At 38.1% G+C, this 57,671-nt stretch carries 55 protein-coding genes, 2 pseudogenes and 1 riboswitch (2 of these 58 only partly in view); of the genes and pseudogenes, 26 read left to right on the forward strand and 31 right to left on the reverse strand.

Going from position 1 to position 57,671, the window contains the following annotated elements; translation table 11 throughout:
- The 3 genes from ACLCDV_RS10615 to ACLCDV_RS10625 form a co-directional block, all read right to left on the reverse strand.
- Window positions 1–323, reverse strand: the 5' end (the start) of a protein-coding gene (locus ACLCDV_RS10615) for a DHA2 family efflux MFS transporter permease subunit (RefSeq protein WP_317667121.1). 1,219 nt of this gene lie to the left of the window's left edge; only the first 323 of its 1,542 coding nucleotides appear in the window; it begins with the start codon at window positions 321–323; the stop codon falls past the left edge of the window.
- Between the two features lie 246 nt (window positions 324–569).
- Entirely contained in the window at window positions 570–725 is a 156-nt protein-coding gene (locus ACLCDV_RS10620) for a helix-turn-helix domain-containing protein (RefSeq protein WP_317667120.1), read from the reverse strand.
- 813 nt (window positions 726–1,538) lie between these two features.
- Window positions 1,539–2,009, reverse strand: a complete 471-nt coding sequence (locus tag ACLCDV_RS10625; RefSeq protein ID WP_317667119.1) for a DinB family protein — start codon at window positions 2,007–2,009, stop codon at window positions 1,539–1,541.
- Between the two features lie 301 nt (window positions 2,010–2,310).
- Here ACLCDV_RS10625 and ACLCDV_RS10630 point away from each other — a divergent pair, with 301 nt between their 5' ends.
- The 4 genes from ACLCDV_RS10630 (at window position 2,311) to ACLCDV_RS10645 (ending at window position 6,424) form a co-directional block, all read left to right on the forward strand.
- Window positions 2,311–3,213, forward strand: coding sequence for an SDR family oxidoreductase (locus ACLCDV_RS10630; protein WP_411973634.1), 903 nt, complete (start codon window positions 2,311–2,313; stop codon window positions 3,211–3,213).
- A gap of 65 nt (window positions 3,214–3,278) precedes the next feature.
- On the forward strand, window positions 3,279–4,208 hold the full coding sequence (locus ACLCDV_RS10635) for a helix-turn-helix domain-containing protein (RefSeq protein ID WP_411973635.1): 930 nt from the start codon (window positions 3,279–3,281) through the stop codon (window positions 4,206–4,208).
- Between the two features lie 206 nt (window positions 4,209–4,414).
- Complete coding sequence (locus ACLCDV_RS10640) at window positions 4,415–5,197, forward strand: type II CAAX endopeptidase family protein (RefSeq protein WP_317667115.1); 783 nt, start codon at window positions 4,415–4,417, stop codon at window positions 5,195–5,197.
- Between the two features lie 174 nt (window positions 5,198–5,371).
- A complete protein-coding gene (locus ACLCDV_RS10645) occupies window positions 5,372–6,424 on the forward strand; it encodes a DUF5694 domain-containing protein (RefSeq protein WP_411973636.1) in 1,053 nt (350 codons plus the stop codon).
- 134 nt (window positions 6,425–6,558) lie between these two features.
- Here the strand turns inward: ACLCDV_RS10645 and ACLCDV_RS10650 are convergent, their stop codons facing one another.
- The 6 genes from ACLCDV_RS10650 to ACLCDV_RS10675 form a co-directional block, all read right to left on the reverse strand.
- Window positions 6,559–6,969, reverse strand: a complete 411-nt coding sequence (locus ACLCDV_RS10650; RefSeq protein WP_317667112.1) for a hypothetical protein — start codon at window positions 6,967–6,969, stop codon at window positions 6,559–6,561.
- 618 nt (window positions 6,970–7,587) lie between these two features.
- Complete coding sequence (locus ACLCDV_RS10655) at window positions 7,588–8,199, reverse strand: hypothetical protein (RefSeq protein WP_317667109.1); 612 nt, start codon at window positions 8,197–8,199, stop codon at window positions 7,588–7,590.
- 495 nt (window positions 8,200–8,694) lie between these two features.
- Window positions 8,695–9,159 carry a hypothetical protein gene (locus tag ACLCDV_RS10660; protein WP_317667108.1) on the reverse strand — a complete coding sequence of 155 codons (465 nt, stop codon included), beginning with the start codon at window positions 9,157–9,159 and terminating at the stop codon, window positions 8,695–8,697.
- 43 nt (window positions 9,160–9,202) lie between these two features.
- The gene (locus ACLCDV_RS10665; RefSeq protein ID WP_411567680.1) at window positions 9,203–9,397 is read right to left on the reverse strand and encodes a C10 family peptidase; all 195 of its coding nucleotides are present in this window, start codon (window positions 9,395–9,397) and stop codon (window positions 9,203–9,205) included.
- A 172-nt stretch (window positions 9,398–9,569) separates the two neighbouring features.
- Window positions 9,570–11,036 (reverse strand): two-component regulator propeller domain-containing protein, encoded by a 1,467-nt coding sequence (locus ACLCDV_RS10670; protein WP_317667107.1) that lies wholly within the window; start codon window positions 11,034–11,036, stop codon window positions 9,570–9,572.
- A 787-nt stretch (window positions 11,037–11,823) separates the two neighbouring features.
- A complete protein-coding gene (locus ACLCDV_RS10675) occupies window positions 11,824–11,964 on the reverse strand; it encodes a hypothetical protein (protein ID WP_317667106.1) in 141 nt (46 codons plus the stop codon).
- A 148-nt stretch (window positions 11,965–12,112) separates the two neighbouring features.
- On the opposite strand from ACLCDV_RS10675, the gene ACLCDV_RS10680 reads away from it, so the two are divergent.
- Window positions 12,113–13,033 (forward strand): NAD-dependent epimerase/dehydratase family protein, encoded by a 921-nt coding sequence (locus ACLCDV_RS10680; RefSeq protein ID WP_411973637.1) that lies wholly within the window; start codon window positions 12,113–12,115, stop codon window positions 13,031–13,033.
- A gap of 58 nt (window positions 13,034–13,091) precedes the next feature.
- Window positions 13,092–14,003, forward strand: a complete 912-nt coding sequence (locus tag ACLCDV_RS10685; RefSeq protein ID WP_411973638.1) for a helix-turn-helix domain-containing protein — start codon at window positions 13,092–13,094, stop codon at window positions 14,001–14,003.
- A 261-nt stretch (window positions 14,004–14,264) separates the two neighbouring features.
- On the opposite strand, the pseudogene ACLCDV_RS10690 reads toward ACLCDV_RS10685, so the two are convergent.
- Both ACLCDV_RS10690 and ACLCDV_RS10695 read right to left on the reverse strand, forming a co-directional pair.
- Window positions 14,265–15,005: pseudogene (locus ACLCDV_RS10690) on the reverse strand (class I SAM-dependent methyltransferase).
- Window positions 15,006–15,122: 117 nt separating this feature from the next.
- On the reverse strand, window positions 15,123–15,455 hold the full coding sequence (locus ACLCDV_RS10695) for a helix-turn-helix domain-containing protein (protein ID WP_317667102.1): 333 nt from the start codon (window positions 15,453–15,455) through the stop codon (window positions 15,123–15,125).
- A 107-nt stretch (window positions 15,456–15,562) separates the two neighbouring features.
- On the opposite strand from ACLCDV_RS10695, the gene ACLCDV_RS10700 reads away from it, so the two are divergent.
- The 5 genes from ACLCDV_RS10700 to pgl all read left to right on the forward strand — a co-directional run bounded on the left by ACLCDV_RS10700 (window position 15,563) and on the right by pgl (window position 20,724).
- Window positions 15,563–16,354 carry an MBL fold metallo-hydrolase gene (locus tag ACLCDV_RS10700; RefSeq protein ID WP_317667101.1) on the forward strand — a complete coding sequence of 264 codons (792 nt, stop codon included), beginning with the start codon at window positions 15,563–15,565 and terminating at the stop codon, window positions 16,352–16,354.
- A 431-nt stretch (window positions 16,355–16,785) separates the two neighbouring features.
- The gene (locus ACLCDV_RS10705) at window positions 16,786–16,977 is read left to right on the forward strand and encodes a hypothetical protein (RefSeq protein ID WP_317667100.1); all 192 of its coding nucleotides are present in this window, start codon (window positions 16,786–16,788) and stop codon (window positions 16,975–16,977) included.
- A 111-nt stretch (window positions 16,978–17,088) separates the two neighbouring features.
- Entirely contained in the window at window positions 17,089–18,507 is a 1,419-nt protein-coding gene (gndA, locus tag ACLCDV_RS10710; protein WP_317667099.1) for an NADP-dependent phosphogluconate dehydrogenase, read from the forward strand.
- 8 nt (window positions 18,508–18,515) lie between these two features.
- A complete protein-coding gene (gene zwf / locus ACLCDV_RS10715; RefSeq protein WP_317667098.1) occupies window positions 18,516–19,997 on the forward strand; it encodes a glucose-6-phosphate dehydrogenase in 1,482 nt (493 codons plus the stop codon).
- A gap of 16 nt (window positions 19,998–20,013) precedes the next feature.
- Window positions 20,014–20,724, forward strand: a complete 711-nt coding sequence (gene pgl, locus ACLCDV_RS10720) for a 6-phosphogluconolactonase (RefSeq protein WP_411973639.1) — start codon at window positions 20,014–20,016, stop codon at window positions 20,722–20,724.
- Between the two features lie 260 nt (window positions 20,725–20,984).
- Here pgl and ACLCDV_RS10725 read toward each other — a convergent pair.
- The 3 genes and pseudogenes from ACLCDV_RS10725 to ACLCDV_RS10735 all read right to left on the reverse strand — a co-directional run bounded on the left by ACLCDV_RS10725 (window position 20,985) and on the right by ACLCDV_RS10735 (window position 23,286).
- Window positions 20,985–21,635: pseudogene (locus ACLCDV_RS10725) on the reverse strand (DUF5694 domain-containing protein).
- Window positions 21,636–21,695: 60 nt separating this feature from the next.
- Window positions 21,696–21,788: riboswitch (TPP riboswitch) on the forward strand.
- A gap of 598 nt (window positions 21,789–22,386) precedes the next feature.
- Window positions 22,387–22,800 (reverse strand): (deoxy)nucleoside triphosphate pyrophosphohydrolase, encoded by a 414-nt coding sequence (locus ACLCDV_RS10730; RefSeq protein WP_411973640.1) that lies wholly within the window; start codon window positions 22,798–22,800, stop codon window positions 22,387–22,389.
- Window positions 22,801–22,830: 30 nt separating this feature from the next.
- Window positions 22,831–23,286 (reverse strand): hypothetical protein, encoded by a 456-nt coding sequence (locus ACLCDV_RS10735; protein ID WP_411973641.1) that lies wholly within the window; start codon window positions 23,284–23,286, stop codon window positions 22,831–22,833.
- A gap of 167 nt (window positions 23,287–23,453) precedes the next feature.
- Here ACLCDV_RS10735 and ACLCDV_RS10740 point away from each other — a divergent pair, with 167 nt between their 5' ends.
- The 7 genes from ACLCDV_RS10740 to ACLCDV_RS10770 all read left to right on the forward strand — a co-directional run bounded on the left by ACLCDV_RS10740 (window position 23,454) and on the right by ACLCDV_RS10770 (window position 33,326).
- Window positions 23,454–24,368 (forward strand): Rpn family recombination-promoting nuclease/putative transposase, encoded by a 915-nt coding sequence (locus tag ACLCDV_RS10740; protein WP_411973642.1) that lies wholly within the window; start codon window positions 23,454–23,456, stop codon window positions 24,366–24,368.
- Between the two features lie 968 nt (window positions 24,369–25,336).
- On the forward strand, window positions 25,337–28,228 hold the full coding sequence (locus ACLCDV_RS10745; RefSeq protein ID WP_411973643.1) for a response regulator: 2,892 nt from the start codon (window positions 25,337–25,339) through the stop codon (window positions 28,226–28,228).
- A gap of 232 nt (window positions 28,229–28,460) precedes the next feature.
- Entirely contained in the window at window positions 28,461–29,420 is a 960-nt protein-coding gene (locus tag ACLCDV_RS10750) for a helix-turn-helix domain-containing protein (RefSeq protein WP_411973644.1), read from the forward strand.
- A 90-nt stretch (window positions 29,421–29,510) separates the two neighbouring features.
- On the forward strand, window positions 29,511–30,704 hold the full coding sequence (locus ACLCDV_RS10755) for an MFS transporter (RefSeq protein ID WP_317667088.1): 1,194 nt from the start codon (window positions 29,511–29,513) through the stop codon (window positions 30,702–30,704).
- Between the two features lie 179 nt (window positions 30,705–30,883).
- Entirely contained in the window at window positions 30,884–31,252 is a 369-nt protein-coding gene (locus tag ACLCDV_RS10760; RefSeq protein WP_088161244.1) for a nuclear transport factor 2 family protein, read from the forward strand.
- Between the two features lie 132 nt (window positions 31,253–31,384).
- Complete coding sequence (locus ACLCDV_RS10765; RefSeq protein WP_411973645.1) at window positions 31,385–32,140, forward strand: helix-turn-helix domain-containing protein; 756 nt, start codon at window positions 31,385–31,387, stop codon at window positions 32,138–32,140.
- A 34-nt stretch (window positions 32,141–32,174) separates the two neighbouring features.
- On the forward strand, window positions 32,175–33,326 hold the full coding sequence (locus tag ACLCDV_RS10770) for an FAD-dependent oxidoreductase (RefSeq protein ID WP_411973646.1): 1,152 nt from the start codon (window positions 32,175–32,177) through the stop codon (window positions 33,324–33,326).
- A gap of 292 nt (window positions 33,327–33,618) precedes the next feature.
- On the opposite strand, the gene ACLCDV_RS10775 is transcribed toward ACLCDV_RS10770, so the two are convergent.
- From ACLCDV_RS10775 to ACLCDV_RS10810, 8 genes are all read right to left on the reverse strand, one after another.
- Window positions 33,619–34,767 carry an efflux RND transporter periplasmic adaptor subunit gene (locus ACLCDV_RS10775; protein WP_411973647.1) on the reverse strand — a complete coding sequence of 383 codons (1,149 nt, stop codon included), beginning with the start codon at window positions 34,765–34,767 and terminating at the stop codon, window positions 33,619–33,621.
- Between the two features lie 2 nt (window positions 34,768–34,769).
- The gene (locus tag ACLCDV_RS10780; protein ID WP_411973648.1) at window positions 34,770–39,113 is read right to left on the reverse strand and encodes a CusA/CzcA family heavy metal efflux RND transporter; all 4,344 of its coding nucleotides are present in this window, start codon (window positions 39,111–39,113) and stop codon (window positions 34,770–34,772) included.
- A 168-nt stretch (window positions 39,114–39,281) separates the two neighbouring features.
- Complete coding sequence (locus ACLCDV_RS10785; RefSeq protein WP_411973649.1) at window positions 39,282–39,677, reverse strand: hypothetical protein; 396 nt, start codon at window positions 39,675–39,677, stop codon at window positions 39,282–39,284.
- A 408-nt stretch (window positions 39,678–40,085) separates the two neighbouring features.
- A complete protein-coding gene (locus tag ACLCDV_RS10790; protein ID WP_411973650.1) occupies window positions 40,086–40,967 on the reverse strand; it encodes a DJ-1/PfpI family protein in 882 nt (293 codons plus the stop codon).
- Window positions 40,968–41,459: 492 nt separating this feature from the next.
- Complete coding sequence (locus ACLCDV_RS10795) at window positions 41,460–43,655, reverse strand: hypothetical protein (protein WP_411973651.1); 2,196 nt, start codon at window positions 43,653–43,655, stop codon at window positions 41,460–41,462.
- Window positions 43,656–43,861: 206 nt separating this feature from the next.
- Window positions 43,862–44,380: a ferritin-like domain-containing protein gene (locus ACLCDV_RS10800; protein ID WP_286736303.1), complete on the reverse strand. Its 519-nt coding sequence runs from the start codon at window positions 44,378–44,380 to the stop codon at window positions 43,862–43,864.
- A 62-nt stretch (window positions 44,381–44,442) separates the two neighbouring features.
- Window positions 44,443–45,219 (reverse strand): SDR family oxidoreductase, encoded by a 777-nt coding sequence (locus ACLCDV_RS10805; RefSeq protein WP_411973652.1) that lies wholly within the window; start codon window positions 45,217–45,219, stop codon window positions 44,443–44,445.
- A 69-nt stretch (window positions 45,220–45,288) separates the two neighbouring features.
- Window positions 45,289–45,603 (reverse strand): hypothetical protein, encoded by a 315-nt coding sequence (locus ACLCDV_RS10810; protein ID WP_411973653.1) that lies wholly within the window; start codon window positions 45,601–45,603, stop codon window positions 45,289–45,291.
- 382 nt (window positions 45,604–45,985) lie between these two features.
- Here ACLCDV_RS10810 and ACLCDV_RS10815 point away from each other — a divergent pair, with 382 nt between their 5' ends.
- The 7 genes from ACLCDV_RS10815 (at window position 45,986) to ACLCDV_RS10845 (ending at window position 50,873) form a co-directional block, all read left to right on the forward strand.
- Window positions 45,986–46,642: a response regulator gene (locus ACLCDV_RS10815; RefSeq protein WP_411973654.1), complete on the forward strand. Its 657-nt coding sequence runs from the start codon at window positions 45,986–45,988 to the stop codon at window positions 46,640–46,642.
- A gap of 91 nt (window positions 46,643–46,733) precedes the next feature.
- Window positions 46,734–47,219 (forward strand): CinA family protein, encoded by a 486-nt coding sequence (locus tag ACLCDV_RS10820; protein WP_411973655.1) that lies wholly within the window; start codon window positions 46,734–46,736, stop codon window positions 47,217–47,219.
- A 379-nt stretch (window positions 47,220–47,598) separates the two neighbouring features.
- Window positions 47,599–48,267 (forward strand): DUF6766 family protein, encoded by a 669-nt coding sequence (locus ACLCDV_RS10825; RefSeq protein WP_411973656.1) that lies wholly within the window; start codon window positions 47,599–47,601, stop codon window positions 48,265–48,267.
- A gap of 429 nt (window positions 48,268–48,696) precedes the next feature.
- Complete coding sequence (locus tag ACLCDV_RS10830) at window positions 48,697–49,167, forward strand: DUF4375 domain-containing protein (RefSeq protein ID WP_411973657.1); 471 nt, start codon at window positions 48,697–48,699, stop codon at window positions 49,165–49,167.
- Complete coding sequence (locus ACLCDV_RS10835; RefSeq protein WP_411973658.1) at window positions 49,151–49,267, forward strand: hypothetical protein; 117 nt, start codon at window positions 49,151–49,153, stop codon at window positions 49,265–49,267. Before ACLCDV_RS10830 ends, ACLCDV_RS10835 begins: the two co-directional genes overlap by 17 nt.
- Window positions 49,268–49,614: 347 nt before the next feature.
- Window positions 49,615–50,169: an NAD(+)--rifampin ADP-ribosyltransferase gene (gene arr / locus ACLCDV_RS10840; RefSeq protein ID WP_411973939.1), complete on the forward strand. Its 555-nt coding sequence runs from the start codon at window positions 49,615–49,617 to the stop codon at window positions 50,167–50,169.
- Between the two features lie 173 nt (window positions 50,170–50,342).
- Window positions 50,343–50,873, forward strand: a complete 531-nt coding sequence (locus ACLCDV_RS10845) for a hypothetical protein (protein WP_411973659.1) — start codon at window positions 50,343–50,345, stop codon at window positions 50,871–50,873.
- Window positions 50,874–51,122: 249 nt separating this feature from the next.
- Here ACLCDV_RS10845 and ACLCDV_RS10850 read toward each other — a convergent pair whose 3' ends face one another.
- Window positions 51,123–51,302: a hypothetical protein gene (locus tag ACLCDV_RS10850; protein WP_411973660.1), complete on the reverse strand. Its 180-nt coding sequence runs from the start codon at window positions 51,300–51,302 to the stop codon at window positions 51,123–51,125.
- 422 nt (window positions 51,303–51,724) lie between these two features.
- Here ACLCDV_RS10850 and ACLCDV_RS10855 point away from each other — a divergent pair, with 422 nt between their 5' ends.
- Window positions 51,725–53,266: a carbohydrate-binding domain-containing protein gene (locus tag ACLCDV_RS10855; protein ID WP_411973661.1), complete on the forward strand. Its 1,542-nt coding sequence runs from the start codon at window positions 51,725–51,727 to the stop codon at window positions 53,264–53,266.
- Window positions 53,267–53,500: 234 nt separating this feature from the next.
- Here the strand turns inward: ACLCDV_RS10855 and ACLCDV_RS10860 are convergent, their stop codons facing one another.
- The 8 genes from ACLCDV_RS10860 to ACLCDV_RS10895 all read right to left on the reverse strand — a co-directional run.
- Complete coding sequence (locus tag ACLCDV_RS10860; RefSeq protein WP_411973662.1) at window positions 53,501–53,986, reverse strand: hypothetical protein; 486 nt, start codon at window positions 53,984–53,986, stop codon at window positions 53,501–53,503.
- A 4-nt stretch (window positions 53,987–53,990) separates the two neighbouring features.
- Complete coding sequence (locus tag ACLCDV_RS10865) at window positions 53,991–54,218, reverse strand: hypothetical protein (RefSeq protein ID WP_411973663.1); 228 nt, start codon at window positions 54,216–54,218, stop codon at window positions 53,991–53,993.
- Window positions 54,219–54,235: 17 nt separating this feature from the next.
- On the reverse strand, window positions 54,236–54,982 hold the full coding sequence (locus tag ACLCDV_RS10870) for an alpha/beta fold hydrolase (RefSeq protein WP_411973664.1): 747 nt from the start codon (window positions 54,980–54,982) through the stop codon (window positions 54,236–54,238).
- 144 nt (window positions 54,983–55,126) lie between these two features.
- Window positions 55,127–55,600: a PaaI family thioesterase gene (locus ACLCDV_RS10875; RefSeq protein WP_411973665.1), complete on the reverse strand. Its 474-nt coding sequence runs from the start codon at window positions 55,598–55,600 to the stop codon at window positions 55,127–55,129.
- 68 nt (window positions 55,601–55,668) lie between these two features.
- On the reverse strand, window positions 55,669–56,199 hold the full coding sequence (locus ACLCDV_RS10880; protein ID WP_411973666.1) for a DinB family protein: 531 nt from the start codon (window positions 56,197–56,199) through the stop codon (window positions 55,669–55,671).
- A 10-nt stretch (window positions 56,200–56,209) separates the two neighbouring features.
- Complete coding sequence (locus ACLCDV_RS10885) at window positions 56,210–56,854, reverse strand: hypothetical protein (RefSeq protein ID WP_411973667.1); 645 nt, start codon at window positions 56,852–56,854, stop codon at window positions 56,210–56,212.
- A gap of 174 nt (window positions 56,855–57,028) precedes the next feature.
- Entirely contained in the window at window positions 57,029–57,484 is a 456-nt protein-coding gene (locus ACLCDV_RS10890; RefSeq protein ID WP_411973668.1) for a VOC family protein, read from the reverse strand.
- A gap of 54 nt (window positions 57,485–57,538) precedes the next feature.
- Window positions 57,539–57,671, reverse strand: the 3' portion of a protein-coding gene (locus ACLCDV_RS10895) for a GNAT family N-acetyltransferase (RefSeq protein ID WP_411973669.1). It continues 302 nt past the right edge of the window; 133 of the gene's 435 nt are visible here — the last part of the coding sequence; its start codon lies off the right edge, out of view; its stop codon occupies window positions 57,539–57,541.

Here is a 57,671-nt window from a genome sequence, read left to right on the forward strand (position 1 = left end):
CCTCCACCAATACCCTGTAAAAAACGGAAAGCCACCAATTCCCATATATTCGATGAGTTTCCGCACATAAATGAACAAAAGGTGAATAAGATAATGGAACCGATGTAATAGTTTCGACGCCCCAGATTATTGACAAGAAAACTTGTCATCGGTATGACGATCACATTGGCGATGGCATAAGCGGTTACAACCCATGAGATATCTTCCATGGAAGCTCCCAGATTACCGCTCATGTAGTTCAATGCGACGTTGACAATTGACGTATCAATCAATTCCATAATTGCAGCTGTAATCACTGTGACGATTAATATTAATCTTTTCATTTTTTATAAATTATTAGTCTCCTGCAAGCTGTTGGAACTCCAATCGGCCTGCATTATATATCCATGCTATTTTTATATTTTATGAGTTGTATCTCTATAAATATACCGTTAGGTATATTTATAACTACATTTTTTATATTATACAACATTCTATAGAACTAAGTCATATTATATTTTAAAATATACTGATCGGTACAAAAATGAATAAATAATATCAGATAAAAAAATACATTAGTTATATCAGATTCATCTCATTTTAAATTCCGTAGGCCTCATATTGGTCAGTAGATAAAAATTGTTGCTAAAAGCAGCTATATTTGAATAGCCAATCTCGTACGTGATCTCGGTCATATTCAAATCGGTATCGTTAATTAATTCCATAGCCTTAATAATCCGTAGCATTTTACTGGTTTGTTTTTTTTAAATAGAGTACATTTACCTAGACCTACGATGAATTCAACAGGTTAAAGAGCGGTGTAGGTACAGTGCTAGAATAACATGTTTTGTAATCGTGGATGGCATTACAATCAAATACAGCGGTAAAAGACATCCTAACGGAAGAATAAATATTGGGGCAACTCAACACTTTAAATACATTTGTATTTTTATGGTGGAGGAGGACGGTTTTCAAGTGGAGCTTTTCCTTCAATTGAAAAGGTAGAAATATGGATAAGTAAAAATATGGATAGGTAAATATGTATTAATTGATATGGATAAAGAGGAAATTTTCGACTATTTTTTACAGGTATTTAAAATTTTTAGGAATAATACTAAAATCGTTAACAAACTGGTAGAAAAAGGAATTCTCTACCCGTCATTTGAAAAGAAATATATATTGATTGGCAATGACTATGATTTTAAATTGATTGAGACTCTGTCAGAAGGAAACAATTCAATTTATTTTTTGTAGAGGCTGAGGATGGAAGCCCTTTTAGAATTGAATTGTTTTTTGATAAAAAATGGTATATAAGATCCTTTTTGTTTGAATGTCAGAGCTGTTTTGGTGACGATACGGACTGTTCAGTCTGCGGAGGAATAGGATGGGGGGGCTTATAATCCTTGAGATCCTGGTTTCTTAATATTATTCCGCTGTACTCGGCTGGATGAAAGTTGGCATTCTTAGGACCAATATTGGGGGGAATAGGCAATAATAGAGATCTTGGGTTAAATTTGGTATTCTAAATATTTATTAAAGAAAATAAACATTTTGTATCCCTACTGTATTAGAAGTTTTAAATAATTTAATATTATTCCGCTGTGTTCGGCTTCATGAAAGTTGGCTGCCTGAAGTGCTTGAATGTGATTATTGACGGAAATGCCAAGAGGTAAGCTAAAGGGCTGGTAATTAACAAATATATCCGATTCTAGATCTTTACTAAGTTGGTCGACTGTATAAAGTAATGTATGTTTTATTTCATCAACATCTGGAGTACTTTCCCAAGTATGCGGGGAGGTTCCAATTTTGAACATTCCCATAAATTCCTGTGATATATGCATCGGTAGCCCACTACGCATATACATATGCCGCTGTTGAGAAGTAATACAGTGACCAATTTGCCAAACGATATTATTGTTAAAGCTATCTGGGATTTTAAATAGTATGTTGTTATCAACAGTTTCTATTAATTGTAATAACCTGGTTCTACTGGCTTTTAGAATTTCAAATTCAAATAATTCATTCGTCATAGTATTGATTAAGATTTTAAATCAATTTAATAAATTCAAATATAATGATGTTTGTTTTCAATCTTCAAGCCTAGATGTCAGATTTCATCGCTTTCTGTCTTAGATTTCTTAATTCCTCATTAGACCTTCAGTGTGGACTATTCTGGCCTTTTTTGCTTTTTATTCTATCTTAGTCTTCTGCTATAAAGGTATCGACACTCCACTCTTACTCAGATCGTAAGTTTTGGCTACAACAAAGTTATTTTTGGATACGTTTAATGATACAAAGACTCTGAACTTTACTTTATAAATAAAGTTAGACATGAAGGTATTCGTTACAGGTGCTACAGGTTTCGTTGGGACAGCTGTAGTACAGGAATTATTGGGAGCTGGTTACGAGGTACTCGGGCTTGCCAGGTCGGAAGAATCGGCAAAGAAATTAATTGAAGTGGGAGCGGGGGCTCACCGTGGCGACCTGACTGATCTTGCAAGTCTGAAGATAGGGGTCAAAGCCGCTGATGCTGTTATACACTTGGGATTTGTTCATGATTTTGGGCGTTTTCAAGAAATGTGCGAATTAGATAAAGAAGTAATTAATGCCATAGGAGATGCTTTGGTTGGTACAGATAAACCTTTTCTCATCACTTCTGGCACAGCACTTTTTTCAAAAGATGGTATGACAACCGAGCAGGATCGCAGTGTTAATCATCCGCACCCAAGGGTTGCAACTGAAAATGCTGCGGACGATCAGGTAAGAAAAGGCTTGAACGTTGCTGTGATCAGATTATCACCATCAGTGCATGGTGAAGGCGATAAAATCGGCTTTGTTCCGCTATTTATCAAAATAGCAAAAGAAAAGGCTGTCTCAGCGGTTATTGGCGACGGAAATAATCATTGGCCAGCTGTTCACCGCCTGGATGCAGCAAGGCTTTACCGTTTGGCACTAGAAAAACCATTTGACAGTGGAACTAGATATCATGCCGTGGCTGAAGAGGGAATCGAGCTTAAAACGGTAGCCACTGAAATTGCCGAGCGTTTAAATATCCCTTTGGTTTCTTTAAATTCTCAGGAAGCCGAGCAGCATTTTTCCTGGTTTACACATTTTGCAAAGCTTGACAATCGGAGTTCAAGTGAATGGACAAGGAATGTGCTGGACTGGAACCCCGTACATCCAACCTTATTGGAAGATTTAAAAAGTTCGTATTATTTTTCGGAACGCCGATAATCTGTAATTTTGTTCCTTTCCATTAAAATATAAAAGCAGGTAAGACCATGTCCGATAATAAGCCCATGAGAATTAGGAGCATTTCCGATTTCCATAAACTGCGCGGTTTGCCGGCGCCCAAGCATCCGCTTATCAGTGTAATCAATTTTGAGGATATGACCGAGCAAACAAAAGTCGGTAAACAGAGCCTATTGTTTGATTTTTATATGATTTCGGTAAAACGTGACATGGAACACAAGTACAAGTACGGACAGAATGACTATGATTTTGATGAAGGGGTAATGTTCTGCATGGCCCCGCATCAGATTTTAAGCGTAATACGTGAAGAAGAAGGAAGAAATCCTTCCGGATGGATGCTGATGATCCATCCGGACTTTCTGTGGAACACAGCACTTTCTGCTTCGATCAAAAGATATGAATTTTTTGACTATTCGATCAATGAAGCACTGTTCCTATCAGAAGATGAGGAGGTAAAAATGCAGCAGATCATCGAGAATATCAAACAGGAATATCAGAGCAATCTGGACCAGTTCAGCCAGGATATTATCATTTCTCAATTGGTAACCCTGTTGAATTATTCCCAGCGTTTTTATCAGCGTCAGTTTATAACACGTAGAAAGGCGAGTCATCAGTTTTTGGAGAAGCTGGAAAATTTTCTTTCCGATTATTTTGAAGGAAATATCACGGCTTATGGTTTACCCACGGTGCAGTTGCTTTCCGAAAAGCTGAATATGTCGCCGCAATACATGCGGGGACTGCTCAAATCGCTGACAGGACAAACCACGCAGCAGATCATCCATGAAAAGTTGATCGAAAAAGCCAAGGAATGGCTTTCCACAACTGAACGCACCATAAGTGAGATCGCTTATGAATTGGGTTTTGAGCACCCCCAGTCATTCAATAAACTGTTTAAAGCCAAAACCAATATTTCGCCGCTGGAGTTCAGGAATTCATTCAATATTGGGAATCTATTAAAGCTGAATTTGAAGAAGTAATAGGTAAGATATAGATAAAAATTCTTTTGCGTATGCATTGATTATATTTCCGAATGCTTCCGAGTTGCGACAGGGAGGGATTGCCATCATTGGGGAGTGATACCGTGTAGACTTCGTTGTTTTTATTTTGATGGTTTATGAATAATTGTTTGAATTTCAGTTTTTTGTATGACTTTTTGTAATTTCAAATAACTTAAATTATTACAATGAAAAATGCTCCGACTTATTTTAAGGTAATGCTATTTTATCTTTGCAGCATGATGATGTTTGCAATTTCAAATGCGATTTGCAAAGCCGGTAATCTTCCGGAACTATTTTCATTAATGCTTGCAACTGTATTAACAGTAGGATTAGTGTATATTTTCAAGCGTTGGGATAAAATTTCTCTTCGTAAAATAGGTCTGGGATTTAAGAAAAACGATATTTCAAAATTTTTTATCGGGCTTTGCGTCGGATTGTTAATGGTAGGGACTATGACCTTGCTAATTGTAAATCTATCGCAGGTAGAATTTAAACGGTCAACTACATTTCAGCTATCTCAATTTGCTTTATATATACCATTATTCCTATTTGTTGGTCTTCGGGAAGAACTTGTCTTTAGAACATATATGTTATGGAGGTTGAAAGATAAAATTGGGCCAGTGTTAGGTTTACTTTGTGTTATTGTGATATTTATTATAGAACATATAATCGCTGGTTCAACGTTAAAAAACTCGTTGATTGGATCAGGATTTGGAGCATTGCTTTTTGGAATTGCTACATTAAAAACGGGTAATATAGCCTTGTCTACCGGATTGCATTTTGCATGGAATTCTCTTCATTGGATGCTCGGTTATAAAAATAACACCGGATTATTGATTGAAATAGTGCCTAAAGGTTTTGAGGGACAAGGTGAACTAGTAGCTTATACAGCTTACGCTGTCGTGATGCTTTTAGGAATTTTGATAGTTTCGCTATTATTCAAATCTCGAAAAGCTTTGACAGAATGATTTTAATCGGATAAGAGATTTAATCGTTGGAGTTTGGTTATTTCAATTTCTTTTTAGAGTGGTAAGAATCTTTGACCTCGATGCACAGTTTTTTTGATTAATTTTTCTAAAATTTCCGTAAATTTAGTAGTATAAAAACTACGCCATGAAAAAACCTATTTTGAGGCCATTAATATGAAGTATTTCTTTTATTTATTTTTCTTAATCTCGATCAACGCCAAAGCACAGGATATTGAGGTTTTATTAATAGGCGTTTCCCATGATTATAGTAAATATCCTACCCAGGATTTTTCCAGCATCCATCAAAAAATTAGAAAATTTAAGCCTGACGCCTTTTTTGGAGAGTTTCTGAGTAAAGAAGACGAGCGTTTGCTAATGGATTATTGGTGCAAACAGCCAAATAGCAACCGGCTAAGCAAACTTAGGAGCAATCGACCTATAGAAGAGGCATTACTGCAGCATACCATTGACAGCTTGAAGGAACGATCCCAGCAGCAACCCAATGATTATCGTGTAAAAGCTGATTTAGCGCATGCCTATTATCTCGATCAGGATGTGGCAAATGGACATTATCAATTTTGGCAAGTTTATAATTTCCTGAGGCATCAACCCAATGCTGAACTTGAAAATCATATCGAAAAATTGCTTAGCCCGGGGATAGATACCAGTGGACGAAGTATGAAAAGGCTGAAAACCTCTGAGTATGCCTATATCGCCTTCCCGCTAATGCAGGAGCTAGGCATCGAGGAACTGATGGCTATGGATTGCCAGGACTATGATCTGAATTGGCAAGCATCGTGGGGAGCATTTGATGCAAAATTTCTCTTGTTTAGGAAAGATATAACCGATTCCTTAAAAAATCAGTTGAAAACAGCTTTGATAGCTATTGACAAAGGTTTTGAAAAATATGCTCATATCGAAAAGTCTTCAAATACGGTAACGGAATGGTTGAACACGGATGAGGCCGCCGAGATTTCCGCCTGGGGAGATTTTTACTTGCCTGTTCTATATAACATGAATGGGTTTCCCAAAGAAGAAATGCTGTCAAAAATACATTGGTGGATTATGAGAAATGAGGGAATGTGCCATAATGTTGTCAAAAGGGCTAAGATTGTAGGCGCCAAAAGAGTTGTAGTCCTAGCTGGGGCCAACCATAGAAAGTACATGCAGGACATTTTCAAGACGATGCCAGCTGTGAAAGTGAGAAACATTAATGAAGTTGACTAAAAGTGGTGTTATCATTTTAAAGCATATAAGAATTTTCGCTGAGAGATTTTTTTCCTTTTAATGTTGTAATCTAAAAAACAGAGCGATTTATTTTGCAATAAATCGCTCTGTTTTCAATTTGTTAATCGTAAAAACTATTTTATTTCGAAACGCCAACCCTGCTGATAAAGTTTATTCCTTGTTATTTGATATTTTTTTATAAAATGATAAGAATTGGCTTTCAACTGTTCCTTATCGTATTCAATTGAATCAACTGAAAAGATAAAAATATCTCCATCTCCGTTAAAATTGCTGATTTGATTCCAATTACCAATAATCGGAAAACAAACAGAATCATGCTGTTTTATTGCCTTATATATTCTTAACGTTTGATTCGGTCTTCCATTATCAATAAAAAAAGCTCTTGCCTCTTCCGAAGAGGAATCGGTTGTCAGATAAGCATATATATTTTGATTAGTTCTATTTAAAACACAAAATTTTGAATCAACATCATCACATGAAATCAAAATGAAAAAAAAAGATATAATTATTGCTAAAATTTTCATAACACCAATATTATTGTAATATAAGTTTGCATTTCAGTCTTCAGATAGATCGGATTCCTTTTTGATTCAAAAGGATTTCGGTGCTGGCAAGATATACATCCTTATTATAAATTACTTCGGACAGACCTAAAGTGATTTTAACGTTTTTATTTCTACGAATTATTTTTTTTTCAATATGTAGAGGGGATGCTTATCTAGATTGTATGTTCCATTGTTAAGTACCATATATTTAAAAAAGTTCATTGTTTTTATGAGTGCGTCAAAAAGTACGAGAAGAGACCCCTTTTGCTTCAAATTAGAAGTTTTTAAAATAACAAATGCATGTGTGCTCTTTATTTTAGGTGTTATTTTCCCGCTGGCTTTAGTGATTCCATTTGGAGAAATTATTAATTCCTTTCAAATTTCGTGGATATGCCGAAAAGCCCGCGAAACTGTCGATACCGAAATTTTGAGCATCTTGGCGATATCCTTGATGCCTAAAGGATTCTTCATATTTAGATAGGGTTAACAAATTACGATACAAAATACTAAAAACTATCGAAAAATGTAGGATCTATCTTCATCTATATCTCCAGGTCACACTGGTTCGGTCTTGACGAGATGAAGTACAGGGGAGTGTTAATTGTCTATTTTTCTTTGACTTGAGTTGCTTGACTTATATATTGAATCTATTTTTCTATTGAATCCATCACGCCAATTTTTCCCATGAATTTTTGTTAAATAATCTTCAATCACATCGTTATATATTTCTAGACCTGGAGTCCCTCCACCTGCATCGATCACCTCGTACCCATAGGATTTCTCAAGAGAATCTATAGCGTAATATTCCTTCTCGGAGCTATAATGCATTTGTCCATATGTATAGAATCTGATCTTTCCATTTTTTATGTCCTCCTTTGCTGTAAAATAATTGAGACTTTCATTCAACCCGTAATAGAATAGTGTCATTCTCGTGATAAAAAAAAGTGAGAAACCTATAAATATCAGCCCTGTCGCAACCGACACACGCCTACCAAATTTATGCTTGGAAATTCGTAGCGCCCCTATAATGATCCCACTGATGATCATTGCTGGGATAATTAACCAACCGTTTGGATTTGTCTCTTTTATACTGGATAAAAACCTGGACCAGGATGCTTGATCGGAGATTACAAACTCCATCAGCACTTCAATTGTAAGTAAAATGATAGCCAGCATCGGCAGCCATATTGACCAGTTAATTCTTTTCATATCTTCACTACTTAAAACTCTGATACCGCATATCAATATTTTCATTTGAATCGACTAGACCTATCAAGTGTCCGGCAACAATGCTACCCCCTAATAAATAGATGTAAGGATATTTCCCTCTTGCTTGTCATGAAAGGCCATCTCACTTGAGGTGTCGCCATTACCTGAATTTGTTGACAACTTTGAATATTCGATTGTGATAGGTCATTTTGAATGTTTCCATTAGATTCGACCGTCTAATTCTGTTTATCTTTCCAGTAGTAAGTCAACCTGATTCGATGCGTATTGTCCGCGAAAACTAGATCCAGCTGAATATGTAGATCCATATTATCCCAAACTGTTCCTCAGGATAAATAAGTGCTTGAGTCTGTTCATCATTCTATCTTAATTTTTCTTCCAGAAGTCTTTTCTGTTTATTAATGACTTGATCCAAACTATCTTGTTGTAAAGGATGTGCATTCTGGTATTTAGTGGTCTTTGTATCTTTTGTGACTATTACTTCAGTTGTATCTTAATCGGTTTAAATCTCAATTCTACAGGTATGTTGTTTCCGTTTACAAATAAGTCGGAATATCCGAGGCTACCGCCTTTTTTTTGAACCTTAACCTTAATTGTTATATCATCATAACCTTTAACGTTTAATATGCTTTCAGTATACTCGTTATTTTCCGCCTTGAGGTTGGCAAACAATCGTAGTTTTTTATCCTGTCCATCACTGGTTATTTCCATGTTTTTTGGAAGATCCAAACTTGAATTATATTGAATGATTTTTTCGCCTGAACTTGAGACATAATAAAGATTAAGATCCGCAATTGTTAGCTTTGAATTTAGGACATTTGCACCATTTTCATCGACCAAAGTGAGCTGTACTTCACTATAGACACTTGAGTTTATTTCTTCTGTTTTCTTGCATGCGATGAAAGTAAGAAGGCTTGCGAATATTACTAATAACTTGTTCATATTGATATGAATTGTAGATAGAATAAACCATATCCCAACCGAGCTAGCCCCAATTTATGTGAAACCACAGAAAGCCCCATCCTCCAATTGTTGAGCCATCAGGTAACGCTTCGGGACAGGTTATAACCTTGTGTATTCCATCTGTCACCCAGCAATGGCCATCCGGGTATGTGCTTTCGACATTTGTAGTATAACCGGTTAATATAACGGGGCTATTCGCTTTTATTTCACTCTCCACAAATAAATTTTTCTCAAAATCTATTTTCTATGGCTGGTGTAATAAATATACATATTAAAAACTTAAAAGTATTAATCATCAAAATAAATAAAGTTGATTTAGGTTCCGTCCAACAGAGCTTTCATTTCTTGCCTTACGTACAAAATGAAAACTCTGTTATTATCAGCGGTATTTATTGTTTTCTTTCAATTTTTACTAATCCTTGTCGTGTCGCTAGATACAAGTTCCCATTCATATCAAAAGTCATTGTTGAAATATAGGAAGTTGGAATGTCAGAGTTCTCATTGTGATAATTTTCCCAGCCATCTTTTAAGTCATATCTTACTAAGCCGGCTCTATCAGTCGAAATCCAAAGAACCTTTTCTTTTTTGTCGTAAAGAACACAATTTGCATGGTTAAAAGGCATTCCTGAATTTTCGGTCGTAAATTGTTTGAAAGTTCCGTCGGTGTATCTAATTGCAATTCCTTCATCATTGTTTACTTTCCCTTTCACTTTTCTGTCAAACTCATAAAGCGTAAAAAAAAGATTACCATTTTCGTCTTCGTCCATTGAAGTAATACATTTTCCTTTTAAAATGGTGTTTGTGTTTTCAAAGTTTGTTAATTGGTTATTTTCGTCAATTATAGCTGTACCATTAAAAGTTCCAATCCAAATTCTGTTTTTTGAATCTCTCTTTGCGAAATTTACTCTGTTTGATGGCAGGTCTTTGAGTTTGCTTTTATTTAGATTCGTCCACTTTCGATCTTTGTAAATGGTCAAGCCTTCGTCAGAGCAGAAAAATACTTCTCCAGTTTTTTGATTATTAACAATTTCATAGGCTCCATCTATTCCAATATCGGTTGAGTCATACTTTGTCCATTTAACATTGTCAAAGCTGTAAATATTTTTAGTTCCATAAACCCACTTCACATTTTCATTATCTGTTGTTAATGCATAATAGGAAAAGAATTTCCCCTTGTCAGTAATATCCTGTTCTGCATTTTTGAATTCTTTTCCATCAAAAGTGACCAATCCTTCATCAACAGTCAGCCAAACAATGCCATTTTTGTCAATGGTGATATTGTCGTTCATATTGTTTGGAAGATTTGAGTTACTGGAGTTCCAAACTGTCATTTTGTATTTTTTTAAACTTCCGTTTTTGTACACGTAAGTTTTATTGTATATCTCGGGGCTGTTCGGTTTATCAAATGACTTATTAAAAGCCTTCATATCAATCCGCTCAATCTGTCCCGAAATTTTGTTGTCACTTATTGCAAAAATTAAATTGATGGACGACTTTTCTACAGTCTTTCCACCTGTTATTGCTGGTGTCCATTTCTTGAATTTGTTAAGTTCTTCAATAATTTTCAATGAAATGGGATTGTTTGATTGGTCAGTATGACTTAATACACAACCGTGACCTGTTGCGTCAACAAGAACCTGAAATTTTACAGCACCTTTTATTCCTTGTAAGTTCAATTCCTTGTTCAGTTTCTCTTGTAATTTTGTGAACTCATTTTGTTCATAACCTGCTTTTATATCTCCACAGTCAAGGCAAAACTTTTCAGCCTTACAATTTTCGAGTTTTACAGGGAATAAGTTTTGTGCCTTTGCTTGAATTGTCAAACCAGCAAAAAGGATAAAAAGTGTTTTTCTCATTTATTTTGTTTATCTATCGAGGAGTGTCCGTTTAATATTGCTTGTAAAGCTGTCCGCGTAGCTTCGGCTTAAGTTACGGGGCTTGGCGTCAGTGGCGGAAATTGAGTTAAAAGTTTCAATTTAGCGACTGGGTAAGCAAAGGCTAACTGATGGCATAAATTTAAGAAAAAAGTTAATATAATTGGCTTTTGCGAAATAGAAAGCCTGATAGGCTCCAACTGGAAAGAAGTTTTTAAGTTTTAATCCTATGACAAAGTTGGTTTTGCACTCCTGTTTTTATTTCTTCGATCCTTTTATAATAAAGTTTTCTTTGTTTTTGTTTACGAAATGGGTCAACAGACAAATAAATAAACAACAATATAATAATTGCAGAAAAAAAAGCCGCGACATACATTAACCAAGTAAAAAATTTTTTCATTTTTTTCGGGGCAGTCCCACTAAATGTGTAAATAAAAACTACGGATTCCAGTTATGTTCCTTATAACGGGACTCTTTTTTCAAGTAAAGTTAAGAATTGATTTAGGACCTAGCGTGTCAATTCTTTTACTGAATTTTATTGTATGAATGATAATCAAGCATCGGGCTTCTTAGCATTATCGTTGGGCTTATTATGAAAAGGTTCGGACAACCTTCATATTAGTATACCCGTTTAATTGCTCTAGGAATATTCGTTGTCATTCTTGTTCTTTTTGATGTTTTTATCAATAGATCATGAGTTTTACATGGTGCTGCAGGATTAATGTTGTTAAAAGTAATAATTAATACGTATCTATTCTGGTTTTATTTTCTAGCTGAAGAGATGTTCGAGTGATTTTATTTCATCTTGGATTTGATCTTTGGGCACTATACTATCGTATGTAAGGTCGTCAGTTGCCATTACATCGTCATCAAACCATCCGTCATCCGGATTGCTTATTTGTTTAGTCATAATGAAGAAGAAATAGAAAAGCTTGTATAACTGCATTAGCTTAAAAAGGTGATGTAATCAGAGATTATGTTACAACTTCCTTTATTTCGGTTACCCTGCTTTTAAACTGGTTACCGAACTTTGTAGAATAATTTAAACAGCAAGAGATATGCAAACGATATTAGGAGCAAACGGCCAGATTGGTGGGGAGCTCGCCAGAGAACTTAAAAGAAATTTTACTTCATCTATACGAATTGTCAGCAGGGATGCGAAAAAAGTAAATGACACGGACGAGGTTTTTTCTGCGGATCTATCCATTCGTGAAAAGGCAATTGAAGCAGTTGAAGGTAGTGACGTTGCCTATTTCACATTAGGCCTTCCGATCAGTTCCGATCTCTGGGAGAAGCAGTTTCCGCTGATCCTTAAAAACGTCATTGAAGCCTGTAAGATTAACCATACAAAACTTGTATTCTTTGATAATACATATATGTATCCTCAGAATGATCGCATGTTGACAGAAGAAACTGATTTTGCACCTGTGGGAAGAAAAGGAAGAGTCAGACGGAAAATGGCCGAAATGGTGTTGAAGGAAATTGAATCCGGTGAACTTGAAGCAGTGATTTGCCGCGCCCCAGAATTTTATGGTCCCGGCAAAACACAGAGTATTACCAATACCTTAATTTTTAACAATATCAAAGGGGGTAAAAAGTTGAAGGTTCCATTGCGCGCAAATAAAAAAAGAAGCCTAATCTGGACTCCCGATGCGAGCCGCGCCACTGCTTTGATAGGGAATACCCCTGACGCATTTGGTCAGACATGGCATCTGCCGGTAGACAAAAGCCACCCCACTTATAAAGAGTTTATCCGAATGGCATCAGGAATTTATGGCAGGGAACTGAAATATTCTGTTGTCCCAAAATTGATGTTCAAAATAGGTTCATTTTTCAACAAAAGTGTAAAGGAATTACTGGAGCTACTTCCAAGGTATGCGCATGACAATATTTTTGACGATTCAAAATTCAGAAAGAAATTTCCGGATTTTCAAGTCACATCATATACGCAAGGAATCAGTTTCATTAAAGATGAATAGCTTTTAGGGAACACAATAATTAAGTAAATTAGTCAGGTATAAATTTGAAGATCAGTATATGAAAACTCCTGAAAAAGTATCATCAATAAGTGCACTTCATCAATTCTTGGGGTTAAAGAGACCGGCTAACCCGCTGATCAGTGTATTTAATTTTGATGATGTCAAACTGAAACCGGAGACTGTACTTAGTGCAATAACGACCGATTTTTATGTTATTGCTTTAAAAAAAGACTGCGCCGGTGGAAAATGCAGATATGGCCAGCAATATTATGATTTTGATGAAGGGATAATGTATTTTATTGCTCCGCATCAGGTCCTTCAATTTGATGATATACTGCTTGATAAAGTGAGAGGCTTTGTCCTGGTGGTACATCCGGATTTCCTACATGGTTATGGTCTGGCTTCCGACATTAAAGATTACAGCTATTTTTCCTATACAGCCAATGAAGCTTTGCATCTTTCTGAAAAGGAAGAGAAAACCATTTTTGATATCATAGCGAATGTTGAACAGGAAATTGATATCAATATGGATTCTTTTACACAAGGTCTACTTGTTTCTAACCTTGATCTCCTGTTAAAATATTGCGATCGTTATTACAACCGCCAATTTCTGACCAGAAAGAAAGTAAATAGTGACCTTCTTTCCAAGTTGGAGCTATTATTGGACGATTATTTCAAAAATGATCAATTAAACATTAACGGTATACCCTCAGTTCACTTTATTGCTGATCGATTACACCTAAGTGCAAATTATTTGAGCGATATGTTAAGAGTGCAGACAGGGCAAACCACGCAGCAGCATATCCAGAACAGATTGATCGAAAAAGCGAAAGAATTACTCTCTACAACCTCAACGTCGGTCTCCAAAATTGCTTATCAACTGGGATTTGAGCATCCGCAATCATTCCATCGTCTTTTTAAAAGTCGAACATCACTCTCTCCACTGAAATTCAGATCATCACTAAATTAATCACGTCGCCTATGCGTTTATCCATACTATTTTGGATAGGCTCTCATTGAAATAAAAATAATTGTAAGGCCGAAGCGACAAACTCGACTTTTTTATAAAAGATCAAACGAAAGCGAACTAACCATTGTTATAAGAGTACTTTCATAAATTAGGTTAATAACAGGTAGTAAAAACCTTGAGATCCCCCTCCTCAAGGTTTTTTTATTTTTTATGAAATCGACTATTCCATTATTGGGATCATAACTATATATCACGGCTGGTTTATTCCGGCCTTTTTTGTGCCGACACAATCAGCATCATGGGCCTTCTGAGTTCGTCTGCCATTCCGGCAACACTTTTAATCATTTCCATATTCGGCTGTGGTTCGGTAACAAAATTGATCACAAAGTTATTGGCAAGCAGGGTTGTAAGGTATGTTGTAAGTGTCCTATGGTATTTTATTACATTGTTTTGTAAGAAAAGTGTTTCCCGCTTTCCTTCTTCAAAGTAATGGTCCACGGGCCAGTACAACTTGTTTCCGGCTGCATCGTAGATCCAGTCTTGGTTGGGTCTAGCTGTGAATATCGGATGCTCAACAGAAAACACAAAACTACTGCCCGGTTTTAGCCAACGGTTTATATGCGTGCAGAGCGGATCAAAGTCTTTGATGTAATGGAACGTAAGGGAGCTGATGACGCAGTCGAACTCCTGCTCCTAAAACGTGATATCCTCCAATGCACTTCTGATATATGTGATGCCAGGCAGGTTATTGATTTCTTTCGCCTTATTGAGCATCCTTTCAGAAAGGTCGACACCTACTACGGTTTTGGCACCGTTTTCAATGGCATAGCGGCAATGCCAGCCAAAGCCGCATCCAAGGTCCAGTACGTTTTTGCCATCAAAGCTAGGAAGGATATTTTTTAACGCATGCCATTCTCCGGCACCTTCGAGACCTTTAATAGATCTGTCCATATTTTTATATTGATCGAAGAATATTTGCTCGTCATATTTGTTTTGCTTCATAATCTGACAATGAATTTTAATAAGCTTAAGATACATCTTTTTATCAGGTGACAGTATCACAGACCCCTCTATTAAACCATTTACCATTTCTTATTTTTGCTTTTCTTTCATTGGGTCTCACTCAGTAGTATGCTGAAGCTGGTAATTTTCCATCCACGATTCAATATGAAGAAGCAATTGCTCTAGACTTTTACCCGTTTCAGATAACCCATAATATACTTCCGGAGGAAAGGTGTTCACTTGTTTTCGAACCACAATTCCATCGTTTTCCATTTCTTTTAGTTGTTCTAACAATACCTTTTTGGAAACCTTGGGCATTTTACGCCACAATTCGATGAAGCGTTCATCACCCGTATAAAAAAAATGATGGAGAATCAAGGGCTTCCACTTCCCAGAAAATATTCTGAAAAAAAGATTTACGGAACAGTTTTCAAATTCCTTATAATTCATTAGGTAACAATTTTGTAACCGGGAAACCTCTGGGTAAATATCTTTCGTTAGCCGAAGGTTGTACCGAAATTTACCAGCTAAGTTAGGAATTTAAATACGTTATCACTATGACAATACATCAAATACGTAATGCCACTATTATTATCGAATCGGAAGGCAACTTTATATTGGTTGATCCTTTATTGGGAAAGTCAAAGACATTTGTTCCGCTAACCCTTTTCCGTTTCAAACCCCGTCGCAACCCTTTAGTTGATTTACCCCTTGAAAGCGAAAAACTGTTGCAGAGAATCGATTATTGCTTAATTACACATCTGCATCCCGACCATATCGATGCGGTAGGAATCGAGTTTTTGCGTCGCCGTAAAATCCCCGTCCTGTGCGGTAAAAACCACGCCCATCAATTAAAAAAATGGGGATTAAATGTCCTGCAAGCGATTGATTATTGGGAGGCAATTTCGTTTCTGAAAGGCAAACTTACTGCGACACCTGCAGTTCATGGTTATGGCTGGGTAAGAAAACCAATGGGGCATGTGTATGGATTCGTATGGCAGTCATCCGATGATGAATCAGTATATATAAGTGCAGATACCATTTATACCGATGATGTAAAAAAGGTGTTGGCTACCTACACGCCCGACGTATCTGTGCTAGCTTGCGGTTCGGCACAATTCGATTTCGGCAGACCACTATTGATGACAATGGATGATATTGTAAAGTTTATCCGTGATGCACCAGGCAAAGTATTGGCAAATCACATGGAAGCCATCAATCATTGTCCTACCACGCGCCTTGAGTTAAAGCAAAGATTGGAGAAGGAGGGATTGCTGCACAAGACATTTATTCCGGCCGATGGAGAGCGTATTGAAGTTGTAAAACCATTGCATGAGTCCAAGATATAATTTTAAGCATAGTTTTTCCATGGAACACAATTGCCTGTTTTAGTGTTTAAAATAGGATAAAATATTTATTAGGGCTGGATCCTTCCGGCCTTTTTTCCGATATAAACGTTATCTTAGTGCTATGCTGAACAATCTCTTTGAACAAGTCACCGTTATGAAGCTTTCGATAGGGAGGGATTGACTCCACTTTGGAGTGATACGGTACCGACTTCGTTGTTTTAAATTAGCTATTCCATGGGAAGTTTAACGAGATACGTATCAAACAATCGTCCAGAATTCGCCTTACTTATCGAAGATGACGATAAGGTTTGTTATGCATACTTATTGAATGAGGAAAGAATAGTTGGAGATATATGGTTATACAATAACGTTCCTACTCCGAGAGAATCTGAATGGCATAAAAAAAGGAGAATTTACCGTTTTTAAATCCTGTGGATTTTGTCAAAGAAAACCTTGAAGCATTTGATTCGATTTCACCTGTCGAAGTAACCTGGGATTTTGGGGAAGAAACGGTGGCCAATATATTTCTAGCGTTCAGATTGATCGCAAAGCTAACCGTAGGGTCTTTTCCCGGTTGGTCTAGTCTGGTCACTAAAGATGGGCCTTTGGCGCAAAAGATGTAATATTTTCCAATTGATGATAACTAATGTCACAATTGAAAGAAAATTTTAGATAATTTTTTTACTGGCATGCATTTCAGTAATTTTGATGTATAACATAAACTTTAAGTAAGAATGGAAAAGTATAATTACGGGGTCATTGGTTTGGGTGTAATGGGAAGAAATCTGCTTTACAATATTGCAGATAATGGTTTTTCTGTCGTAGGATTCGATTTAGATGAAGAAAAGGTAATCGAACTTCGTAAAGGAGTGGCTTCAGGTACAAAGGTTTTTGGAACTGTTTCTCTAGAGGAATTTGTACTGAGTTTAGACAGTCCGCGAAAAGTTATTTTGATGGTTCCTGCAGGTAAACCGGTTGATGCTGTTCTTGAAAGCATAACACCGCTTCTGAGTCCAAAAGATATTGTCGTTGATGCGGGAAATTCTTATTTCAAAGATACCGAGAGACGTATAGCTGATTTAGCTTCTAAAAACCTTCATTTTATGGGAATGGGAGTTTCTGGAGGAGAGCAGGGCGCAAGAAGAGGGCCGAGTATTATGCCGGGTGGAGATTTGGAAGTTTTCAATTTGGTGAAGCCTATGCTGGAAGTTATTTCAGCAAAGATAAACGGGGAGCCCTGCACTGCTTATATGGGAAAAGGAGCTGCAGGAAATTACGTTAAAATGGTTCACAACGGTATTGAATATGCTATCATGCAATTAATCAGTGAAGCATACGATTTACTGAGAAAAGGAGCTAATCTTAACAATAACCAATTGCATGAAGTTTTCAAAAGTTGGAATGAAGGCGAGATGAATTCTTTCCTTATTGAAATAACAAGAGATATTTTCCAGCAAAAAGATGATGTAACAGACGGTTTTCTTGTCGACAAGATTTTAGATAAAGCAGGCGCAAAAGGAACCGGAAAATGGACCTCCCAGGAGGCTATGGAAGTTGGGGTGTCTATTCCAACCATCGATATTGCGGTCACATCAAGAATTTTATCCGCTTACAAAGATGAGCGCGTGAAAGCTTCGCAATTATATGCTAAAGAAGAAGTAAAAACTCCTGAAAACACAGCATTGTTCATCAAAGAGGTGGGGGATGCTTTGTATTTATCTACTTTAATCAGTTATGCGCAAGGATTGGCATTATTGGTAAAAGCTTCTGAAGAATATCAGTTTGAAATTCCCTTAAAAGATGTCGTTAAAATCTGGAGGGGTGGATGTATCATCCGTTCGGTTTTATTGGAAAAATTTTATCTGGCTTATTCAAAATACGAGAACTTATCTAATATTTTATTGGATCAGGAAATTTCAGAAATTGTAAAAGATAAAATTTCTTCATTAAGAAAAACAGCTGCTTTTGCTGTATCAAACGGAATTCCAAGCTTAGGAATTCAGTCGGCTCTAGGGTATTTCGAAGCTTATACCACACAATCTTTACCTGTAAACCTGCTTCAGGCTCAGCGTGATTATTTTGGTGCACACACTTACCAAAGAACTGACAGAGAAGGAGTCTTTCATACTTCGTGGCAAAACCCAAATAACTGAATCTAATAATGAGTGACAATACAATCCTGCATCCAACAACGATCGTTATTTTTGGTGCAACAGGGGATTTGGCAAAAAGAAAGCTTTTTCCTGCCTTCTACAATTTATATATCGATGGCAGAATGCCAAAAGGGTTTAATATTTTAGCTTTAGGAAGAGCCGAAAATACGGATGAAAGATTCAGCGCTTATATTAAAGAAAATCTGGAGAAATTTTCCAGAAAAACTGTAACCAAGGAAGATTGGGCTGGTTTTCAGGCGCACATCAGCTATTTTCAGCATCAGCTTGATGAAGAAAACTCTTATCGGAATTTATATCAGAAACTAGAAAATTTTGATAAGGTGTACGGAATGAGAGGAAACAGACTTTTCTATTTGTCGATTGCACCACACTTTGTATCGGTAATCTCAAATCATCTTAAAAATACGTCGATAGCATCTGATCCTGCAACAGATCGAATTATTATCGAAAAACCTTTTGGTCACAATAAGGAATCTGCCATTGAGCTAAATAATCTTCTTTCACAAACTTTTCAAGAAGAACAGATTTATCGTATCGATCATTATTTAGGTAAAGAAACAGTTCAGAATATTTTGGCGTTCAGGTTCGGAAATTCAATTTTTGAACCTCTTTGGAACCACAGACATATAGAATCGGTGCAGATTACGGTTGCCGAAGAAGTAGGAGTGGAAACAAGAGCCAGTTTTTATGAGCAGACAGGAGCTTTGCGAGATATGATTCAGAACCATCTTTTGCAAATTCTTTGTATGGTTGCTATGGAACCTCCGGCTTCACTAGAATCTGGTGAGATCAGGGATCGTAAAGTTGATGTTTTAAAATCCATCCGTAGGATTTCTCCCGAAAAAGTAGATCATTATGCAGTAAGAGGGCAGTACGGACGAGGCAAAGTAAATGGGCTAAAAGTAAATGGCTATCGCCAGGAAGAGGGAATTGCCCATGATTCCAATACGGAAACATTTGTCGCTATCAAGTTTTATCTGGATAATGAAAGATGGGAGGATGTTCCTTTTTATGTTCGCACCGGGAAGAAGATGAAAGAAAAGCATTCTTATATAACGATTCAGTTTAAGCCACTTCCAAATTCCATGTTTTCAGAAAGCACCTCGCTTCTGTCGGCTAACCGATTGGTTATTAATATCCAGCCACAAATGGACATCAGATTGCAGTTTATGTCTAAAAAACCAGGTTTGTCTTTGGCACTTAAACCTGTGGAAATGATTTTCGATAATTTTGCCTGTCAGACCGATACGCCCGAGGCGTATGAAACTCTTTTATTGGAAGCACTTGTGGGAGACCTTACACTGTTTATGCGCTCTGATCAGGTAGAAGAAGCTTGGGATGTGATAAAAACGATTCAGGAAACCTGGGAAAAAACCAAAGACCCTTCGTTTCCAAATTATGCTTCAGGAAACTGGGGCCCTGATGACAGTGATGCACTGGTAGAGCGGCAGGGACATCAGTGGGTTTAAAATTTAATGAAAGAGAATGAATATTACGATATTTAATAATCTGGATGCTTTATATAAAAAAGCGGCAGATACATTTGTTGAGCTTTCGAAAAAAGCGATCCAGAAGCATGATAAATTTGTGGTCGCGTTGAGTGGTGGCTCTTCACCGAAAGCTATTTTTAGTTTATTAGCTACTCCCGAATATGCAGATAAAATAATGTGGGACAAAATCCATTTTTTTTGGGTAGATGAAAGATGGGTTTCTCTTGAAGATGAGAAAAGTAATTTTAAGATGACTTTGGAAGTACTTTTGAATAAGGTTCCGGTCAATAAAAATCAGATTTTCCCTATGTATAAAGAGGGAATCGAGCCTGAAAATTACGCTAAAGCATACGAAGCCCAAATCAGAAATGTTTTAGGAGCTGACGGTATTTTTGATTTCATCCTTTTAGGAATGGGTGATGATGGCCACACAGCTTCTCTGTTTCCAGGAGAAAAGATCTTACAGGAAAAAGAAAAATGGGTTGATGCCTACTATTTAAAGCCACAGGCAATGTTCAGAATTACTTTGACTGAACCTATTATCAATAAAGCTGAAAATATTCTGATTGTTACATTTGGTAAATCCAAGAGAAACGCTTTGGATGAAGTTCTTAATGGTGTATATAATCCTGAACTATATCCACTACAGTTAATTGAAAAGAAAGCAGGAGTTCAGATTTTTACCGATAAAGAAGCGGGAATTTAATTCAATTGTCTTTTCATCTGAATGCCCTTTATTTTCAATTGTGCTTTTGGGGTAGGCAGTATGCCTGCGAAAAATTTAGTAACACGTTAGATTCCTATAAAATTCAATATTTTTTGTCTTAAGTTAGCCGTGCACCTTAGTAGCCATTTCTAAATTATAGAAATGGTTACTAAGGATAGTACAACTAGGATCACTAAATTATTTATGCAATAAGACTTTATTTAAATGTTATTCAAACGACCGATCCTGATTTATTGATCTCAGTTTAAAATTTTTGTCAGGTCTACTAACTCAAAACTTTTATCCATTTCGAAAAATGTTCTAAATATTGCGGCGTGTCCAGTACCAACCAGGATGAATATGGTTTTTGTCTCTGGCTTTAATTGATTCTGAATCTTTGATTACATGACTAAATTTCTTTTGTACCAATCGGTCACCAGCCTAGCCCCAAAATAATCTTTCCCAATCATGATTTTATTTGCGAATGAAAAATAAAAGCCGAGGTTATTATCTAATTTGGATTTTTGATTCAAGCATAAAAATAATTGGCTCAGATCTTTTTTTTCTAAACAATCATCCGATAGGGATTTGTTTATTTCGTCAAATTCCTTTTTTAACTCAGGATTCGAATTAAACTCTTTTAGCAAAATATCGAATCGCATTTCTATCATACTGTCAATAGGGAACAATTCCTGATGATTTAATTTTTTTGACAGTCGGAAGGCGAACTGAGACGTTTCGCCTTCGGTAAAGTATCGCTTCATCCTTGCATTTTTTATCGTATCTGTGAACTCATGATATTTGTTGTTTAGATAGGACTGGTAATTTGTATTGAGTTGTTTCTTCTTATTGAAGCTGCTTTCAATAAATATCTGGTCAGGTCTATAATTAGAGGCATAGATTTTTTCCACAATATTATCCAGATCTTGCTGGCTTATAAAACTAAATACGATTGGCTTTTGTCCTTATATTGGAAACTTTTTGGCGTGATTTGAAAAAGTCTGATAATATACCTAGAACCTGATCCGGCTAATGCTGGCGAAGGAAGAAGTGTTTCCTGGCTTACACCCCTCATAAGTCGATAGATGGGAAGTGATATTAAAAGCATATGATCTGTTCATTTATTGTTGTAAATTGAATTATGCCTTTTTAAATTTAAAAAATACACCGCAAAGAGTGGTGGAAACGCAATACGTAATGACGAATTCTAAGCTCATAGTTTTCGATATTAGATAAGATGTCACGCAAATTCCAACAACAGTTAATATAATCAAAATGAGCTTTGCCAATCTTAGATCAACTTTATAACGATTCAGTAAATAGAATGCTAAAATATAGACCAATAAAGTCGGTAGAGAATAGATAGCTGCGATGATCAAAAAATAAGGAAATAGAAAAAGATTATCTATAATATCCTTACTCTCAATTCCTGCATATATAGTGAGGAATACTGCCGGAAGAAATAAGGTACCCCCCCAGGTTTTTAATATATACGACCACTCCATCTAATAATTTCCTTTACTCGGTATGCTGCGCTATCGAAAATTTCCAATTCATTAGTATCTAACTTCCTTTTATAAACTGGCTTATCATTTATATAAAGGTGCAATTCGTTTTCAGGATGATCTATAGCTGCCATATTGATTCGATGATATGTTTGATTTACTCTTCTCCGTCAAAAGGATCATTAAATTCTTCCATCAATTCCTTTGCAATAGGAATATCAGCAGGAGCAAGCTTCCAGTTTAATAGATCAATAACCTTTACCCACTCGAGTTGATCATGATCGGTCGACTCTGAAGCTATATTCTCGGTCTCACAAATAAACGAGATCAATTCAATTGTGATTTTTTCGTAATGGTGAACTGTATTAAAAAAGTACTTTTTAATATTCACGTCCAAATTAAGTTCTTCCATTAATTCCCGTTTTAACGAATCCTCGTGAGCCTCTGCTTCCTCCACCTTACCTCCAGGAAATTCCCAATAACCGCCTAAAGATTTTTCTGGTTTCCGTCGACAGATCAGAACAAGATCATTTTTGAATATAATTCCGCAGACAACTGTGATAAGATCCATAATGATCAATATTTAATTCAAGGTTTCTTTTTATCCATCAATTGCATGCACGTTGCCTGAATAAATGAACTTCCAATTATCAATATTGGTGGATTTTTCAAGAATGGATTTGATCAGGCCATTAAAGTACGCGTTTACGAATTGATGGCTTTTCTCTCTTTTTGGGTTACCGTTACCTTTGAAATAAAATTTTTTCACGTCCATTTTATTCCAAGTGCCGTTGTAGTTCATAATTTGAGCATTAAAAGTTGGACTATTGATTCTTATTTTTCCATCTTTAAACAAAAAAGACAAGGTGTAATCGACATCATAGTAAGCTATAGCGGATGTTTTAAGTCCCCTGTGTTGGTAAGCTGCTAAAGTGATCGCCTGCCCAGGAACCAAAGTCAGGCCTTGTTTGGGATTGGAGCTATTATTGGTAGGTACAGAAAGCAAAGTTGTCCTGGAATACGGTTGCCCTTCCGTTGAGGTGATCCGCTGTGCCAAGATGCCGCTAAAACCCGATCCGAGGAGTGAATAGGACGGAAATGATCTTCATCGGGGAACTTATTTTAATTCATAGACATACTAATATTTTTTGTACTAAAAATATTAGTATTAAAATGTTTTTTTACTTATATTTGCATTGTTAACCAATTTAAAAACAATGTGTTATGAGTGAGTTGAAACAGTCGAAATATATCGATATTACAACAGATTATGGATTTAAAAAAGTTTTCGGATCAGATACCAATAAAGATCTTCTGATCGCTTTCTTAAACGAACTGTTTAGAGGCCGCAAGATTATTGCCGACCTGTATTATAACAAAAATGAGCATGTCGGGGATACAGAGGATATCGGTACCGTTATTTTTGATCTGACCTGTACGGCAGACAATGGCAAACGTTTTATTATTGAAGTGCAGCGCACTGCGCAGGATAATTTGAAAAAGCGCATGCTTTATTACAGCAGTAAATTGATTGCGGATCAGGCACCCAAAGGCAACCGAAGGGCTTGGAATTATGCAATTAGTGAAGTTTATATCATTGTACTGATGGATGGATTTGCAATGCCTGATGCGGGGGATGAGAAGTATTTTCTGCACGATATTTGTTTATGTTATCGAGATCATGATAAAATATTTTATGACGATCTAGGCTTTATATATGTGGAATTGGTTAACTTTGTTAAAGCTGAAGCAGAGTTAATTAATGATTTAGATCGTTGGCTTTATGTACTCAAAAATATGTCTTCACTAAATGGACTTTCCACTTATTTGCGTAAGCCTATTTTTGAGAAGTTATTTCAGTTAGCGGAATATAGCAAACTAAAACCGGAGGAACGAGAGATGTACAACGTTAGTTTAAGGAATAAATGGGATGCCGAGAGTATCCGAAGTAGTCAGGAGGAGCAATTGAAACGAGCGCGCGAAAAAGCAATGGCTGAGGGAAAAGCCGAAGGAAAGGCGGAAGTAATAACAAATCTTTTGTCTTCGAATAAGTTTTCGATATCGGAGATAGCCCAATTAGTGGACGTCACTGTAGAGTTTGTAAAGCAGATCGAGGCAGAGAAGGCTAAAGGAAAATAAAACAGATTACAATATAAGATTTTAAGGCCATTGAGATAATATCTAAGTAGCCTTTTCTTTTTTTATAGGTTAAGTTGGTCTTAGACAATACCATTTTGAATAAGCTCTCATTTAAATAAAAATAATTGTAAGGCCGAAGCGACGAAATCAACTTTTTTATGAAAAGATCAAACGAAGGCGAACTAACCATTGTTATAAGAGTACTTTCATAAATTAGGTTAATAACAGGTAGTAAAAAACCTTGAGATCCCCTCCTCAAGGTTTTTTTATTTTTTTCAAACGAGTAAGACATTCCAATTGTTTCTTATACGAAAAATGAGAAGATTGCTTTGGCTGGCTTGATTTACACTTCTTAGGCCAGCATTTTTATGAAACCGACTATCCCATTATTGGGATCATAACTATATATATCAGGGCTGGTTTATTCCAGCCTTTTTTGTGCCGACACAATCACGATCATAGGGCTTTTGAGTTCGTCTGCGATTCAGGCAACACGGTTAACCATCTCCATGTTAGGCTGTGGTTCAGTAACTAAATTGATCTCAAAGTTATGGGCCAGCAGGGATTTAAGGTATGTGATAAGTGTCCTATGTTATTTTATTACATTGTTTTGTAAAAAAATGTGTTTCCTGCTTTCCTTCTCCAAAGTAATGGTCTACGGGCCAGTAAAATTTGTTTCCGGCTGCATCGTAGATCCAGTCTTAGTCGGGTCTAGCAGTGTATATCGGATGCTCAACAGAAAACACAAAACTGCCGCCCGGTTTTAGCCAACAGTTGATATGCATGCAGGGCGGATCAAAGTCTTTGATGCAATGGAACTTAAGAGAACTGGTGACGCATGATTCCGCGTCGGCCTAGTTTTTTTAAAATATTTTAATTTGAATTAATTCTTTTTTTATTAAAAAACTATTCAAATAAAATTGTTGTTTTGTTATAAACTTTAAATTTCTATAGCATATTACAACTTTATGCATAATCAAAAGTACCCCAAAAACGATAATAGTGACTATGTCATCTCGGATAATGATTATAGATTGGTCGCTGATATGATTAAAAAGGAAATTTTTGGAGTACTCCTTAAAGCGAAATTGATCTGTAGTATCGATATGGCAGTATTGACTTTATTTGATAACAGTCAAAATTTTGTGCACACCTATTTTCATGATGTCGACGGAAATATAAGTATCGATAAAGTATTTTTGGACTATGTGTTTGATGAAGACGGCGCGCTAGAAATACCTGACCTTAGCATGGAGCCTCATTCGCAGCGCAATTCAGTTATTTTTCAAAATTTTGCAATACTGTATTATTATGAAGTGCCACTCATCAGTCAAGAAGGAAAGACAGTCGGTTTTTTAAGCGTTATGGATAGAAGTCCCAATAAGCTTACAGATAATCAACGGACTCTTCTTTCATTATTGTGCACAGAAGTTCTTGGCTTACTTCAAGAGAAAAACCAGCACTTCCAGTTAACTAGTAAATTGGAATATGTGAAATCTACACTGGACATGACGAGTCAGGTGGCCAGAGTGGGGAGCTGGGAGTATGATTTAGTTGATGATTATATCGATTGGTCTGAAATGACAAAGATTATTCATGGCGTTCCAAAGGATTATCGTCCAACTATTAAAACAGCAATTGAGTTTTACAAAGATCCTCAACATAGGATTAAAATTGTTCAGGCTATCAATAGTGCAATCTCTACGGGAACTTCGTGGGATCTTGAATTAGAAATTGATACCTATCAGGGTACCAGCTTGTGGGTTAGAGCACTAGGGAAAGCAACTTTTGAAAAAGGGAAGTGCGTTCGACTATTTGGCACTTTTCAGGATATTGATAAACGTAAACGCTCTGAGGCGGAATCGATTCGCTCTAAGAAAATGCTCGAAGATGTATTGAATGCAACTACTGCAGTCGCTATCATAGCAACTGACGCAGAAGGGTTGATAACCCTTTTCAACCGGGGCGCAGAAAATTTATTAGGATATAAAGGTAATGAAGTGATCGGTAAAATTAGACCGACATTATTTCATAGCAGTAGGGAAGTTAAGGATCGAGCGAAGGAACTTGAAATTGAATTTGGGTATCCGATTAGTGAATTTAGGGTGTTTGTCGAGATGGCAGAGCGCTACGGATCGGAGCAAAGAGAATGGACCTATATAAAAAAGGATTTTACGCGACTTTACGTATCTCTTGCTGTTACTGCAATGCGGGATATTTCTGGTCAGATTATAGGTTATCTTGGTATTGCCACAGACATTACGAAGATTGTTCTTCAGAGAGAAGAGCTAAGGAAAGCGAAGAAGCTTGCTGACCAGGGTAGCGTGGCGAAGTCAGAATTTCTCGCCAACATGAGTCATGAAATTCGTACACCTCTTAACGGAATTATAGGTTTTACGGATTTGATGAGTCGAACAAAACTAGACGATACACAAAAAGAATATGTTTCTATTGTCGATCAGTCTGCTAATCTTCTTTTGAGCATCATAAACGATATACTTGATTTTTCTAAAATTGAAGCTGGCAAATTGGAGCTTTCGGTTGAAAAAAATGATTTGTATGAGATGTTTGCTCAGGTGACAAGTTTGATTGACTTTCAGTGGAAAGCCAAAAAATTGGATTTTCAGGTTAATTTATCAGAATCACTACCACATTATATTTGGGTTGACTCACTTCGACTCAAACAGGTGCTCATGAATCTTCTAAGTAATGCAATAAAATTTACGGACAAGGGAAGTGTTGCACTAAATGTCGATGTACTATCTTCGGACGAAAACTCCACCACGCTGCGCGTCAGTGTAACGGACAGCGGAATAGGTATTAAACCAGAGAAACAGCAAAAAATATTTGAAGCATTCTCTCAGGAAGATGCTTCAATAAGCAAGAGATTTGGCGGAACAGGCCTTGGACTAAGCATTTCAAACCAGTTGCTAAAAATGATGGATAGTAATCTAAAACTGGAAAGTGAATATGGAAAAGGAAGTCAATTTTATTTCGAAATAACATTAAGATCGCTAAAAGGGGATGTGTACGAATGGAAACTTTTAGAATCTTTAAAGATTATGATCGTTGCCCGACAAGATGAAGATCGAGCCAATATTGCATTGATGTTGCATTTGAAGAAAGTTAATATCTCCTTGGCCGATAACGGATTTGAGGTTCTTCAAATGTTGGCCAAAGGTGAGTGTTATGATGCGATTATTATAGACAATGATCTACCTATAATGAACGGTATCGATACGATAAAAAAAATTAGGGAAAAGTTACTTTTCAAAGGAGTTGGACAGCCCCTAGTTTTAATGTTATCCGCTCTTGAGACCAACCCAGCCCTTATTGCTGAAAGCAGCCATATTATTCATTGTATTAATAAACCCGTTAAAGTAAATCAACTGTATTCTACATTAGTTGCAGCATTACAGCAGGATGAAGAAACCATCAAATATGCCGAAAGAGAAACGGCCTTTTTGGAAAGAAAATACAAGATTTTAATTATTGAGGACAACAAATTTAATATGTTGCTTACTAGAACCATTGTACAGAATGTTCTTTCCAATGCGGAAATCATAGAAGCGGTCGATGGGATAATGGGATTTGAATTGTTCAAGGAAAATAATCCTGATTTGATCTTCATGGATATACAGATGCCTGAAATGAATGGCTATGAATTAACTGAATTGATTAGGGAAAATGAGGGCGGGACGATGCATACGCCAATTATAGCATTGACAGCCAGTAATATTAAGGACGAAAAGGAAAGGTGCATTTCTTGTGGAATGGATGATTTTGCTGTGAAGCCGTTCGTCAAAAAAACATTACTGGAGCTTTTGAGAAAGTGGTTGATAAATGAAGGCAATAACTAGGTATGAAAGACTTGGATTTGATTTAGTTAATAATGGCTAGTCGAGAGATGGGTACTTTTTGAAATAAAGACCTTTTTCCATTGAACAATGTTGATTGAATAGATAGAGATACTTATCAAATGTCCTCCTTAAAAGACTGTTAATGAGTTTCAAACTTGTTGTTAAGTCAAGGTTGATAATTTCTTTATTTTATAGCGCGCTATTGCCTAAATTTGATAGATTTCTTTAATGCATGAAAAACAAAAAGATACAGACTTTAATTCCATGGATCGATACCATTAGTCAATTTTTCGATACTTTCAGGATTGGCACAGCTGCAAATGATTTAGTTAACGTCATGCGGATTGAAGAGCAGGCAAAAGGCAAATTGCTTTTCATGCCGCTTTTCCGAGGTAATTTTTTTCGTATTTTAATCTGTAAAACAAAGGGGCCTAGATTCCTGCTTCCTGACGAAACCATCCATACGTCAGCTAACAGTATTTATTTCGCATATCCCGGTAAAATGGAAAGCTGGCAGCGTGAGGAAACGATTTATGGCTATCTCATTTGTTTTACATCCGAATTTGCTGGAATCGACCCTCTAACACCCAAATTTGAAAAAGATTACCCTTTTTTTATGCGTGGAGCCAACTCACTTCTGAGGCTTTCGCGGCAAGATATGGAAAAGGTATCGCATACAGCCGAAACGCTGCTTCTTGAAATGAATTCGGGACAGGAGGATAATTTTGAAATGATGCAAACTTTATTAAAAGTATTGCTTATCCAAATCCGTCGTCTATATTATAAAGATAAGGAGCTAAAAACTCCTTTTCAGTTAAAACATGCATCCCTGATGGTTAAGTTTAGAAAAGTGCTCGATGCTTATGCCATTGACACCCCCGATATACGAAAAGAAGGAAGGCCAACGGTTCGAAAAATCGCAGATGAACTGAATCTCACAGCCAGCCATTTGAATTTTTTAGTAAAAAAATATACCGGGCACACGGCGTTGTTTCACATTAATGAAAAGCTAGTGCTGGAAGCAAAAAGTCTTTTAACACACACTGATCTGCAGGTGTCAGAAATAGCTGATCTATTACAATTTAATGAAGCAAATTATTTCAATCGGTTTTTTAAAAAGATGACCGGTCTAACTCCTACAGCATACCGTCAAGACGCTTTACTGCTTATGCAAAGCCCACTTACGGTTTAAATCGATAAAAAGTCCAATTATCACCTCAATCCGTATAAGTCTTCTGCGGCTAACATTCTTGAAATTTGTATCATTTAACAAATAATAGAAATGTACAAATTAATTACAAATGACAGAATGGCCACAGGCGTATCTATGTTTCCGGTTTATATTCTTTCTTTGGCAACTTTCATTGTTTTTTTTCAGGGATTCATGGTCGCGCCATTGCTTCCACTGCTATCCGAACAGTTTGGTACGACTACCCGGCATGTGAGTTTTATTGAACCATCGTACCTGCTTGGCTATGGATTGTTTACATTGGTATATGCGCCTCTAAGTGATCGCTTTGGCAGGTTCCGGATAATTACGTTATGCCTAATCATCTTTTCCGTATTGACATTACTTACCGCTTACGTCCAAGGAACCAATCAGATGATTTTTCTTCGTTTGCTAACTGGCATCGGTGCCGCCGGTATTGCCCCCACAACCATTAGCTGGATCAGCGATCGGTACCCGTACGAAAAACGGGGGCACGCGCTTGGGATATTCTTTGGTAACATGGCAGGTGGCACAGCTTTCGGATCCAGCGCAGGCGCTTTGATCACATCGCTAGTCGGTTGGCAATGGCTTTTTATTGGCGTCGCGAGCATCGCGCTGCTTATTTTGCTGCTGATTGTCATGTATCAAAAGGACATATTTAAAGCAAATGAGATGATCCGTGGAGTTAAGGAGAACATTTTCCTCGTCTTCTGCAATATCCTGTCGAGCGGAAGAGCTAGGCATACCTATTTCTATGTTTTGTTTAACGGGATGTTCCATGGTGGTATTTTTGCCTGGCTGGCTTATTTTTTCTATAGAAACTATGGCCTCGACGAATTACAGATTGGGCTAGCCTTGTTGGGGTATGGTATTCCGGGCCTATTACTAGGTCCATTACTCGGAAAGCTTGCGGACCACTATGGAAGACAGAGAATAATACCTTTAGGTTTATTTTTGGGAGCGCTTACCGTATTGCTGCTCAGCCAAAATCTAAATCTTGCAGCATCCTGTGTTTTAGTGGCTTTACTTTCACTCGGATTTGACCTCTCGCATCCTTTGTTTGCTGCTATTGTCACCACATTCAGTGCGCAAAAAGGAGCGGCGACAGGACTTTTTGCATTCTTTCTTTTCTCGGGTTATGGCCTGGGGAGCCTTTTACTGAGCCTGATTATCAATATCGGTCTGGAAAGCGCATTCCAGGTGTTCGGCGGGTGCCTTTTACTGGCTGCGATTTGCTCGATATTTGTTTTTAGGAAAGAGAAGTAGTTACTTAAATGCTGATCTCTGTAGTTCGTCATAGCATTGAATATATCTTATTTCGTCGTTTAAAACAACTTGTTCACCTGAGTGGTTTTATGAACGTAGCGGCGTATCATACTGATCCACTATAACATTTAAAACGTGTGGACCGACAAAAATTGATGATTCAAAACAACTAGCTGAAAATGAAAAATATAACGATTTTACACACAGCCAATGAATTTATTGCCAAAGGAGATTATGAAAGCTTCTTAGCTTATTGTACTGCAGAGACGAAATGGGTTTTTATAGGTGAGCGTATTCTCCATGGGAAAGAAGAAGTTCGCGCTTATTTGAAAGAGTTCTATCAGGAACCGCCGGTTTTTGATGTGGAAAAATCTATTGAGGAAGGTGATTTTGTTATGGTGACCGGAGAAATTCGGTTGAGAAATAAGGACGGAAAATATGATTATTTCGATTATTGCGACATTTGGCGATTCGAAGATGGAAAAATGGCAGAGCTTAAAGCATTTGTCATTGAAAAACAAGGATTGCCGCTACCCTCATCCGAATAGGCTTAGTGTTTGATCTATTTCATATTTGATTATATAATAATCCTTAATTTTGATTGGAAGTGTGGGACTTTTAACCGGATGTGCCGTAATAAATTTTGAGGGGGGGGCATGGCTTATAAACGGACTAAAACAATGGAAAATGAATTAAAATACCAGGCAATAAAACCTGACAAGTCGTTAGCGGATTTTGTTGAAAGCTTTTGGCAACTAGAAAACCAATCGGATTGTAATAGAGAGGTTGTTGTGTTGCCAGACGGAAGAGTTGATCTATTTTTCACGCAAACTGCAGCAGAGCCTTTCCACGCGACGCTTTTGGGTATCCAAACTCAGCCGGGGCACGCGATCATTGGGCCTTTGCGACAGACTTGCGCCATCAGTTTTAACCCGCTTGCAGTCCAATCTGTTTTTCAGACCAGCATCGCCAACTTGGTGGACAGGGCAACGCTCTTGCCTCCTAATTTTTGGAACTTTAGTGCCGACGACTTGAACAACTTTAATTTATTCTGCGCGAAAGCGACAAAAAAAATACAGTCGCTTTTGCCGCTTGAAGTTGACAACAGGAAACGGAAACTGTTCGACCTCATTTATAGATCAAACGGGGCGATTACAATTAAAGAACTTGCCGCGCAATCGTTTTGGAGTCGGCAACAAATCAACCGTTATTTCGATCAGCAGTTCGGACTTACGGCAAAAGCATATTGCAATATTATCCGCTTCCGTGCTTCCTTTCAGCATATCAAAAAAGGCAAATTGTTTCCACAGCAAAACTTTGCCGATCAATCCCATTTTATTAAAGAAGTTAAGAAACTTGCTGGTGTTTCACCAAAAGAACTGTTGAAGAACCAAAATGAGCGTTTTATACAATTTTCAACGCTCAGGCCAACGTAATTTTGTTCAGTCAAAAAAATAAATTTTACTGGATATGAAATTACAAGACAAGAAAGTTGCAGTTGTTGGCGGTGGTCTTGGCGGACTCACATTAGCCAAACTCTTACAATCAAAAGGAGTAAATGTAACCGTATATGAACGTGATAGCAATAAAGAAGTTCGCCAGCAGGGAGCCACACTGGATCTGCACGAAGAAAGTGGTTTGGAAGCTCTTCGAAGAGCAAATTTGATGAACGAATTTAAAGCTAGCTTTCGACCCGACGCGGGACGTTTAAGGGTGTTGGACGAGCAGGCCATTATCAAAATGGACGAGCACGAGCTTCAAGATAAGGATCAAGAAGATCGCCCTGAAATTGATCGTGCACCTTTGCGTGATATTTTAATAAGCGCATTGCATGAAGACACCATTGTTTGGGACAGTCAGTTTATTTCAATGGTAAAACAGGATCATGGCTGGCTTCTGCATTTCAAAAACGGAAAATCTTTTTATGCTGACCTTGTCATTGCAGCCGACGGTGCAAACTCAAAAATTCGCCCTTACCTAACCGATATTAAGCCGATTTATTCTGGCGTTACAATTGTTGAAGGGAATATTTACAGAGCCGAAAAAAACACACCGGAACTTTGGGAAATCACAAAAGGCGGAAAAGTATTTGCGCTTGGAAACGAACAATCCATTATTTTAAGTGCAAAAGGAGAGGGCAGTTTATCGTTTTATACCGGTTGTAAAGTTCCCGAAAATTGGGTGCAGGAAAGCGGCATTGACTTTAATAACAAGCAACAGGTTTTTGATTGGTTTAAAGTCGCGTTCTCCTCCTGGGGCGAAAAATGGCATGAACTTTTTGCAAGTAATGAAATTTGGTTTATGCCGCGACCACAATACCACTTTCCGTTAGACCAGACGTGGACAACATTATCAAACTTGACCATGCTTGGTGACGCAGCTCATCGTATGCCGCCATATGCCGGTGAGGGTGTAAATCAGGCGATGCAGGATGCTTTTGAATTGGCCGAGAATCTGACATGCGACCATTTTCCGAATATTCAGAGTGCAATTTCAAATTACGAAAAACAAATGCAGGCAAGGGCGGCAGCAGTAACAAAAGATACATTGCAAAACACTGAAATATTGCACGCTAAAGGTGGACTTGATAATTTGCTAGCGATGTTTAACGAGCGGCGGTAAATATCGCTGCATTGTTCAGAAAGGGAATCTGTTTGGATATTTTTTCTGAATTGTACCATTAAAAAAGGGCGTCCATTCAGACACCCTCATTTTGGAATTAAGATGTTAGCCTAACGATTATTTAAATCTAAGGTTTAGCGAAATAATATCCGACTTCATTCCCACTGACTTGGTGTAATGTCCGTGCCGCAGTTCCAGCATATCCAATTTATGGATGCCGAAAAATCTATTGGGGAGATTCAAACGGACGCCGGCATCAGCGTGTTTAATAATGTTTTCATATCGATTTTATTTAATCTTCCCCACTGTTTTTTAACTGCATTAATAAGGTATAAGCATTTTTACTAACTATTTTTTTACCTACAAAATCTCGAGGGTTCAACACCTTCGCCAGCCCTTTTTGGGGCTCCTCAACGGAAATTGCTTTAAGACGATAATTTCTGTTTCCTTCCGAGACGAATACATAACTTTTTCCTTCAAAGTCTACAATACATTCTTCGGGCAGAGCCTGCCCCAAGCTCGTTGTCGTTTGGATTTCAGCATTCATATATAGGCCAGGTACCAGATTCAGATCATATTTATCCAAATGGCAATGAACATCTGTCATACCTGTGGGATCGACATCTTTGCCGATCAAATGAATTTTTCCCGAATACTTTTTATTGGGGTTAGCATTGGAGTAAGCTAATAGCGTTTGTCCTGGATGCAGCTGTTCAAGGTCCTTTTCATAGACTTTCAGATTTAGATGGATGTCCGTTGGGTTGATCAATTCAAAGAGGACATCAGAAGGATTTACATATCTTCCGACATTGACATTGACTTTACTTACATAGCCATCGATCGTGCTATAGACGGGCGCACTTTTACGGATATTTCCTGGGGTAACAGTGCTAGGTTGAATATGAATAAGTTCTAACTGTCTGGCAATTGAATTCATTACTATCTGCTGGCTGTTCATTTCGGCCTGTGCTTGCTGCATTACTTTATCACTGCTTGCCTGGCTCTGGTTGAGTTCTTTTTGACGTCTGTAGTCGAGCTCGGCAAATTGTAGTTTCGACTTGGCAGCAAGATAGTCCTGCTGCAGTTGAATAAACTGTGGATTTTCGACGATGGCAATAATATCACCTTTTGATATTTTCATGCCTGGCAGCAGGCTGGTACTCTTTAGGTATCCCCCCAAAGGAATACTTACCGACACCAGATTCTGAGGCGGTACATCAATTTTTCCATTCAGTTTTAATATGCTGGCTATTAGCTGGTCCGAAAGCGTTACCGTCTCTATTTGGGCATTTTGCAGTTGCGCTTCCGTTAAGGAAACAAGAGTTTCGTCTTTCGGCTTTGCTGATGACGGTGAAGCCTCGCCTTTATTCCCCTTGCAAGAGACGCCAGTTATTGCCAACATAAGAACGATATATTGGACTATGATATTTTTCGTTTTCATTTCTATTGATTTATCATGATGTAATGAAGCTGAATGGCATTTTCGTTGAGCTGCCACAATGCATCTGTATAGCTACTTTTCAACGCGATAGCCTGGTTTATTAAAGTGACAAATTCGAGATAGTCAATGGCTCCATTGGAAAATTGCTTCTGCGCTGTTTCAAAAACTATTGCTGCATTTTTGAGTCCCTCGGATTCATATTGATCGACAATAGCAAGACTGGTCTGATAGCGTTGCGCGAATTCTTGGACCCGTCTTTCAAGCGCAGATTGTGCATTTTGAAGTTCATCGCTTGCAATGGTTTCTGCCAGACGTGCAGTTTCGATCCGAGCACGCTGTCCGCTGGAAAATACCGGTATGGAGAGCCCTAACTGCACCGAATGAAATCTTGGACTCGCGTCGTAGATTCTGTTATCAGGCCCTGCGCCTTTAAAACTATTCAGATTGTAGCCTAGCAGCAGTTGGGGGAGTAGTCTGGATTTTTCTATTGCAGTTGTGTGCGCTGCGACTATCTTTTCTTGTTGCAGCACTTTGAGTAAAGGGTGGTCGGCTACTGATGACTGAACGAAAATAGCCTTTTCCACAATGGTAGGGGTGTAGGTTTCTGATGTGTTTAGCAACCATTGAAATTGCAGTTGAAGGACATTTATTTCATCAGCTACCTGTCTCAATTGGATTGTGATTGCGGCCTTTTGATTTGCCGCAGTTGAGCTTTCCAACGCATTGCTTTCTCCTGTCTTTTTACGGAGGATGGTCTTGTCAAGGAAGCTGCTATAAAGGGATAATGCCTCGCTCAAAAGTTTTTCCTTTTGCTGCCAATATAGTATGTTATAGTAGGTAAGGCTGACGGCCTTTTTCAGCTCAAACTCTTTAAGCGTGACATTCAGCTGGCTTTTTTTCCACTCTTCGGTATAGCGCATACGTTCCCTTCTGTAGACAGTAGGAAAACCAAAACGTTGACTGATACTAACCTTAGTATCCTGGTAAGCGCTATTGATCTGCCCGTAATCTAGGTTGATATCCGTCTGCGGAATATCTGCAGTGGATGTCCCTATTAGAGCCTTGGCATAAGCCACACGCAGTTTTTCAATTTTTATGTTTCGGTTGTTTTGGAGAGCGAGTTCAATGGATTGATCCAAAGTGATCTTTGTCTGTGCTGTCGAATTTTTTGTTGCAAAAACAACAAGAGCAATCAAAAGAGGCACAATATATTTTCCTTTTAATCTATTAGGTTTAAATCCGCGCTCCATGGTTACGTAAAGGAGTGGAAGCACAAATAAGGTTAATAGCGTCGCGATAAGCAGGCCACCAATGACCACAGTTGCCAAAGGTCGCTGTACTTCAGCTCCAGCGCCGTTGCTCAGCGCCATGGGGATAAATCCCAGTGAGGCCACCGATGCGGTCATCAAAACGGGGCGCAGCCGATTTTCACCACCATCGACAACAATACGCACAATATTACGGATGCCACTTTTTTGAAGCCGGTTAAATTCAGATATCAATACGATACCATTGAGCACAGCGACACCAAATAGCGCTATAAATCCAACTCCGGCACTAATACTAAAAGGCATTCCCCGCAGCGCCAACAAGAACACTCCACCGATAATCGATAATGGTATAGCCGTATAGATCAATAAACTTTCCCTAACGGATTTAAATGCAAGGAATAGGAGTATGAAAATTAGCGCTAACGCAATAGGTACAGCAATCAGCAAACGTTGTTTGGCATTGTTGAGGTTTTCAAAAGAACCCCCATATTTAATGGAGTATCCTGTTGGAAGTTTGATTTCCTTGTCAATCTTAGCTTGTAAGTCATGTACGATACTTTGTACATCCCGACCGTTAATATTAAATCCGACGACAATCCGCCGTTGCGCATTTTCCCGTTGGATTTGGTTAGGGCCCTGTATAATCTCTACACGGGCCAATTGGGATAGTGGAATTTGGTTGCCCATTGGAGTAGGAATCAAAAGGTTACGGATGTCAGTAATATTATTTCGGTCTCTGGCAGCTAGCCGTACAACCATGTCGAAGCGTTTCTCACCCTCGAATACCAAGCCCGTTCGCTGCCCGGCAAAAGCCGCATTGATGGTTCTATTTACTTCATCAATCGAGAGATGATGCTGTGCAATGCTAGGGCGATTATAAGATATGACAACTTGCGGAAGCCCGGCAATCGGTTCGATATAGAGATTTTGGGTTCCCTGGACCTGTTCGATTATTTTACCTATCTTTTGAGCATGTAAGGTCAGGGAATCCAGGTTGTCTCCAAATATTTTGAGGACAACGTCCTGACGTGCTCCCGTCATCAGCTCGTTGAACCGCATTTGCACAGGGTACTGAAAACCGGCCGTAATGCCGGGAACATCGGCTAATGCTTCGCTCATTTTTGTAGCGAGTTCAGGAAAGGTATGTGCCGAAGTCCATTGCTTTTTATCTTTTAAAATAACCATCATATCCGAGGCCTCCATCGGCATAGGATCGGTCGGCACCTCGCCACTACCAATTTTGGTGACTACTTTTTCTACTTCTGGAAATCTGCTCTTTAAGATATGTGCAGCTTTCTGTGTGCTTTCAATGGTCGTAGTCAGGTTACTTCCTGGGAGGACACGGGTATCTACCGCAAAATCACCTTCCTCCAGTGAAGGAATAAATTCCCCACCTAGCTGGCTAAGTATCACTACAGCTCCTATAAAAAGTAAAATAACCAATGTAAAAATTGTCTTTGGAATCCGCAGTACTTTTAGTAGTGTGTGCAGGTAAAACTTTTCCAGTCTTTTCATCAGCTGATCCGAAAGCGACGGTTTGTTACTTTTTGAACGAAGTACAAATGAACTCATCATCGGTATATAGGTAAGCGATAGAAGGAATGCCCCCAATAGTGCAAAAGCAACAGTTTCTGCCATAGGTTTGAACATTTTGCCCTCGATTCCTTGTAACGTTAAGATTGGAAGGTAAACGATCAGAATAATGACTTGTCCAAAGACAGCACTATTCATCATACGACCGGCTGATGCAGTTACCAAATCGTCCATTTCAGAAGCAGGTACTTTGAGTAGGGCTTTGAATCGTTGCTGTTGCATAAGCTGATGCATGACGGATTCAACAATAATGACTGCACCATCAATGATTAATCCAAAATCGAGTGCACCAAGACTCATCAGATTACCACTCACCCCAAAAAGGTTCATCATACAGATCGCAAAAAGCATGGCCAGAGGAATGACTGAGGCCACGAGCAATCCGGCCCGTACATTCCCCAAAAAGAGAACTAGTACAAATACCACAATGAGTGCGCCTTCCAAAAGATTTGTCTGCACTGTGCTGATCGCATTATTGACCATTTTGGTACGGTCCAGAAAGGGCTCGATGATGACTCCTTTGGGCAGGGTTTTTCTGATTTCCTCTACCTTGGCTTTGACGTCCGCAATCACTTGGCTACTGTTGGCTCCTTTAAGCATCATGACGACGGCTCCAGCCACTTCTCCATTGTCATTGTAGGTCATGGCACCGTATCGCGTTGCAAAACCCGGACGTACATCGGCTACGTCCCGAATGAAAATCGGTAAGTCATTTTGCTTCCCTGTAATCGCAATATTCTGAATGTCTTCAATCGTGCCAACCAATCCTTCACTTCGGATGTAGAGGACTGTGGGGCCTTTTTCGATGTAAGCGCCACCGGTATTCTGATTGTTGGTGTTGAGGGCATCAAAGACATCGTTAATGGTAATCCCATAAGCATTTAGCCTGTCGGGGTTTACAGCGATCTCATATTGTTTGAGTTTGCCACCAAAACTGCTGACCTCAGCCACCCCTTTAACACCCAGCAGCTGCCGTCTGACAATCCAGTCCTGGATAGTACGGAGCTCAGTGACGTTATATGTACGCTCGTATCCTTCTTGCGGGCGAACGACATATTGATAAATTTCGCCAAGACCTGTAGAAATAGGACCTAATTGTGGAGAACCTATACCTGTCGGGATTTCCTGTTGTACCTGTTGCAGACGCTCAGCTACCTGTTGCCGGGCCCAATAGATATCGATATTGTCATCAAAAACAATGGTTACCAAGGATAGTCCGAATCGCGAAAAGCTACGGATTTCCTGTAATCCAGCGATATTACTGTTAGCCTGTTCGATCGGAAAGGTCACGAGCCTTTCAATATCTGTTGCTCCAAAGGATGGAGCTATTGTAATGACCTGCACTTGATTATTGGTAATATCGGGTACGGCATCAATAGGCAATTTGGTCACCTGATAAGCACCTACACCGATCAAAGCCAACATCAACAGCACGACAATGAGTTTGTTCTTTACAGAGAACTCAATAATTTTCGTAAGCATATCAATTTGATTCTGTTAAATCGTAAGTTTTGATAAAGACACAAGCGATCAGCAGCATGTTGACATTGAAAAATGCTTCCGTATTCCTAGACAGAATTTGTAGGCACTTCCCGTCAGGAAAGCTGCAATGCGGACGTCTTTATCCTAAATAATAAAGGGAGGAATGTATTAACAGAATTTTGGCGGCTGCCAGATGGAATTAAGGAAAGTATCGTCTATAAACTGATCGTTCCGTATGGGGGTAGTATTAATTTTCCTTGGGATGGAGTTGTTGTGAATTTCTACTTCTACAGTTGGCGGGCAGACAAAAACAGCATAGTATGAAGCCGTATGCATCATGAACGGGAGTTTCTGATCCTCGTCATAGTCGTCATCATGAGGATGGTTTTCCAGATGATCTCCATTATAGTGAATCTCTAAAAATTCGATGACGGATAACTGCGGATTTTTTGTTTTATGTTCAAAATAATGCTCTATCAACAATGGAAATCGCAGCAACTGCGCAAAATCAGTTGCTGAGGCGATATAGATCGTCAAAAAGCATATAGCAAACCATTTCTTCATCCTAAACAAAGTTATAAAAAAAGAATTGTGTTGTATCGTCAAATAATTTTTTTGGCGGATTTTTTTAGGTCTCCAATTCAAAAAACAGTTGAAAATCTCTGTTTTTCACAACCCTAGTCTTTTCGCTGATGTTCAATTTCTGAGGATGCATGTAAGGCCAAAAATATAGCTAAATTTAACTTAAATAAATGCCGAGGGCTGGTTTTACATTTGGCCCAAGCAGACTTCTACTCAAAAAGGCTCCATTCTCGGTTAATAATGCACCGCCCCTAAAAAGTTAGGCACTCTCTGGGGGCAGTGCGTAAAGGAGCCTTTTTATTTGAAAAAGAATTTAATTTAAATCCTCGTTGTTTTGTTATTTTAAAAACGTTGTCAAGCCTTTGCAATGATCCACATGGCTTCAGCTGCCTATTCGTGCTCTAGTGCTGACTTTTCGTAGGCGAGAAGTTCATCGGCGCATATTTTTCCGAATTTATCGGCCGCTAACGGACTATCTGCAGTAATTAATTTTCTGTCAACATGACAATCGCCGGCAATTTTTTTATTCAAAATTTCGATCCCAAGCTGTTTGAGTTTTTCGCCATAAAACCAGGGCATCTCGCCGGGCTGGTATCCACTTTCTGGCAAAGTCTTATCCATTTCATCAGGAAAGGAATTAATCTTATATCCCTTAAAAGGAAACTCAGCGTCTCCGCAATTTGCTACGCTTAAGAGCGCTGCGGGGCCATGGCAGATTGCCAATAGATATTTATCTTCCGCTACTACCCATTTGATAAGTTCTTTGACATCATTATTTTCAGGTAGTCCTAGCATTGCCCCATGTCCTCCTGGGATAAAAACGGCAACGTAATCAACATATCCTTTATTCTTGTCAGCTATAAAATCTCTCAGGTTGTGCGGGTTTGAAAATTGCGTATTATACTTGTCGAGGATTTTACCGATGTTTTCATCTTCATACGGCATAGCCCACATCTCAAATTTTACAGGAGCGCCTGTTGGTGTGTAGAAGTCAACCTCAAATCCGGCCTGTTCGAAATGAAGAACGGGAACCAGTGTTTCGACCGGATGATTGCCCGTTGAAAACTTCTTTCCATTTTTCATTGTCATATACCGTTCTTCTGTGCAGAGCACAAGAATCTTTTTCCGGGTGTCCTTGTTGATATCACTGTACTTTTTTTTACTGTAATTTGTCTTGGTCGTAACCATCGTTTTTCTTGAAAAAAAAGAAGGCTCGTAACCAATGCCGTCAAATACGGACTCTTTGCTCAAATCGTTTGAAAATAATGACATAATAGTATTTTTTATTGTTTGTCATTCGTGCTATTGATAAGCTTCGAATGTCAAACTTTCCACATTTTATAAATCTTTAAAAGATAACAATATCCAAACCCATGCTGTTTCGCTAAAATAATATTTGTAAAAAGGGATGAACAGCTCGTCCTAATATTCGTGATATTGGATATAATGGCCAACGTTCCTGAGTGCTGTTTGTCAGGATCCCAAAAAGTTCGTTTCGCAAACCTGTGCTATAGGACTATGCCGACTTCATACTGCCTCGCCATAAGTGGCCCGATGTTAAGAAAAAGACAGGCTAAAAAGTTCATGTCGTTCACCCGCAATTAAAAAATTATGTTGACGATTCATCAGCGGGCTGATTTTGTAAATCGGCCCCGCGCCGCGGGGCCTCAGGATATATTTTTAAAGATGGCAATTTTGATGAACTTTTTATCGGAATCAGAAATGTATGCTGGAGAAAGATTTATCACCGTTGGATTCTAATCCTTAGCTGCTGATTCTGACCCTTCCAGCCCCAACTAATTCGTAAAAACCATTACCCAGTGCACGTACAGATTGATACGATGATTTTACTTTTTGTTCTACATGTATTTTCTTTAAGTTATCCTTTGAAAAACCCAGAAGTCTCATGTGAGCCCTGAGTAGTGCACTGCCCTCCAGTCGAAAAGTAACGGAATTTTTGCCGATGCGGACGTTTGAAATCGGATAATTTATAAATACAGTGCCGCCCAGGTTGTCTATTTTGAAATATTGTCGCGGTATGATACCAAATGCCAGGCCGGCCCCGTATACTTCCTGACCGACTTCACCGCTTTTCTCCCAGCCGTCATATATGTCTTCAAGTGGAATCCATAAGTCCTTTTGTACCTCACCCGTTCTTGTTTCTTTGGCAATCATTTCTTGCGATAGAAGCGGAGGATAATAGTAAGCGAGTCTGCCCGTCGCATACTTGATAAATTCGGGGATTAATATTCTTAGCGATGGAAGAATTTCAATATCTGCTGCCGCTTCAAGATAATGATGTAGGGCAGCAAATACTTCCAGCTCTTCGTATGCCGCTGCATAGGGAGCATCTTTCAGGGGAAAAACAGAAAAGAAATAGGGGAAATTTTTGCCGTATCCATAATTACGGTCCCACAATTGGCAGTTGTTGAATATACCGGCAAGGCAGCAATAACTGAGCTCCAGGTAGTGCTTATCATTGGTCACCTTATACATCTCCACAAAGGCAGCTGCAGCAAATGCCGTGTTGTTCGCCTGATAGAATATATCAAAGGCCAGACCGTCTAATTTTTTAATCGCCCTGCTCGCTTCCAGCAGAAACCGCTTTTCTTTTGTCAGCTGCCAGGCTAGGAGCATAACGTGAGCGTACGAGCCCGGAACATCCTTTTCACCGCCGTTGCCTGGAGCCGTTTCAGCTTTTAATACCTCCAAGGTGGTCATTTTGTAAAAAACGGGCCATTTATAGTTAAAATTTCTTGCAACCTTTATCGCATAATCTATCGAATCCATAAACAGTTTTTTAGCCATCTTATCTCCCCGCAGTGCCAGTCGTGCAAGGTTTAACAAGGGGTGGTGTAGATACCAGGAATCCATTACCATCTCGCTCTTTTGATCCTCGGAATGATCCAGATCATCTTTTAACGAAGGGTGCCACCTGACCAAACTCTTTATAGATTTATCATAAAAATACCTGAGTCCATCAGAGAGTTCTTGCAGCATCGGGTGGCTCTGTCCGCTCCAGGTAAGATACTCATGCAATGGGAGTAGGACGGCAAGCTGCACCATGATCTCAGCAGGTGTTTTGTAGTCACCCACATAGGCATTCAGATAAGAGATGCCGTCCGTTTGAATCCAGCAGCCTTTATTGCTGGAAATATTATCCAGAATTTTCTCAGCTGTAGGTAGCCAATTATGCTGGCTGGGTTCGGGCTTAGGAAGGATAAGGTATATTGATGCGAGTAAATCAAGGTAACTTTCGACAATCTCGGTATCACTTTCTGGGATATTTTCATCAAACTGAACAAACGCATCGGAAATAATATATTCCTTGTTGGCCGGCAATGGCTTGTCGGCGTTGACGGGAAATTGGAACCCGAGCTCTGGCCATTCGCCGCCGACTGTTTCGCGGAGCGACACCTCAGTTTCCTGGCAGTAAGGGGACATGGCAGTCAGGTTCTGAAAATAAAATACAGAACCCGCTTTTGGCTTCGTCATACTGAAATAGAGCTGTCCCGATCGCGAGCCGACCTGTTTAGCATGTATTGTTCCTGCTGTATTTTCGCTATTTCCATCTTTAGTCAAGGGAACAATATCGCGTGGCCAGAAGGGGATTAGCAGCGGTAATTTTGTCCGTATTGTAGTGGTATAACGAAAGGTGGCTAGCGGACTTTCTGGAAAAAACAGTATGATTCGATAATAGGCCAATCTGGTTGAAGCAGTGATCAGGATCTCATCAGGAGCTTCGGAGATCGTCACTTTTTCGAACAGGCTATTCATTCCAAAGGCCAGCCTAAAGGCTATGCTTGCACCTGCTGGCCAAAAGACAATGAGCCAAATCGAATCGCCAACATTATGGATTTTGAGTTTGTATGCTTTTAGGTCTATTTCAAAAATAGGCACAGAATTCGAAATATCGGCTTGGACAGTTGCTGCCCAAGGAGTGACAGGATTTATCATCATGCAAATTTCTTATTCTTATTTTTATAACTGCTTGTCTTAATACAGGAAGGCGTGTAACGTCGCAATGGTTTTAACAATCGACGTTTATGTTACAACTACGTTGAAAAATGTATTTCTCCTGTTATTCAATTATGTTGAGGAAAGTTATAGGAGTTTAGGAGAAGGTTGAAATAATAAATGCCCGGATCGCCGGGCATTTATTACGTTTATGAAGCTGTCTCGTTTACCGACGAGACGGCTATTTCTGTGAGTAAGATGTCGGTTTGCTTTTCCTCATCGAGGGTTTGCTGGAGCAATTGCTCTGCTTCAGTGTGGTTCATCAGTTTTGCAAATGTGACCAGACAGCCGTAGCTCGCGATTTCATAATGCTCAACCTTTTGTGCCGCAGAAATAAGTGCCGCGTCTAGTGCTGGATCATCTTCAAAATTTTCGATGATTTCGTCAGCTTCCTCCAAAAGGCCTTCCATGGCTTTACATTTTTTACCGCGTGCAGCAATACCCAAAGCTCCAAATACCTCTTTCAGCCGCTCAATCTGTCCTTCAGTTTGGCTGTGGTGCTCCTCAAATGCTTGTTTCAATTGTTCGTCTTCTGCCGCCTTGCTCATTTTCTTTAAACCTTTTAAGAGCTGTTTCTCTGCGCCTAGAATATCTTTTAACTCGTCTACAAATAACTCGTGTAAATGCTCATTTGGCATTTGTTGCTGATTTTGATTCGATTTTGCCATAACTCTTTTTTGAAGATGGACATCAGTCAGGAGGATATCGTTTTCTTAAATTCTCACTAATGTCAGATAATTTGTAATAGTGGTTTAACTTGCATACTCACTACCGACGAGCGGAGCGGCTGTGATACGATGAAGGCGATAGACCGAGCAATATCCTCGGCATACAACATTTCCATCGCTTCGATTTTTTCGCGCTGTTCTTCGGGCGAATAGGGTTGCATATCGGTTCCGACAGCTCCCGGTTCAATAAGGGAAACCTGAATGCCCTTGGGGTTAAACTCCTTGCGTAAAGATTCTGTAAATGCTTGGATGCCGCCTTTTGAACAGACATAAACAGAACTTTGTGCCTCTCGGACATCTGCACTCATAGAGCCTACATTAACAATATGTCCTGATCCGTGGGGTTCCATCCTGGATATGGCCGCTTGTGAACAGCTCAGATAGGCAAGAATATTGAGACGTAATAAATAAGCCTGGTCCGAATATGTCCCTTCTTTAACCGATTGATAAGCAACGGCGGCATTGTTTATCAACAGATCCAACCGATCATACATACGGTCAAACTCCTGAAAGAGAGACCTGATTCCATCTTCTGTAGCCAAGTCTACAACGATACCGTTTAATGAGCCCGCGCATGTTATTTTATTGAAGTCTTCCAGTGTGTCTTCCAGCTGCCTTTGGTGATGACCACATATCAGAACGTGATTTCCCATCGATGCGAGCAATAATGCGGTGGCGCGACCAATGCCTGTTGTGCCACCGGTAATTAGTATATTTTTGTTGTTTATCCATTCTGGTAGGACAGCATTTTCATAATTTGTTGGATCCTTTATCATCATTTTTATAATTAGTGACTATTATAGCTTTGACGCGTTGGTTATTTCATAACATGAAAAGACAGTTTGATCTTAAATGGTTCTTCCATCGTTAGCTAACTCTTCGTCGTTCGCTTCCTCAAGTTCATCAATCTCTCTTTCGTCTTCTTCCTGTTCGTCAAGTTCAGGAAATTCATTTTCTTCTTCGTTTCCTAGTTCTTCGTTGATGCCTAAATCATCCTGATCGGGCATTTCTGGAGTTTCATCGGATTCATTTTCTGACAATTCCTCTTCAGGATTGTCTGGCACATCGTTCGGAAGATCCTCGGGGCCCTGCTGTGTGACAATTGCGAATGCAACGATAGGTATACCTTGATACCGATCCTGCGTAAGTTGGTTTTTTTTCATCTTTTAATAAATATATAAAGTGAACCTTCTTGGAATCGGTTTCGTTAACTGACAAACTACGCAATATAAGTCATTTACTACCTGAAATCACTGTAATAGTCTGATGAAGTACTTTAACTTCGGATATTAGGTTGTAGCAATAAAGATCTAAATGCATCGGAAGTTCATAATCCAGTTTTAATGATGGAAACTTTTTATAAAAATTATAAGGGAATGTTGACACGACAGAAATTGTATTATATATTTCATGGAAGGTAATAATACCTATACTTATAAGTAATTATTACAAATTTTAAAATATAGATTTAAAACTTTCTGGTTATGTAAAAATGGCAGGCTAATTGTTCTGAAATACATATAACACACGATTTTCTCTACTGCGATGTATAAAATATTACTTGTTGACGATCACACCTTGGTAAGGAACGGCTTTAGGCTCATTTTGGAGTCACATAAGCAGCTCTCCATTGTCGGGGAGGTGGGAAATGGAATTGAGGCGCTAGAGTTCTTAGATAAAAGCGAGGCACCTGATCTTATAATTACAGATCTCAAAATGGAAGAGATGAGTGGGATTACATTAATCCATAAAGTGAAGGCCAACTATCCTGAAATTGACGTTGCTGTTTTATCAATGGTCGAGGATAACAATACTGTTGCTGATGCATTTAGTGCGGGAGCAGTTGGCTTTTTATCGAAAAATTCGGATTATGACGAACTTGTTCAAGGTATATTCAACATATTACAGGGTAAAAGATATATTTCAATGGAAATAGGTCTATCCCTCCTCGATCATTTTCAGCTAAATAGACCCATTTATATCGATAAAGAAGCTGTCTATCATCGCTACGATATTTCTGAAAGGGAATTAATGGTTTTGGAACTTATCTCACGTGGTTTTACCAACGCTGAAATTGCAGATCAGATATTTCTGAGCAAACGTACAGTTGAGGGGCACCGGCAACAGCTGATTGATAAAACAAAAACAAAAAATACAGCTGATCTAGTGCGGTTCGCCTTTCAAAATAAACTGCTACAATAAATGCTTACGGTCAATAGCGGATTTAAGATTTGATATTCTGTGTAAATAAAAGGTCTGCTAAGGCTTAGAGGTTTAAATTAATAAGTATAAGATGGAACTCGATAAGGAAGTAATTCAACGTATTGGCAAGCTACTTGATCGTAAGACCGTCGCAACGGCCGAAAGTGTAACAGCCGGGCAGCTTCAGTTTATGCTGTCCCAGATCGAAAGTGCTGCAGCTAATTTTAAAGGTGGGATTACAGCTTACACGCTGGAAGAGAAAGTAAATTTATTAGGAATCGATGAAGATGAGGCCAGAGTATGTGATTGTGTGTCGTCTCAGATCGCCGAAGATATGGCACTGCAGGCGTCACACTTGTTCAATGCTGATTTTGGTATAGGTGTTACCGGTTATGCAACCCCAGTGGAAGAGTCACATTTTAAGCTGTATGCATATTTTGCAATATCCTATAAAATGCAGATAATCGTTTCCGAAAAAATAGCATTGAATAAAAATTTCTTAGGGGCGAAAGCACAGCAAAAATATGGCGAAAATATTTTGGTCACTTTTGAAGGGATACTTGCGAAGCTATTTTAGCGATTTGCGAAAAGACCTATTATCCGCATTAACCGAACGATAAACCGCGAGGAAAAATCATTTAATGTTTACAGCAAGCCTACTCATTTTTAGTGATTTTTCCTCGCAAATTTATCTTATGGTTTCAAAACTACTTTAACGCAATCTTCTTCTTTCTCATGGAAGATTTTATAGCCGTGCTCCGCTTCAGCGAGAGGGATGAGTTGTTTCGTCAAACCTTTAGGTGTTTGGTGATGTTCACGGTGAAAGAACAATTCATTAAATGAAGGTGGTTTCAGGTGATAATTTCGCGTTGTGAATGAAATTGCAAGGCAGGTTATCTTACTCGATTACTAAAAATTGAATAGCGGGTTACAACGATTATCAAATCTTTTAAGTGATGAAGAATAAGAAACAAACATATTTTTATAGGAACAGTCTTTCCATCGTATTTATTGTATTGTTTGTAACTGCGCTGGGCGCGCAGGCATTTTTTGGATGGAAAGAAAACAATGAGAATCTGAAAGATCTGGGGTCTCCAGAAATCATATTTTCTGCATATCTGAAAAGTGGTCATTTTTTCTCGTCAACATTTGAAAATTTCCAAAGCGAATTTCTGCAAATGGCGCTTTATGTCATGCTTACGATCTCTTTGCGGCAAGTGGGATCGGCTGAATCAAAAGATCCAGAAAAGCCTGAAGAAGTTGATCGTCTTCCTGATCCAACCCGAAAAGATGCACCAGGTCCAGTTAAGAAAGGGGGATGGCGTTTAATGCTTTACCAAAATTCCCTGTCGATTGTTTTTGTTATCCTATTTCTAGTAAGCTGGGCAGGCCATCTTTATGGTAGTTTTAAGGATGCCAACCTGCAGGAAAGCTTGCATGGCAAACCCGAAAAAAGTTTATTAGATTTTCTAGCTGAACCTCAGTTTTGGTTTGAAACTTTCCAGAACTGGCAAAGTGAATTTCTCTCGGTCGCTTCGATTGTAATATTAACAATATTTCTCCGACAAAAAGGATCTCCAGAATCTAAACCTGTGGACGCCGCTCATTTAGAAACAGGTAAGTAGATCAATCTATATCCGGGAAATACCTACCTTATAAAAAAAGGCCGGTGACATGAATCCCCGACCTTTATAACTACTAAAACAAACTAACTTAACCTGCTGAAGAACATAATTCTGATAGAATAGTTCATTATTTTTCAAAAAAAGGACTAATCTTTCGATTAGCCCCTTAACTAAATTATAGACAGATCCATTTAGGACCGGAAAATACGTTTAAAATGGCCAGGTCTAAAAACCTGACCATACAATTAAATCAATCAATCTGAACTGATACGTAACGATCGACAACAGATGGACAATTCTTTAAAGAGCTTGGTTTGATAAAAGTGAAAAAAGACCGAGCCTCAGTAGCAGCCATCCTTTTGCGAGATACATAAAACACGAAAGTATGGCAAATCAATGATTATATTTGAGTAATAAAAAGATTTAAAGATGATAAAATCAATGCGGACACCGATTATTACCATTGGAATTATAATAATGATTTTAAATTTGTTTGGCTGTTCTGAACGTACGAAGCAAAATAATAACAAGCCATCAATTCAGACTCCATTAACCGAGCAAATTATTGATACGACATCGGATGACATGTTATTGGAAGTCGTTTATGATAACCTCTTTCGTAAGTTATCTGCGACATATGATAAAGAATATGAAATCGTCTTGTCTTGGAACAAATCTAGACAAGCAATTTATATGATCAGCCAATTAGAAGCAGAAGTAAATAATGGTGGTTATAACCAGTTTTATTTTAATTCAAGCGGTCAATTTGCTGCTGCGCTGCTTACCAAAATTTCGTTTCGCGAGCTCGTCGAGTCGGGCTATGCCGACTTTGTACTGCAGCGCTTTGAGCGATCCCAAACTGCAGGCCGATCGCAGGCGCAATATGATCAATGCGCGTAGCGAACGTATCCTGGAAGATAAAAAGTCCTATTGGTACCTCTTGCGCAAGCAAGGTTGCCTTATCCCTGTGAGTGGTACCTTTGAGCATAGAGCTATATAGGCGGAAGTAGAAATGAGAAGCTAACAATAGCATGAAGTAAAAACAGGGGGACAGAAATCTGTCTTACCAAAAGTTTCTGTCAGCCTTTTCTTGTACTTCTCAGTTACCTTATAAATTTTAATGTCACATAAATAAGATTAAAACAAATACTTAGCAAAATGGAATTTTCACCGTTCAACAATATCGTTAAATTATGCTTGCAAGGAATGGAGATGGAGGATAATGGCAACCCTGAAGAAGCAATCAAGTTTTTTCTTAAAGGCTTTTCTGAAGCTTCAGATGATTTTGAAAAATTTCTTGCTGCACACTACGTTTCCCGCCATCAAAAAACTGTTTCTGAAACATTAATGTGGCTTGAAACAACATTGCAGTTTGCATTAAATATAAATGATGCTACTGTGGAAAGTGCGCTTCCTTCTCTTTATACAAAAATTGCAAAATGTTATGAAGAACTGGGTAACATTTCAAAGGCAAACGAAAACTATGAGCTAGCGATTTCGTTCAAAAATAACCCCTCAGATAAAGGTCCATTTTATCACGGAACTAAAGCAGATTTACAAATTGGCGATTTACTCATCCCGGGAGGTAATTCAAACTATAAATCTGATTTTAAAATGAATCATATTTATTTCACTGCACTTCTTAATGGAGCCGGTCTTGCTGCTGCATTAGCGAAAGGTGAAAGTAAAGAACGAGTGTATATTATTGAACCTACAGGACACTTTGAAAACGATCCAAATCTTACGGACAAAAAATTCCCGGGCAACCCCACTCGTTCATATCGTTCAGATGCCCCTTTGAAAATTATTGGTGAAGTAGCAGATTGGATTAGGCCAAAGCCAGAAGACCTTAAAAAATTCCGTGAAAAATTGGAGAATAGCAAAGGAGATATTATCAATTGATGTTGACAAACAAAAATACGAGCTCTTGCCTATTGCGTATCATACTTGCACTAATCACTGCATCAAAATATTTTACTATAATCAATACAATGAATAAATTAAAAGAATATGGCACGATCAAAGCCTAGGAGAGGATCCCGGCACCTGTAGTTATCTGACTAACTATTCAGACTGTGATTATAGAAGAAGATAAAAATACAGAATTGAAGATCATGAAGAAGAAATATATACTTATAATTGCAATAGTTTTATCCTGTATCTCGGTTGTATTTTCACAGGGAATTGTGGAAAGGCCTACTCAGCTTGAAAATGACTTTAATGTTCTATTGTCACATAAAAGAAACTATGAAAAATTTGATAGTTTATCTAAAAAAAGTGCTGAATGGAATCCAAAACGAGACTCACTTTACAAGTTGTATACGCAAAAAGCAGAATCTATTCGCCAAGATCCGAAATATCTAGCACATATCAATAATGCTATTGCCTCAGGAAAAAGTGGTTACATCGGACCCAAAAGAATATTGTATGATTATGTCGATAGCGCTTTACCATTTGATCCGGACATACACTTTATCGACCGATTGGAATTATATAAGCTGATAAAAATCTATGTCATTGAGAAAGGTACTTTATTGCCAAAACATACTAATATGTATAAAGAAGACGGAGATAAAAGCTTCAAAAGCCTGTACTTTCAAAAGTAAATAGAAATAGGATAGCAAGGTGTTCTTCAGGTTATCAATAGTCTAAAACGGACTAAGATAAATTCTTAATCCGTTTTAGACTATTCAATATTTAGTTTTCAAAATGATTATAACAGGTTTGTTCGCGTATTTAAACTACTCACTGAGACTGTAACATGAACTGTGTCAGAGGAATAATTCAATAAGATTATTCATATTCAATTATTCAAACGACACGATCATGAAAGAAATAATCGTATCATCTAAATCTTAAACGATATTCCCGTAACTATTGCCGCGATCGAATAATATATCGCCCACTCCATTGATCTTATTGTTAGTGCCATTGTCATAGCAATTCCAGCCAATGTAATCAGTATTAAAGTCATTTTGATCCAATTGGTATTGAGTGTGTTGCTCTTTAACCAGCTGAATGCCAATGTGTAACATATAAACGTCGGAATAGAATAAACTGCGCTATAGTAAAGAAAAAGCAGCGAAAAGAGGATTGTTTGGCTAATACCAGGAGAATTTAGCGGGTTAAATCCTGGAGATATAGTCACAAGTATACTACCCAATAGTAGGGTACCCATCCAGTGCTTAAAAACATAAGACCATCGTAGACTGTGCAACATAATCAATTTAGGTAACTCGAAAACTTAAAAAACTTTCGAGTTTGTGTTAATTATCTAAATTACTAAAATTCTTTTATAAAAGTTTCTAAATATTTTGTTGCAGCTATCTCACAGAGCGGTTGTGCTTTTAATATGTTAATTTAATATTGAATTAACATAATTTTAATCTAATTTACACTGCTTAATATTCATTAACACAAGTTGTTGTTAGCTTTGAAACAATTAAAAAGCAAACTTATGTTAAGGAAAGTAGTATTTTACGGAATGGTCCTGATGGTGGGAGTGTCCATAGCTTCATGTTCAAAAGATGAAAAAACAGAATCGGATGCAGGGGCGGTTATTGAAACCGGTACAGCGATCAACATTAGTTCGACATCAAAAAGCGGTCCGGTTGAAGGGAGCCAGGAGACTGGAGCAGACGACGACGATCTTGTTGCAAGCTCCACTTTCAACAGTACCGTAAAGATAAACTTCGATGGCAATTCGGCTACTATCGAAAATGCAGTTTCAGGGGTTACTGTTACCCAATCTGGAGCTGATGTTGTTGTAAATTCTTCAGCAAGTGGTATTGCCTATGAGCTTACCGGCTCAACAACAAGTGGGTCATTCAAGATCTATTCAGATAAGAAATTCAAGGTCACCTTAAATGGGGTCTCTATTACAAATAACGACGGGCCTGCAATCAATATTCAGTCCGGAAAAAGAGCATTTATAGTACTTGCCGATGGGACAGAAAACAAGCTTACAGATGCGGCTACGTATGCCACATCTACCGAAGATCAAAAAGGTACAATTTTCAGTGAGGGTCAATTGATATTTTCTGGGACGGGGGCACTTACTGTTTCTGGCAAAACTAAGCATGCAATAGCCAGCGACGATTATATACGGATTGTGGAAGGTACTATTCAAGTTTCCGATGCTATTTCGGATGGCTTACACAGTAACGACGGTATTTATATTGATGGCGGGAAAGTAAATATCGTGGCAAGTTCCGATGGTATTGAAGCTGAAAAAGGAAGGATTATTGTCAATGGAGGAGAAATCACCTTAAAAGTTGCTGACGATGGGATTGTTGCTTCTTACGAAGATGGAGACACGACTATAATACCCGATGTAATTATAAATGGCGGAAAAATAAATATCGAAACCACTGGATCAGGAGGGGAGGGGATTGAAAGCAAGGCGAGCCTTAGCATCAATAATGGTGAAATTTACATCAAAGCTATTGATGATGCGATCAACGCCGGCAAAGCAATTTATATCAATGGAGGGACAATCGTTGCCTATAGTACCACAAACGATGGTATAGATTCTAATGGAACGATGACTATTACAGGAGGACATATATTTGCTATCGGTGCAAAGAGTCCAGAAGAAGGGTTCGATTGCGATAACAATACCTTTAAGATTACCGGCGGACTTATGGTCGGAGTGGGCGGAGCCACAAGTTCTCCAACGGCAAGTGTTTCTACACAGCCTTCGGCTATTTTGAGTGGCGGTACCGCCAACCAGATCTATAGTGTTCTTGACAAGGATAATAATGAGGTATTAACATTTAAATCGCCTGTTTCTTTTTCAACATTATTGGTCTCTAATGGAAGCTTTTCAGTAGGAGCGTCTTACAAGCTCGTAAGTGTATCTTCCGTTGCCGATGCCAATGCGTTTAACGGACTATACTTGGGTGGAAAATTTAGCAATCCAGTGGTTACTTCATCGTTTACATTATCAGCTATGGTGAGTAATTTGGGCGGAAGTATTGGCCCAGGTGGTGGCAGATAACGGTCAACTTTTGAACAATATTTTTAACGAAATGAACAACAGTTATTTCAACTATTCTTGCGAACTTTGATTTAGATTGAAGCCCGAAGCTGGTCAGCATCTAGATCAAGCGGACATCTAGCCCAAACTGCCTCCCTTAACGATTAATAAGGGAGGCAGTTTAATTCAACTCGGTTCGAAGCCTTAGCGGGGCTCCTCGATCCCAAGTTAACGTTGTATTCAGCTTATATCCTCCTACCTTAATTTATATCTTACTCCAAAATTCAAATAATTGGGATCAAATACATCTTCATCAATATAATATTTTGCTTTATAACCAGCATAAATCTGCAGTTTTTTTGCAATAGCGAGTTCGATACCAATTTGTACATTTAATGGTATGTAAGTTTCCTTTATCCTCGTTTCAGATTGTTTCCATTTCTCGCTGTAAAATTCTGCTCCGACCCCTGCATTTGTGTAAGCTTTGAAGATCTTGTTAAAATTGATCAGATCGTAACTATAATCAGCACCAATAAATGTAATGTTTGCCGTACTGTATCCAATATTTCCTAAAATATAATTTCTATCCTTAAGACCATATTTAGCTTGAAAACCATAAAAGAAATCATAAGCAGGAGATTCGAGTAACAAGTCACTATTTGCACCTACAGATAGGGAATTTTTCTGAGAATATCCTAGAAATGAGGTACAAGAGAAGACGATTAAAAAAACATATTTCATAAATTTAATGGTAAGAAGTTCCAATGGTATAAGGTAAAGTCCAATTTAATCCTTTTTCTGAATAAATTGCCCAATTATTTCCTAATTTGTTCAAGTCGGAGAAAATAAAATTTCTGTCAAAAGTTTTGGTGGTTATATACGATCCTATATCAAAGTATCCATCGGAAAGAATATAGATTTCCAGATTATCAGATGGAATCTTGAGGTGACTGGCATTAATTTGTGTATTCATGAGAGTAATGCAATTAATTAGCGTTTTGTTTTGTTTAAAAAAGGGAATATTCGTGGTGCTAATCCAGCCAAAACATGTCCCATTTCTGGAATGTTTATTATGGTAAAGTCCTCGATAATATTTTGCAATCTAGCGGCAATTTCCTGAGTAGAGCGGATTACATCCTGTTCTCCGCCGATGAATAACACAGGCATTGTCAAACGGCTGAGCTCATCATCTGAAAAAATATATTCTTTTTCTATCCTCGCATTAAAATTGGTTTGTATTAAATCCATAAATGCTACAATTCTTTGCTCTACACGCTGGCTTCCCAAGACCAATCTATTAATTTTGATACGTCCAGTTGCTCCCAAAAGGGAATAGAGTAGGGCTTTTATGATAAATTTTGATTTGGTAGGAACTACTCCTGCAGGTGTCAGCAAAATCAGCCGGTCGACTAATTCAGGAAAGCTTATTGCAAAGCGTAATGCCAACCAGCCGCCTTGCGATAATCCGATTATTTTAGCCTTGCTGATATTGAGCCTGTCGAAAATCTCTTTTAGCCATGCTGCGAAATCTATTGTTTCATAAGAAGGTCTGGTTTCTGCACTCTTTCCTGCTTCTCCGATAATGTCTATTGCTATGACTTTATATTGTTTTGAATATTCGGCTATGTCGGATAACCATGACGTTGCATTAGAAGACGCGCCATGCAGTAAGATGACGATTTCTTGGTGTTGACTTCCTGCCTCCAAAAAATGGGTGTCACCAAAAGTTGTTTTCAAGACATTGGTTTTCAAATTCGATGACGAGTTCGTTATTGCATCGTCGTAAGCCCGGATAATTTTGTTTTTTCCTTCAGGGCTTTTAAAGACCGTTTTATTCATAAATATTTCTGTATATAATGTTGTTGTATAATAAGAACTGCATTACCGCCCTTTCGCTTTATCACCTCTTAAAGTCATGACCGTACTTGTTATCATAGCGGCTCTTTTGCCATCACTCCGAAAAATATCGCATTGATAATGGCTTAAGTTTTTTCCACTATGTAATGGTGATGCTTTGGCAGTGAGTATATCCTCGAAAACGGGTCGGTAAAAATTGATTTTTAATTCTACGGATGTAAAAGTTTCGCCTTCCTGAACCACGGTAGAATGCGCGGTTCCAATGGCTGCGTCTGCCAGTTCACAAAGCAGACCTCCGTGAATAGTTCCCTGTTGGTTACCATGCTTTTCTTTTGTAGCATTGATCTGTAAAGTAGCTGTACCTAAACCAGCCTCTATAATGTTTATGTCCAATGTTTTTGATATCGGTGTCGGATAATGCATGTGTGTATGCATATCGCCGGTAATTTCACTTTTTATCAATTTATTCAGGTAATCTAGTATTGATAGTTTTGCCATCTACGGAATTATTGTATTTATATAAAATAAACCAGCCAGTCTTTTTTTTAATAAAAAATTATATTGTTTTACACGGTTCCTATTATTGACTTTATGGTGTCTAAATGGTGCAAATCATGCTCTGCAACAAAATGCATCAGGTCAATGATATTCATGGGTTGTTGTAACCTCGGATGCATACTTGTCTTCAATAAGTCTTCTTCACTCAATTTCTGAAGCATTACAATTGTTTTTTCTCTTTCGCTGACCAGATCGTTAATAAGCTCTTCAACCACCATTTTGTTGAAAGAAGATTGATCAGTTGCTGTATTGCTTAAATCGGCAGTGGACATATCCGGTTTTCCTTCCTTTATATCTCTAAAACGGATTCGCCATAGATCTTCTAAAAGGATTAAATGTCCTATATTCTCATTGACAGACCATTTATCTCCCATTTTGCGGGTTGAAACTTCTACAGGACAACGTTTCAGCACTCGATTTAAAACGGCCGGAAAATCTTCAAGGAGTTTTAGAAATTCGTCAAAATATTCCGAGCCTGTGTTTGAGTCAAATTGTCGATCGAACCATCTGACAAATGATTGTGGCTTTACTTCTTGCATTACTATAAATTTATAGGTTATTACTGCTTATCCATTCTTTGGCAGGTATTATCCACTCGTCTAATGCCCTGAATAGAAAACCGTGTTCCAGACCTGTGTTGAGAGTAATTTCTTTAAAAGATTTTAAATCAGAATTTTTAAACCTAAGTTGCCTTGATAATAACTCAGCGTCAACATCGGTTTTTTCATTAATCGATAAAATCTTCCCGTAGAGCCTGAACTCATGATCTTTATTCATCGAATCATTTTTAAAGCTTGCACCAATGAAAACAAATTTCAAATCTGGATTTTTGGCATAATAGGAGATATATTGAGCGATATAAGCTCCCTGAGACGTTCCAACAATTGAAATATGGTCATAAGAAACTCCATCGCTGTGTAAGCTGTCAATTTTAAGAATCATTTTCTTTGCATATATCTCGGGATTAGTGCCGGGCTTTCTTTTTTCAGATAGTATGACAGAATTTTTAGATTGAAGTTTTTCTAAAATAGCTGTATATGCCGCTGGTCCGTATTTAGGATGGGATTCATTTAGCGAATGTCCTTCCAAAAATTTATTATGCAAAAAAAATACATACTTTTTTTGAGTACTATTTTGAGCATTAGTAGCAAACGGAAGAAATGACAGATAAAGAATTATTAATCTAAGAAACATATATAAATTTGAATAACCAGCGTATTTTAAGTTAGGAACAATATAAAATTTTATTGTTCCTTATCCATAAAATGCCTTTTTGAGGCTCTTAATGCATACACCATAGGAATTTTATCTCCCAGATGAGTCTCTGTTTATTTTCAAATAATTGTCTTCTGCATTCATATTATTTATTTACTGTGGTGAATTGATTTTTTGCCAATCCTCGTAGCTGAGTACACCAAGTTCTGGCTGGCTTTTACCGTTCAGCATATGGATAAACTCCAGTTGATTTCCGTCAGGATCGTCAAAATAAAGAGCAAGTGCGGGCATCCAGGCAAAAACCATTGGTGCATTGCTGCCATTTTTTAGAAAATTATAGGCTTTTAATCCGTTTTTATCTAAAAAAGTATTTGCGTTATTTAAAATAAAATCTTTGGAACAGCTGAATGCAAAATGTCTTTTATGGAGATCTCCTTGTTGTTCCCAAAGTCCGAGCATGGCCTTTTTATTTTCTCCAATCCAAAGAAATGCAATCGGTCTGGTTTCATCATAGTGTGCAAACTCAAGTCCCAATATTTGAGTATAAAACTGAACTGCGTTTTCCAAATTGCTTACTTGAATGTGTGTCTCGTATAATCCTTCAATCATTTTTATATATTTTATTATTAATAATTATAGTATTTTGATCATTAAGGTCATTTGTCATCTAAGCATATGAATTATCGGATAATCTTTACCTGATCCATCTTTTTCGGATCGTCCTGATTTTCTGAACCCTAATTTTTCATAAAATCCGATAGCCTGATAATTTTGCTCATTGACGTCAACCTTTGTA

Origin of the sequence: Sphingobacterium sp. Lzh-3 (assembly GCF_046764375.1) — a bacterium.
In the GTDB taxonomy this organism is placed as follows: Bacteria; Bacteroidota; Bacteroidia; order Sphingobacteriales; family Sphingobacteriaceae; genus Sphingobacterium.

What these genes read in the sequence shown, in the direction of transcription:
- ACLCDV_RS10620 (WP_317667120.1), bottom strand. Translation starts at nt 725, where the DNA reads ATGCTACGGATTATTAAGGCTATGGAATTAATTAACGATACCGATTTG.
- ACLCDV_RS10625 (WP_317667119.1), bottom strand. Translation starts at nt 2,009, where the DNA reads ATGACGAATGAATTATTTGAATTTGAAATTCTAAAAGCCAGTAGAACC.
- ACLCDV_RS10630 (WP_411973634.1), top strand. Translation starts at nt 2,311, where the DNA reads ATGAAGGTATTCGTTACAGGTGCTACAGGTTTCGTTGGGACAGCTGTA.
- ACLCDV_RS10635 (WP_411973635.1), top strand. Translation starts at nt 3,279, where the DNA reads ATGAGAATTAGGAGCATTTCCGATTTCCATAAACTGCGCGGTTTGCCG.
- ACLCDV_RS10640 (WP_317667115.1), top strand. Translation starts at nt 4,415, where the DNA reads ATGAAAAATGCTCCGACTTATTTTAAGGTAATGCTATTTTATCTTTGC.
- ACLCDV_RS10645 (WP_411973636.1), top strand. Translation starts at nt 5,372, where the DNA reads ATGAAGTATTTCTTTTATTTATTTTTCTTAATCTCGATCAACGCCAAA.
- ACLCDV_RS10650 (WP_317667112.1), bottom strand. Translation starts at nt 6,969, where the DNA reads ATGAAAATTTTAGCAATAATTATATCTTTTTTTTTCATTTTGATTTCA.
- ACLCDV_RS10655 (WP_317667109.1), bottom strand. Translation starts at nt 8,199, where the DNA reads ATGAAAAGAATTAACTGGTCAATATGGCTGCCGATGCTGGCTATCATT.
- ACLCDV_RS10660 (WP_317667108.1), bottom strand. Translation starts at nt 9,159, where the DNA reads ATGAACAAGTTATTAGTAATATTCGCAAGCCTTCTTACTTTCATCGCA.
- ACLCDV_RS10670 (WP_317667107.1), bottom strand. Translation starts at nt 11,036, where the DNA reads ATGAGAAAAACACTTTTTATCCTTTTTGCTGGTTTGACAATTCAAGCA.
- ACLCDV_RS10675 (WP_317667106.1), bottom strand. Translation starts at nt 11,964, where the DNA reads ATGACTAAACAAATAAGCAATCCGGATGACGGATGGTTTGATGACGAT.
- ACLCDV_RS10680 (WP_411973637.1), top strand. Translation starts at nt 12,113, where the DNA reads ATGCAAACGATATTAGGAGCAAACGGCCAGATTGGTGGGGAGCTCGCC.
- ACLCDV_RS10685 (WP_411973638.1), top strand. Translation starts at nt 13,092, where the DNA reads ATGAAAACTCCTGAAAAAGTATCATCAATAAGTGCACTTCATCAATTC.
- ACLCDV_RS10695 (WP_317667102.1), bottom strand. Translation starts at nt 15,455, where the DNA reads ATGAATTATAAGGAATTTGAAAACTGTTCCGTAAATCTTTTTTTCAGA.
- ACLCDV_RS10700 (WP_317667101.1), top strand. Translation starts at nt 15,563, where the DNA reads ATGACAATACATCAAATACGTAATGCCACTATTATTATCGAATCGGAA.
- gndA (WP_317667099.1), top strand. Translation starts at nt 17,089, where the DNA reads ATGGAAAAGTATAATTACGGGGTCATTGGTTTGGGTGTAATGGGAAGA.
- zwf (WP_317667098.1), top strand. Translation starts at nt 18,516, where the DNA reads ATGAGTGACAATACAATCCTGCATCCAACAACGATCGTTATTTTTGGT.
- pgl (WP_411973639.1), top strand. Translation starts at nt 20,014, where the DNA reads ATGAATATTACGATATTTAATAATCTGGATGCTTTATATAAAAAAGCG.
- ACLCDV_RS10730 (WP_411973640.1), bottom strand. Translation starts at nt 22,800, where the DNA reads ATGGATCTTATCACAGTTGTCTGCGGAATTATATTCAAAAATGATCTT.
- ACLCDV_RS10740 (WP_411973642.1), top strand. Translation starts at nt 23,454, where the DNA reads ATGAGTGAGTTGAAACAGTCGAAATATATCGATATTACAACAGATTAT.
- ACLCDV_RS10745 (WP_411973643.1), top strand. Translation starts at nt 25,337, where the DNA reads ATGCATAATCAAAAGTACCCCAAAAACGATAATAGTGACTATGTCATC.
- ACLCDV_RS10750 (WP_411973644.1), top strand. Translation starts at nt 28,461, where the DNA reads ATGAAAAACAAAAAGATACAGACTTTAATTCCATGGATCGATACCATT.
- ACLCDV_RS10755 (WP_317667088.1), top strand. Translation starts at nt 29,511, where the DNA reads ATGTACAAATTAATTACAAATGACAGAATGGCCACAGGCGTATCTATG.
- ACLCDV_RS10760 (WP_088161244.1), top strand. Translation starts at nt 30,884, where the DNA reads ATGAAAAATATAACGATTTTACACACAGCCAATGAATTTATTGCCAAA.
- ACLCDV_RS10765 (WP_411973645.1), top strand. Translation starts at nt 31,385, where the DNA reads ATGGAAAATGAATTAAAATACCAGGCAATAAAACCTGACAAGTCGTTA.
- ACLCDV_RS10770 (WP_411973646.1), top strand. Translation starts at nt 32,175, where the DNA reads ATGAAATTACAAGACAAGAAAGTTGCAGTTGTTGGCGGTGGTCTTGGC.
- ACLCDV_RS10775 (WP_411973647.1), bottom strand. Translation starts at nt 34,767, where the DNA reads ATGAAAACGAAAAATATCATAGTCCAATATATCGTTCTTATGTTGGCA.
- ACLCDV_RS10780 (WP_411973648.1), bottom strand. Translation starts at nt 39,113, where the DNA reads ATGCTTACGAAAATTATTGAGTTCTCTGTAAAGAACAAACTCATTGTC.
- ACLCDV_RS10785 (WP_411973649.1), bottom strand. Translation starts at nt 39,677, where the DNA reads ATGAAGAAATGGTTTGCTATATGCTTTTTGACGATCTATATCGCCTCA.
- ACLCDV_RS10790 (WP_411973650.1), bottom strand. Translation starts at nt 40,967, where the DNA reads ATGTCATTATTTTCAAACGATTTGAGCAAAGAGTCCGTATTTGACGGC.
- ACLCDV_RS10795 (WP_411973651.1), bottom strand. Translation starts at nt 43,655, where the DNA reads ATGATGATAAATCCTGTCACTCCTTGGGCAGCAACTGTCCAAGCCGAT.
- ACLCDV_RS10800 (WP_286736303.1), bottom strand. Translation starts at nt 44,380, where the DNA reads ATGGCAAAATCGAATCAAAATCAGCAACAAATGCCAAATGAGCATTTA.
- ACLCDV_RS10805 (WP_411973652.1), bottom strand. Translation starts at nt 45,219, where the DNA reads ATGATGATAAAGGATCCAACAAATTATGAAAATGCTGTCCTACCAGAA.
- ACLCDV_RS10810 (WP_411973653.1), bottom strand. Translation starts at nt 45,603, where the DNA reads ATGAAAAAAAACCAACTTACGCAGGATCGGTATCAAGGTATACCTATC.
- ACLCDV_RS10815 (WP_411973654.1), top strand. Translation starts at nt 45,986, where the DNA reads ATGTATAAAATATTACTTGTTGACGATCACACCTTGGTAAGGAACGGC.
- ACLCDV_RS10820 (WP_411973655.1), top strand. Translation starts at nt 46,734, where the DNA reads ATGGAACTCGATAAGGAAGTAATTCAACGTATTGGCAAGCTACTTGAT.
- ACLCDV_RS10825 (WP_411973656.1), top strand. Translation starts at nt 47,599, where the DNA reads ATGAAGAATAAGAAACAAACATATTTTTATAGGAACAGTCTTTCCATC.
- ACLCDV_RS10830 (WP_411973657.1), top strand. Translation starts at nt 48,697, where the DNA reads ATGATAAAATCAATGCGGACACCGATTATTACCATTGGAATTATAATA.
- ACLCDV_RS10835 (WP_411973658.1), top strand. Translation starts at nt 49,151, where the DNA reads ATGATCAATGCGCGTAGCGAACGTATCCTGGAAGATAAAAAGTCCTAT.
- arr (WP_411973939.1), top strand. Translation starts at nt 49,615, where the DNA reads ATGTGGCTTGAAACAACATTGCAGTTTGCATTAAATATAAATGATGCT.
- ACLCDV_RS10850 (WP_411973660.1), bottom strand. Translation starts at nt 51,302, where the DNA reads ATGTTACACATTGGCATTCAGCTGGTTAAAGAGCAACACACTCAATAC.
- ACLCDV_RS10855 (WP_411973661.1), top strand. Translation starts at nt 51,725, where the DNA reads ATGTTAAGGAAAGTAGTATTTTACGGAATGGTCCTGATGGTGGGAGTG.
- ACLCDV_RS10860 (WP_411973662.1), bottom strand. Translation starts at nt 53,986, where the DNA reads ATGAAATATGTTTTTTTAATCGTCTTCTCTTGTACCTCATTTCTAGGA.
- ACLCDV_RS10865 (WP_411973663.1), bottom strand. Translation starts at nt 54,218, where the DNA reads ATGAATACACAAATTAATGCCAGTCACCTCAAGATTCCATCTGATAAT.
- ACLCDV_RS10875 (WP_411973665.1), bottom strand. Translation starts at nt 55,600, where the DNA reads ATGGCAAAACTATCAATACTAGATTACCTGAATAAATTGATAAAAAGT.
- ACLCDV_RS10880 (WP_411973666.1), bottom strand. Translation starts at nt 56,199, where the DNA reads ATGCAAGAAGTAAAGCCACAATCATTTGTCAGATGGTTCGATCGACAA.
- ACLCDV_RS10885 (WP_411973667.1), bottom strand. Translation starts at nt 56,854, where the DNA reads ATGTTTCTTAGATTAATAATTCTTTATCTGTCATTTCTTCCGTTTGCT.
- ACLCDV_RS10890 (WP_411973668.1), bottom strand. Translation starts at nt 57,484, where the DNA reads ATGATTGAAGGATTATACGAGACACACATTCAAGTAAGCAATTTGGAA.